The 54,687-nt window shown below is 70.8% G+C and carries 58 protein-coding genes (2 of these 58 cut by a window edge); 27 read left to right on the top strand and 31 right to left on the bottom strand.

The window, feature by feature from the left end; all coding sequences use genetic code 11:
• The 6 genes in view from ABGB14_RS22650 to ABGB14_RS22625 are tightly spaced (at most 35 nt apart) and all read right to left on the bottom strand, a layout consistent with a single transcriptional unit that may run on beyond the window.
• Window positions 1-498, bottom strand: partial view of a sulfatase-like hydrolase/transferase gene (locus tag ABGB14_RS22650; protein ID WP_347645809.1) — the beginning only. 954 nt of this gene lie to the left of the window's left edge; the window shows 498 of its 1,452 coding nt (coding positions 1-498); its start codon is at window positions 496-498; its stop codon lies off the left edge, out of view.
• Window positions 498-1,430: a dihydrodipicolinate synthase family protein gene (locus ABGB14_RS22645; protein ID WP_347645808.1), complete on the bottom strand. Its 933-nt coding sequence runs from the start codon at window positions 1,428-1,430 to the stop codon at window positions 498-500. Before ABGB14_RS22645 ends, ABGB14_RS22650 begins: the two co-directional genes overlap by 1 nt.
• Window positions 1,431-1,460: 30 nt before the next feature.
• The gene (locus tag ABGB14_RS22640) at window positions 1,461-3,017 is read right to left on the bottom strand and encodes an ABC transporter substrate-binding protein (protein WP_347645807.1); all 1,557 of its coding nucleotides are present in this window, start codon (window positions 3,015-3,017) and stop codon (window positions 1,461-1,463) included.
• 35 nt (window positions 3,018-3,052) lie between these two features.
• Window positions 3,053-4,000 (bottom strand): ABC transporter permease, encoded by a 948-nt coding sequence (locus ABGB14_RS22635; protein WP_347645806.1) that lies wholly within the window; start codon window positions 3,998-4,000, stop codon window positions 3,053-3,055.
• A complete protein-coding gene (locus tag ABGB14_RS22630) occupies window positions 4,001-4,915 on the bottom strand; it encodes an ABC transporter permease (protein ID WP_347645805.1) in 915 nt (304 codons plus the stop codon).
• Window positions 4,912-7,071 carry an ABC transporter ATP-binding protein gene (locus ABGB14_RS22625; RefSeq protein ID WP_347645804.1) on the bottom strand — a complete coding sequence of 720 codons (2,160 nt, stop codon included), beginning with the start codon at window positions 7,069-7,071 and terminating at the stop codon, window positions 4,912-4,914. The genes ABGB14_RS22630 and ABGB14_RS22625 overlap by 4 nt, the downstream gene beginning before the upstream one ends.
• Before the next feature lie 167 nt (window positions 7,072-7,238).
• On the opposite strand from ABGB14_RS22625, the gene ABGB14_RS22620 reads away from it, so the two are divergent.
• Window positions 7,239-8,009 (top strand): FadR/GntR family transcriptional regulator, encoded by a 771-nt coding sequence (locus tag ABGB14_RS22620; protein WP_347645803.1) that lies wholly within the window; start codon window positions 7,239-7,241, stop codon window positions 8,007-8,009.
• 177 nt (window positions 8,010-8,186) lie between these two features.
• Here the strand turns inward: ABGB14_RS22620 and ABGB14_RS22615 are convergent, their stop codons facing one another.
• Window positions 8,187-8,648, bottom strand: a complete 462-nt coding sequence (locus ABGB14_RS22615; protein ID WP_347645802.1) for a hypothetical protein — start codon at window positions 8,646-8,648, stop codon at window positions 8,187-8,189.
• A 142-nt stretch (window positions 8,649-8,790) separates the two neighbouring features.
• Here ABGB14_RS22615 and ABGB14_RS22610 point away from each other — a divergent pair, with 142 nt between their 5' ends.
• Window positions 8,791-9,192, top strand: a complete 402-nt coding sequence (locus ABGB14_RS22610) for a hypothetical protein (RefSeq protein ID WP_347645801.1) — start codon at window positions 8,791-8,793, stop codon at window positions 9,190-9,192.
• A gap of 56 nt (window positions 9,193-9,248) precedes the next feature.
• On the opposite strand, the gene ABGB14_RS22605 is transcribed toward ABGB14_RS22610, so the two are convergent.
• On the bottom strand, window positions 9,249-12,722 hold the full coding sequence (locus tag ABGB14_RS22605) for a WD40 repeat domain-containing serine/threonine-protein kinase (RefSeq protein ID WP_347645800.1): 3,474 nt from the start codon (window positions 12,720-12,722) through the stop codon (window positions 9,249-9,251).
• 170 nt (window positions 12,723-12,892) lie between these two features.
• Window positions 12,893-14,074 (bottom strand): cytochrome P450, encoded by a 1,182-nt coding sequence (locus tag ABGB14_RS22600; protein WP_347645799.1) that lies wholly within the window; start codon window positions 14,072-14,074, stop codon window positions 12,893-12,895.
• An 86-nt stretch (window positions 14,075-14,160) separates the two neighbouring features.
• On the opposite strand from ABGB14_RS22600, the gene ABGB14_RS22595 reads away from it, so the two are divergent.
• Window positions 14,161-14,757, top strand: coding sequence for a helix-turn-helix domain-containing protein (locus tag ABGB14_RS22595; protein WP_347645798.1), 597 nt, complete (start codon window positions 14,161-14,163; stop codon window positions 14,755-14,757).
• Window positions 14,758-14,815: 58 nt separating this feature from the next.
• Here the strand turns inward: ABGB14_RS22595 and ABGB14_RS22590 are convergent, their stop codons facing one another.
• Window positions 14,816-15,712: a helix-turn-helix transcriptional regulator gene (locus ABGB14_RS22590; RefSeq protein WP_347645797.1), complete on the bottom strand. Its 897-nt coding sequence runs from the start codon at window positions 15,710-15,712 to the stop codon at window positions 14,816-14,818.
• A 285-nt stretch (window positions 15,713-15,997) separates the two neighbouring features.
• Here ABGB14_RS22590 and ABGB14_RS22585 point away from each other — a divergent pair, with 285 nt between their 5' ends.
• The 5 genes from ABGB14_RS22585 to ABGB14_RS22565 all read left to right on the top strand — a co-directional run bounded on the left by ABGB14_RS22585 (window position 15,998) and on the right by ABGB14_RS22565 (window position 20,876).
• Window positions 15,998-17,074, top strand: coding sequence for a kelch repeat-containing protein (locus tag ABGB14_RS22585; RefSeq protein WP_347645796.1), 1,077 nt, complete (start codon window positions 15,998-16,000; stop codon window positions 17,072-17,074).
• 469 nt (window positions 17,075-17,543) lie between these two features.
• Entirely contained in the window at window positions 17,544-18,713 is a 1,170-nt protein-coding gene (locus ABGB14_RS22580) for an RNA ligase RtcB family protein (protein ID WP_347645795.1), read from the top strand.
• Complete coding sequence (gene prfH / locus ABGB14_RS22575) at window positions 18,710-19,366, top strand: peptide chain release factor H (protein WP_347645794.1); 657 nt, start codon at window positions 18,710-18,712, stop codon at window positions 19,364-19,366. The genes ABGB14_RS22580 and prfH overlap by 4 nt, the downstream gene beginning before the upstream one ends.
• A gap of 81 nt (window positions 19,367-19,447) precedes the next feature.
• On the top strand, window positions 19,448-20,002 hold the full coding sequence (locus tag ABGB14_RS22570; protein WP_347645793.1) for a dihydrofolate reductase family protein: 555 nt from the start codon (window positions 19,448-19,450) through the stop codon (window positions 20,000-20,002).
• A gap of 100 nt (window positions 20,003-20,102) precedes the next feature.
• A complete protein-coding gene (locus ABGB14_RS22565; protein WP_347645792.1) occupies window positions 20,103-20,876 on the top strand; it encodes a ZIP family zinc transporter in 774 nt (257 codons plus the stop codon).
• 140 nt (window positions 20,877-21,016) lie between these two features.
• Here the strand turns inward: ABGB14_RS22565 and ABGB14_RS22560 are convergent, their stop codons facing one another.
• The gene (locus ABGB14_RS22560; RefSeq protein WP_347645791.1) at window positions 21,017-21,664 is read right to left on the bottom strand and encodes a hypothetical protein; all 648 of its coding nucleotides are present in this window, start codon (window positions 21,662-21,664) and stop codon (window positions 21,017-21,019) included.
• A gap of 159 nt (window positions 21,665-21,823) precedes the next feature.
• On the opposite strand from ABGB14_RS22560, the gene ABGB14_RS22555 reads away from it, so the two are divergent.
• Window positions 21,824-22,282, top strand: a complete 459-nt coding sequence (locus tag ABGB14_RS22555) for an N-acetyltransferase (protein WP_347645790.1) — start codon at window positions 21,824-21,826, stop codon at window positions 22,280-22,282.
• 99 nt (window positions 22,283-22,381) lie between these two features.
• On the top strand, window positions 22,382-23,281 hold the full coding sequence (locus tag ABGB14_RS22550; protein ID WP_347645789.1) for a LysR family transcriptional regulator: 900 nt from the start codon (window positions 22,382-22,384) through the stop codon (window positions 23,279-23,281).
• An 8-nt stretch (window positions 23,282-23,289) separates the two neighbouring features.
• Here the strand turns inward: ABGB14_RS22550 and ABGB14_RS22545 are convergent, their stop codons facing one another.
• From ABGB14_RS22545 to ABGB14_RS22530, 4 genes are all read right to left on the bottom strand, one after another.
• Window positions 23,290-24,012: an SDR family oxidoreductase gene (locus tag ABGB14_RS22545; RefSeq protein ID WP_347645788.1), complete on the bottom strand. Its 723-nt coding sequence runs from the start codon at window positions 24,010-24,012 to the stop codon at window positions 23,290-23,292.
• Window positions 24,013-24,072: 60 nt separating this feature from the next.
• A complete protein-coding gene (locus ABGB14_RS22540) occupies window positions 24,073-24,867 on the bottom strand; it encodes an oxidoreductase (protein WP_347645787.1) in 795 nt (264 codons plus the stop codon).
• A gap of 186 nt (window positions 24,868-25,053) precedes the next feature.
• The gene (locus ABGB14_RS22535) at window positions 25,054-25,452 is read right to left on the bottom strand and encodes a VOC family protein (RefSeq protein WP_347645786.1); all 399 of its coding nucleotides are present in this window, start codon (window positions 25,450-25,452) and stop codon (window positions 25,054-25,056) included.
• 135 nt (window positions 25,453-25,587) lie between these two features.
• The gene (locus ABGB14_RS22530) at window positions 25,588-25,977 is read right to left on the bottom strand and encodes a hypothetical protein (RefSeq protein WP_347645785.1); all 390 of its coding nucleotides are present in this window, start codon (window positions 25,975-25,977) and stop codon (window positions 25,588-25,590) included.
• 162 nt (window positions 25,978-26,139) lie between these two features.
• Here ABGB14_RS22530 and ABGB14_RS22525 point away from each other — a divergent pair, with 162 nt between their 5' ends.
• Together ABGB14_RS22525 and ABGB14_RS22520 are read left to right on the top strand one after the other, a co-directional pair.
• A complete protein-coding gene (locus tag ABGB14_RS22525; protein WP_347645784.1) occupies window positions 26,140-27,567 on the top strand; it encodes a protein kinase in 1,428 nt (475 codons plus the stop codon).
• Between the two features lie 93 nt (window positions 27,568-27,660).
• Entirely contained in the window at window positions 27,661-28,722 is a 1,062-nt protein-coding gene (locus ABGB14_RS22520; RefSeq protein ID WP_347645783.1) for a Glu/Leu/Phe/Val dehydrogenase dimerization domain-containing protein, read from the top strand.
• 28 nt (window positions 28,723-28,750) lie between these two features.
• Here the strand turns inward: ABGB14_RS22520 and ABGB14_RS22515 are convergent, their stop codons facing one another.
• The 5 genes from ABGB14_RS22515 to ABGB14_RS22495 all read right to left on the bottom strand — a co-directional run bounded on the left by ABGB14_RS22515 (window position 28,751) and on the right by ABGB14_RS22495 (window position 32,329).
• Window positions 28,751-29,074 (bottom strand): hypothetical protein, encoded by a 324-nt coding sequence (locus ABGB14_RS22515; RefSeq protein WP_347645782.1) that lies wholly within the window; start codon window positions 29,072-29,074, stop codon window positions 28,751-28,753.
• A 104-nt stretch (window positions 29,075-29,178) separates the two neighbouring features.
• Window positions 29,179-29,619, bottom strand: coding sequence for a hypothetical protein (locus ABGB14_RS22510; RefSeq protein WP_347645781.1), 441 nt, complete (start codon window positions 29,617-29,619; stop codon window positions 29,179-29,181).
• A gap of 87 nt (window positions 29,620-29,706) precedes the next feature.
• Window positions 29,707-30,261 carry a DUF5825 family protein gene (locus ABGB14_RS22505; RefSeq protein WP_347645780.1) on the bottom strand — a complete coding sequence of 185 codons (555 nt, stop codon included), beginning with the start codon at window positions 30,259-30,261 and terminating at the stop codon, window positions 29,707-29,709.
• Window positions 30,258-32,114, bottom strand: coding sequence for a RiPP maturation radical SAM C-methyltransferase (locus tag ABGB14_RS22500; RefSeq protein ID WP_347645779.1), 1,857 nt, complete (start codon window positions 32,112-32,114; stop codon window positions 30,258-30,260). Before ABGB14_RS22500 ends, ABGB14_RS22505 begins: the two co-directional genes overlap by 4 nt.
• 68 nt (window positions 32,115-32,182) lie before the next feature.
• Complete coding sequence (locus ABGB14_RS22495) at window positions 32,183-32,329, bottom strand: hypothetical protein (protein ID WP_347645778.1); 147 nt, start codon at window positions 32,327-32,329, stop codon at window positions 32,183-32,185.
• Between the two features lie 179 nt (window positions 32,330-32,508).
• Between ABGB14_RS22495 and ABGB14_RS22490 the strand changes: the two genes are divergently transcribed.
• The 3 genes from ABGB14_RS22490 to ABGB14_RS22480 are packed head-to-tail and all read left to right on the top strand — an operon-like array spanning window position 32,509 to window position 36,592.
• A complete protein-coding gene (locus ABGB14_RS22490) occupies window positions 32,509-35,340 on the top strand; it encodes a BTAD domain-containing putative transcriptional regulator (RefSeq protein WP_347645864.1) in 2,832 nt (943 codons plus the stop codon).
• 57 nt (window positions 35,341-35,397) lie between these two features.
• Window positions 35,398-36,150, top strand: a complete 753-nt coding sequence (locus tag ABGB14_RS22485) for an alpha/beta hydrolase (protein WP_347645777.1) — start codon at window positions 35,398-35,400, stop codon at window positions 36,148-36,150.
• Entirely contained in the window at window positions 36,137-36,592 is a 456-nt protein-coding gene (locus ABGB14_RS22480; protein ID WP_347645776.1) for a MarR family transcriptional regulator, read from the top strand. Before ABGB14_RS22485 ends, ABGB14_RS22480 begins: the two co-directional genes overlap by 14 nt.
• A 12-nt stretch (window positions 36,593-36,604) precedes the next feature.
• Here ABGB14_RS22480 and ABGB14_RS22475 read toward each other — a convergent pair whose 3' ends face one another.
• Window positions 36,605-36,961 carry a helix-turn-helix domain-containing protein gene (locus ABGB14_RS22475; RefSeq protein WP_347645775.1) on the bottom strand — a complete coding sequence of 119 codons (357 nt, stop codon included), beginning with the start codon at window positions 36,959-36,961 and terminating at the stop codon, window positions 36,605-36,607.
• Between the two features lie 50 nt (window positions 36,962-37,011).
• Here ABGB14_RS22475 and ABGB14_RS22470 point away from each other — a divergent pair, with 50 nt between their 5' ends.
• The 3 genes from ABGB14_RS22470 (at window position 37,012) to ABGB14_RS22460 (ending at window position 39,043) form a co-directional block, all read left to right on the top strand.
• The gene (locus ABGB14_RS22470; protein ID WP_347645774.1) at window positions 37,012-37,446 is read left to right on the top strand and encodes a TIGR03618 family F420-dependent PPOX class oxidoreductase; all 435 of its coding nucleotides are present in this window, start codon (window positions 37,012-37,014) and stop codon (window positions 37,444-37,446) included.
• Window positions 37,447-37,518: 72 nt separating this feature from the next.
• Window positions 37,519-38,361, top strand: a complete 843-nt coding sequence (locus ABGB14_RS22465) for an NAD(P)H-binding protein (protein WP_347645773.1) — start codon at window positions 37,519-37,521, stop codon at window positions 38,359-38,361.
• Window positions 38,362-38,413: 52 nt separating this feature from the next.
• The gene (locus ABGB14_RS22460) at window positions 38,414-39,043 is read left to right on the top strand and encodes a hypothetical protein (protein WP_347645772.1); all 630 of its coding nucleotides are present in this window, start codon (window positions 38,414-38,416) and stop codon (window positions 39,041-39,043) included.
• A 61-nt stretch (window positions 39,044-39,104) separates the two neighbouring features.
• On the opposite strand, the gene ABGB14_RS22455 is transcribed toward ABGB14_RS22460, so the two are convergent.
• On the bottom strand, window positions 39,105-39,530 hold the full coding sequence (locus tag ABGB14_RS22455; protein ID WP_347645770.1) for a hypothetical protein: 426 nt from the start codon (window positions 39,528-39,530) through the stop codon (window positions 39,105-39,107).
• Between the two features lie 202 nt (window positions 39,531-39,732).
• On the bottom strand, window positions 39,733-40,767 hold the full coding sequence (locus tag ABGB14_RS22450; RefSeq protein WP_347645769.1) for a saccharopine dehydrogenase NADP-binding domain-containing protein: 1,035 nt from the start codon (window positions 40,765-40,767) through the stop codon (window positions 39,733-39,735).
• 102 nt (window positions 40,768-40,869) lie between these two features.
• On the opposite strand from ABGB14_RS22450, the gene ABGB14_RS22445 reads away from it, so the two are divergent.
• Entirely contained in the window at window positions 40,870-41,853 is a 984-nt protein-coding gene (locus ABGB14_RS22445; RefSeq protein ID WP_347645768.1) for a helix-turn-helix domain-containing protein, read from the top strand.
• On the opposite strand, the gene ABGB14_RS22440 is transcribed toward ABGB14_RS22445, so the two are convergent.
• Window positions 41,828-42,544: a DUF2071 domain-containing protein gene (locus ABGB14_RS22440; RefSeq protein ID WP_347645767.1), complete on the bottom strand. Its 717-nt coding sequence runs from the start codon at window positions 42,542-42,544 to the stop codon at window positions 41,828-41,830. The two genes, ABGB14_RS22445 and ABGB14_RS22440, sit on opposite strands and share 26 nt — an antisense overlap.
• Window positions 42,545-42,670: 126 nt before the next feature.
• Between ABGB14_RS22440 and ABGB14_RS22435 the strand changes: the two genes are divergently transcribed.
• Window positions 42,671-43,534, top strand: coding sequence for a hypothetical protein (locus tag ABGB14_RS22435; protein WP_347645766.1), 864 nt, complete (start codon window positions 42,671-42,673; stop codon window positions 43,532-43,534).
• 155 nt (window positions 43,535-43,689) lie between these two features.
• Entirely contained in the window at window positions 43,690-44,652 is a 963-nt protein-coding gene (locus ABGB14_RS22430) for a zinc-binding dehydrogenase (RefSeq protein WP_347645765.1), read from the top strand.
• A 38-nt stretch (window positions 44,653-44,690) separates the two neighbouring features.
• Here the strand turns inward: ABGB14_RS22430 and ABGB14_RS22425 are convergent, their stop codons facing one another.
• Window positions 44,691-45,524 (bottom strand): helix-turn-helix transcriptional regulator, encoded by an 834-nt coding sequence (locus tag ABGB14_RS22425; RefSeq protein ID WP_347645764.1) that lies wholly within the window; start codon window positions 45,522-45,524, stop codon window positions 44,691-44,693.
• Window positions 45,525-45,826: 302 nt separating this feature from the next.
• On the opposite strand from ABGB14_RS22425, the gene ABGB14_RS22420 reads away from it, so the two are divergent.
• Genes ABGB14_RS22420 through ABGB14_RS22410 form a run of 3 tightly spaced genes read left to right on the top strand, consistent with a single transcriptional unit; the run spans window position 45,827 to window position 47,768 of the window.
• Window positions 45,827-46,201 (top strand): peptidase inhibitor family I36 protein, encoded by a 375-nt coding sequence (locus tag ABGB14_RS22420; RefSeq protein WP_347645763.1) that lies wholly within the window; start codon window positions 45,827-45,829, stop codon window positions 46,199-46,201.
• Entirely contained in the window at window positions 46,201-46,974 is a 774-nt protein-coding gene (locus ABGB14_RS22415; RefSeq protein WP_347645762.1) for a hypothetical protein, read from the top strand. The genes ABGB14_RS22420 and ABGB14_RS22415 overlap by 1 nt, the downstream gene beginning before the upstream one ends.
• A 47-nt stretch (window positions 46,975-47,021) precedes the next feature.
• A complete protein-coding gene (locus tag ABGB14_RS22410; RefSeq protein ID WP_347645761.1) occupies window positions 47,022-47,768 on the top strand; it encodes a dienelactone hydrolase family protein in 747 nt (248 codons plus the stop codon).
• A gap of 41 nt (window positions 47,769-47,809) precedes the next feature.
• Here the strand turns inward: ABGB14_RS22410 and ABGB14_RS22405 are convergent, their stop codons facing one another.
• Window positions 47,810-48,103: a hypothetical protein gene (locus ABGB14_RS22405; protein ID WP_347645760.1), complete on the bottom strand. Its 294-nt coding sequence runs from the start codon at window positions 48,101-48,103 to the stop codon at window positions 47,810-47,812.
• Complete coding sequence (locus ABGB14_RS22400; protein ID WP_347645759.1) at window positions 48,100-48,318, bottom strand: hypothetical protein; 219 nt, start codon at window positions 48,316-48,318, stop codon at window positions 48,100-48,102. Before ABGB14_RS22400 ends, ABGB14_RS22405 begins: the two co-directional genes overlap by 4 nt.
• Window positions 48,319-48,444: 126 nt before the next feature.
• Between ABGB14_RS22400 and ABGB14_RS22395 the strand changes: the two genes are divergently transcribed.
• On the top strand, window positions 48,445-48,696 hold the full coding sequence (locus tag ABGB14_RS22395; protein ID WP_347645758.1) for a winged helix-turn-helix domain-containing protein: 252 nt from the start codon (window positions 48,445-48,447) through the stop codon (window positions 48,694-48,696).
• 234 nt (window positions 48,697-48,930) lie between these two features.
• Here the strand turns inward: ABGB14_RS22395 and ABGB14_RS22390 are convergent, their stop codons facing one another.
• The 4 genes from ABGB14_RS22390 to ABGB14_RS22375 all read right to left on the bottom strand — a co-directional run bounded on the left by ABGB14_RS22390 (window position 48,931) and on the right by ABGB14_RS22375 (window position 52,954).
• Window positions 48,931-49,347, bottom strand: coding sequence for an HIT family protein (locus ABGB14_RS22390; RefSeq protein WP_347645757.1), 417 nt, complete (start codon window positions 49,345-49,347; stop codon window positions 48,931-48,933).
• Window positions 49,348-49,525: 178 nt separating this feature from the next.
• On the bottom strand, window positions 49,526-51,148 hold the full coding sequence (locus ABGB14_RS22385) for a YDG/SRA domain-containing protein (protein ID WP_347645756.1): 1,623 nt from the start codon (window positions 51,146-51,148) through the stop codon (window positions 49,526-49,528).
• Window positions 51,149-51,177: 29 nt separating this feature from the next.
• On the bottom strand, window positions 51,178-51,549 hold the full coding sequence (locus ABGB14_RS22380; protein ID WP_347645755.1) for a hypothetical protein: 372 nt from the start codon (window positions 51,547-51,549) through the stop codon (window positions 51,178-51,180).
• A gap of 361 nt (window positions 51,550-51,910) precedes the next feature.
• Complete coding sequence (locus tag ABGB14_RS22375) at window positions 51,911-52,954, bottom strand: alcohol dehydrogenase (protein ID WP_347645754.1); 1,044 nt, start codon at window positions 52,952-52,954, stop codon at window positions 51,911-51,913.
• 178 nt (window positions 52,955-53,132) lie between these two features.
• On the opposite strand from ABGB14_RS22375, the gene ABGB14_RS22370 reads away from it, so the two are divergent.
• Window positions 53,133-53,993, top strand: a complete 861-nt coding sequence (locus ABGB14_RS22370) for a helix-turn-helix transcriptional regulator (protein WP_347645753.1) — start codon at window positions 53,133-53,135, stop codon at window positions 53,991-53,993.
• A gap of 65 nt (window positions 53,994-54,058) precedes the next feature.
• On the top strand, window positions 54,059-54,687 hold the 5' portion of the coding sequence (locus tag ABGB14_RS22365; protein ID WP_347645752.1) for an NmrA family NAD(P)-binding protein. 235 nt of this gene lie beyond the right edge of the window; 629 of the gene's 864 nt are visible here — the first part of the coding sequence; the start codon lies at window positions 54,059-54,061; the stop codon falls past the right edge of the window.

Here is a 54,687-nt window from a genome sequence, read left to right as displayed (position 1 = left end):
GCCGCTGCCGTACGTCGCCCAGTACGACTGTGGCGCCTTCGCGCGGAACTCCTGCTCCTGGTCCACGAGATCGGTCACCGGAGCCAGCCCGGCCGCCGCCAGCTCCCGGTGGTAGTCGTCGTCGTACCGGCCGGGCCCGTCCTGCTCCGCCAGTTCGAGACGGTCGTAGCCGACGTCGAGGTACGTCGGCGTGAAGTGCATCTTGCCGACCGCCGCCGTCCGGTATCCGGCCCGGCGTAACGCCCGGGGAAAGGTGTCGATGCCGGGCGCGAGCGTGGACCGGTTCGTCCAGCCGGCGTGCTGGCGGACGTGCAGGCCCGACAGCAGCGAGTACCGGGACGGGGTGCAGACCGGGAACGGGCAGTACGCGTTGCGGTAGCGGACCCCGTCACCGGCCAGCCGGTCCAGGTGGGGCGTACGGACGTCCGGGTTGCCGGCCGCGCCGAGGCAGTCCGCCCGGAACTGGTCGGCCTGGATGAGCAGCACATTCGGCGCCATCAGCGGCCACCGTCGACACCGAACCCGAGCCGGGCGACCTCGGCGCGCAGCGCGGCCAGTCGCTCCGGGCCGAGTGAGGCGAGCGGCGCCCGGCAAGGCCCGCAGTCGACGCCGAACACCGAGCCCAGGGCCTTGAAGCCGGCCAACTCGCCGGCCGGCCGGCCGGCCGCGTCGATGACCTGCTGCGCCAGGAGCTGACACTCCTGTGCCTGGGCCAGCTCCCCTCGGGCCGCGTGGTCGAGCATCCGCCGGAACAGCGGAGCGGCGAAGTTGTACACCGACCCGATCGCCGCCCGCGCCCCCCACTGCCAGGCGGCGAGTACCAGCTTGGCGACACCGACGAAGACCTCCTGCTCGCCGGCCAGGTGCAGGCAGCGCTGCAGGTCCACCATGTCGTTGGCGGCGAACTTGACGCCGGCGAACGACGGGATTTTCTCCCGCGCCGCCGTGAGCACGTCGCTGGCCCGCAGGTTCACGCCGGTGATCGAGGGGATGTGGTAGTAGGTGAACGGCAGCGTCGGCGCCGCGTCGGCGATGGCCGCGCAGCCGTCCACCAGCGAGGCCACCGTCTCGGGCCGGTGGAAGTACGGGGCGACCGCCGAGATCGCCTTCGCCCCCGCCTCCTCGGCGTGGCGGGCGAGCGCGCGCGCCTCGGTGAGGCTCGCGTGCCCGACGTGGACGATGACGTCCAGCCGGCCGGCCGCGACCTCGCACCACCGCTCGACCAGCGCCATCCGCTCGGCCGTGGACAGCGCCGCGCCCTCTCCCGCGGTGCCCCCGACGAACGCCGCGGGCGACCCCCACGCGAGCAGCGCGTCCGCCTGCTTCGCGACGGTGTCGAGGGCCAGCTCGCCGGCCTCGTCGAACGGTGTGAACACCGCGGTCAGCAGCGCCATGTCCGTGCCGTCGGTGGAGTAGCGCAACCCTGTCATGAAGTTCCTTCCAGTTGGCCGGTGAGCAGGTCATGCCTTCGTGTCGACGAGGGTGACGAAGTTGCGGGGATCGGTGGCCAGGCCGGTGACGCGCTTGTCCAGTGCGAACAGCGATGGCTGGGTGGAGATCCCGATCGCCCAGGACTCGTCGGCCAGCACCCTGTTCAGCTCCGCGTACGCGGCCTTCTGGTCCTCCGGTGTGAGCGCGGAGCCGGCCGCGGCCACCGCGTCGACGTAGGCGGGCGGCACCTTGTCGCGGAACGTCGTGTTCTCCTTGCCCGGCAGCATCTGCCGGCCCCGGGCGATCAGCGACGGGCTCTGCATGTTGTTGGGCTGCGCGGCGACGGTGCACTGCAGTTTGCTGGCGAACAGCGCCTCAAGGTACGCGGCCTCTTCCTGCGGGGCGATCTCCAGCTCGAACCCGATCTTCTTCAGGTCCGCCTGGATGATCTGCAGCACCTCCACCTCTGGAGTTCCCGCGGCCACGCCCGCGACCGCCTTGCGCGCGCCACCGGACTGCGCCAGCAGTGCGGCCGCGGCGTCCGGATCGAACCCGTGTGAGTCGAGGTACGCCGGGTCGAACGCGGGCGACCGCGGCATGAACGCCGTGTAGATGGGCTCGCCGATGCCGAAGTTGACCTGCTTGATGATCCGATCGCGGTCGATGGCCCGCGCCAGGGCCTGCCGCAGCAGCTTGTTGTCGAAGGGCGGGATGGTGGCGTTCATGAAGAAGAGGATCATCCGGCCGCTGCCCCGCACCAGGGTGAACCGGTCCTTCAGCCGCTCGGAGTGCCGGAACCCGATGTAGGCGGCACCGTCGACGGATCCCGACTCGAGCGCGGCCACCAACGCGTCCTCGTCGGTGAAGAACCGGTACTCGACCTCGTCGAGGTACGGCTTGCCCGCATCGTGGAAGTCGGGATTCTTCTTCAGCGTCAGGCGCTGGTTGCGCCGGAACTCCCCTAGCCGGAACGGCCCGGAACCGGCCGGCTCGTGTTCGAGCTGCTCCGGGGTGTTCTTGTCCGCCGGAACGAGCGGGAACGCGAACATCCAGTCCATGACGAGCCCCTCCGGGGTGGGCGCCTTGAAGTCGACGCGTACGGTGCGGTCGTCGACCGCGGTCGCCGTGTCGATGAACGCCGACGGCTGCGCGAGGGTGAACGCGATATCGGGGTTCTGCGCCCGCTTGATACCGGCGACGACATCCGCCGCGCTGACCGCCGTACCGGAGTGGTATTTCGCCTCCCGCAGGGTGAGGGTGACCGACTTGTGGTCGGCGGCGAGCTCCCACCTCTCGGCGCCGGCGGGGATCGCCTCGTACGTGCCGTCGGTCGGATAGTCGACCAGGTACGTGTAGAAGGCATGGATGTGGATGTCGGTGTTGGTGAGGTACGGGTCGAACTGCATGATCTTGGTCGTACCGAGCGTGAGCTTGCCCCTGCCGGCGTCGCCGCCGCTGCCTGCGCCCGTGCCGGAACCGCAGGCGCTCAGCAGGGGTGCGGTGGCCAGCGCGCCGGTCACCGCCAGGCCGGTCCGTAGGAGCGCGCGGCGGGAGACAAGGCGGGAATCTCGCGGAGAAATGCTCATGGTCATTGCCCTCTGAGGTGAGAAGGGGGTGGAGGTCAGGTGAGCCGGATACGCGGATCTAGGACGCCGTAGGCCATGTCCACCAGGAGATTCAGCAGCAGGAACGTGGCGACGACGAAGAGCACCCCGCCCTGCACCAGGGCGTAGTCGCGTTCCCCGATGGCGGTGTAGAGCAGCCGCCCGAGCCCGGGATAGTTGAAGACGGCCTCGATGACGACGGTGCCGCCGAGAAAGCCGCCTAGCTGGAGCCCGACGACGGTGACGGTCGGCAGTGCGGCGTTCCGCACGGCGTGCCGGCGGATCACGTCCCGTTCCGGTACGCCCTTGGCGCGGGCGGTACGGATGTAGTCCTTGCCCATCACCTCGCCCAGCGAGTTCGCGAGGAACCGGGCGGTGACGCTGGAGGTGTGCACGGCGATGGCGGTCGCCGGCAGGATCATGCTGGCCAGCGCGGCACCGGGATCCTGCCACAGGGGCACGAAATCGCTGGAGGCGGGCAGCCACCGCAATTGGACGGCGAGCACGATGATGAGCAGCAGACCGAGCCAGAACGCCGGCACCGCCAGGCCCGCCGTGAGGTAACCCTGCAGCACCCGGCCGACGGCCGAGTACGGCCGCAGCCCCACCACGATGCCGACCGGCACCGCGATGGCCAGCGTCAGCACCAGCGTCAGCCCGGCCAGCTGCACCGTCGCCGGGATCCGGTCCATCAGCTCGGTGAGCACCGGCTGGCCCGAGTAGTACGACGCGCCGAGGTCACCGGTGACCGCGTGACCGAGCCAGATCCCGTACTGCGCCAGGAAGGGCTGGTCCAGCCCCATCCGGGCGCGGGTCGCGGCCAGCTCGGCGGCGCTCGCGTCCGGGCCGAGCAGCACCGTGGCCGGGTCGCCGGGCAGCAGGAGTACGAACGCCCACACCGCGACCGAGCCGAGCAGCAGCACCACCGCGAACTGCATCAGCCGGCGTACCAGATAGCCGTACATCTACACCGCTCCTCTGCCGAGGCCGCGGGCCGCCGCGCGCGGCCCGCCGCCACCCACCGCGAGCTGCAGGCCACGCCCGATCCGTTCCAGGAGGAACACGGTGGCGGCCAGGCAGATCCCCGGGAACAGTCCGTAGGTGGGGCTCTGGTACAGGTACGATCGGGCGTCCTGCAGCATGCCGCCCCACGACGGCGCCGGCGGCGGAGTGCCGAGCCCGAGGAAGCTCAGTCCCGCTTCGATCACGACCGCCATCGACGCGGTGATGACGAACTGGACCATGACAGGACCGAGCACGTTCGGCAGTACGGTGCGGGTCATCGTGTCCGGCGTGCTCGCGCCCATCCCGCGGGCCGCCAGCACGAAGTCGCGCTCGCGCACCTCCATCGTCGCCACCCGGGTCAGCCGGGCGAACTCCGGTATCGCACCGATTCCGATCGCCAGGATCAGGTTGAGCAGGCCCGGCCCCAGCACCGCGATGATGACCAGTGCGAGCAGGATCCCGGGCACCGCCAGCAGCAGGTCGACCACCCGCATCGCGACCGCGTCGGCCCACCGTCCCAGGTATCCGGCGGCCAGACCCAGCGGGACCCCGATTCCCGCGCCGACCGCGGCGGCACCGGCCGCGACGAGCAGCGAGCCGCGAGCACCGTGGATCATCCGGGAGAGGAGGTCCCGGCCGAGCTGGTCGGTGCCGAGCCAGTGGGGCCCGGACGGGCCCAGCAAGGGCTCGCCGCCCTGCACGGCCGGGTCGAACGGCGCGACAACCGGCGCGAGCAGCGCCAGCACCGCGAGCGTGGCCAGCCCGACCGCACCGACGACGGCGGACCGGGACCGGGCGAACCGGCGTACCGCCGCCAGCCGTCGCCGTCGCCGTCGGGGCGCGACCGCCGGGTCGCCGGCGGGTGACGCGCTCATGCGCTCGGCTCCGGGAGCGGATGGGGACCTTCGTCGGCGAAGTGGCAGGCCGTGTGCCCGCCGGCGACGGGACTGAGCAAGGGTTCCTCCTCGGCGCAGCGGGCCACCGCGATCGGGCACCGCGTACGGAAGCGGCATCCCGACGGCGGATTCACCGGACTGGGGACATCGCCGCCCAGCGGCACACGGCGCCGGGTCTCGCGGCCGACCGGGTCCGGTATCGGCACCGATGCCAGCAGCGAACGGGTGTAGGGGTGGCGCGGGTCGTCGTACACCCGGGTCACCGGCCCGGACTCCACGATCTTCCCGAGGTACATGACAGCGACGTGGTCGGCGACCTGGCGGATCACCGAAAGGTCGTGGCTGACGAACAGGTACGCCATCCCGGACTCCCGCTGCAGGTCCGCCAGCAGGTTCAGCACCTGGGCCTGCACCGACACGTCCAGGGCGGACACCGGCTCGTCAAGGATCAGCAGCCGGGGCCGGGAGGCCAGGGCCCGCGCGATCGCCACCCGCTGGCGCTGACCGCCGGAGAACTCCGCCGGGAACCGGTCGGCGTGCTCCGGCCGCAGGCCCACGCGGCTGAACAGCTCGAGCACGTCCTCCCGCCGCCGCGCGCGAGGAAGGCGCTGCAGCCGTAGCGGCTCGGCCACGTTGTCGCCGACGGTCAGGCGCGGATTCAGCGAGGCGTACGGATCCTGGAAGACCATTTGCGCGCGCCGCCGGATCCGCCGCAGACCGGCCCGGCCCGCCCGCCCGACCTCGTCGCCCTCCACGAGGATCTGCCCGCCGACCGCGTCCACCAGTCGCAGGACGAGCCGCGCGAGCGTGGTCTTGCCGCAGCCGGACTCGCCGACCAGGCCCAGTGTTCCGCCAGGCGGGATGCGCAGCGAGACCCCGTCCACCGCGTGCACCCAGGAGGTCGCCCGCGCGAAGACCCCGGATCGCACCGGGAACCGGCTCACCGCATCCCGCACCTCCAGAACCGGCACGGCCGGCTCCGCCGCTTCTTCCGCTGTCGTCTCCGCCTCGCCCGCACCGGCCGGCGTGGCCACCGGATCCGCCGGTTCGCTGCTCAGCGGCTGCGCACCGGTTTCCGTCGCGGGCCGCGCCGCCGCCTCGTCCGGGAAGTGGCAGGCGCTCGCGCCGGTACCGGCCTCGTCGGCCGGCAGCTCCGGCCGGGTCTGCACGCAGACGCTGCGGGCGCGGGAGGTCGGGCAGCGCGGCGCGAACGCGCACCCCGGCGGCATCTCGGTGAGGTCGGGCGGCTGTCCAGGGATGGGCAGCAGCCGTTCCGCCGTGCCGTCGAGCCGGGGCAGCGAGCGCAGCAGGGCGGCCGTATAGGGGTGTCGCGGCCGGGTGAAGATCGAAGTGACGTCGCCGGTCTCCACGATCCGGCCGCCGTAGGTCACGGCGACCCGGTCGGCGGTCTCGGCGACCACGCCGAGGTCGTGGGTGATCAGCACGACGCCGGCGCCGGTCTCCTCCCGCGCCAGCCGGAGCACGTCGAGGATCTGCGCCTGGACGCTCACGTCCAGCGCCGTGGTGGGCTCGTCCGCGATCAGGACCTTCGGGCGGTTGGCGATCGCCATGGCGATCATCACCCGCTGGCACATCCCCCCGGAGAACTGGTGGGGGTACTGGTCGTAGCGGGCCCGCGGGTGGGGCACGCCCACCATCTCGAGCAGCTCCACGACACGCTCCCGTGCCGCGCCGGCCGTCAGTGCCCGGTCGTGCACCCGCAGCCCCTCGGCGATCTGGTCGCCGACCCGCCGAACCGGGTTGAGTGCGGAGATGGCGTCCTGAAAGATCATTGCCACGTCGCGCCCGAGCCGCCGCCGCAGCTCCACCTCCGGCAGGGTCAGCAGATCCACGCCGCCGAGCATCACCTCGCCGGAGACCCGCCGCAGGTTCGCCGTCTGGAGCAGGCCCAGCGCTGCGAGCACCGAAACGCTTTTGCCCGACCCGGTCTCCCCCACCACGCCGAGCGTCTCGCCACCGTAGACGTCGTAGGACATCCCATCGACCGCGCGCACCACGCCCGCCGGCGTCGCGAACTCGACGACCAGGTCCCGCACGCGCAGCACCGGCTGGTCGGCACCGCCATCCGGCACGACGGGCGTGGTGCCGCTGTGGACGATGTCGTCTCGGACCACACCATCCAGGCCTCCACCTGACACCGGGCGACCTCCTCCGCACCGAAGACGAGTGCGTTGCTGCAAGATGTCCTACAGATTTCGTCACCGTAAGCTGCGCCCATCACAGTGTCAAGACTGGCAAGATATCCTACAAGTTGATACGAAGGGGGAGGTCGATTCCGAACGTGGCCACTCGAGAGGACGACGTGCAGCCGGAGTTCCGCCGGCTCGACAACGCACCTCCGCTGCACAAGATCGTGCAGCAGGAGATCAGAAACTACATACTCAAACAGGGACTGCGACCCGGTGACCCACTCAAACCGGAGTCCGAACTGGCCCGGCTGTTCGGGGTCAGCCGCAACTCGGTCCGCGAGGCGGTCAAGGCGCTGGAGTCCACCGGCGTCCTGGAGACGCGCCGCGGCAGCGGCGTCTACGTATGCCACTTCTCCTTCACCCCGCTGCTCGACCACCTCCCCTACGGGCTCATGCAGGACCATCGAGCGCTGCGAGAGCTGGTCGCGCTGCGAAAGACCCTCGAAGCCAGCCTGGTCGCCGACGCGATGCAGGCCATGACGCCCACGAGCATCGACGCTCTACGAGAGAACCTGGACACGATGCGCAGGCTCGCCGAACAGGGCCAAGGCTTCCCCGAGCAGGATCGCCAGTTCCACCAGCTCCTGTTCCGCGATCTCGACAACGCGATGCTGCTGAGGCTGTTCGACCAGTTCTGGCTCGCCTTCCACGCCGCGGCGCCACCACCGCGCGGCCGCACGCCGATGAATGCCTACCAAGGCCACGTCACCATCTTCGAAGCGATCCTCAGCGGCGATCCGGATCGGGCGCGGGCGGCGATCCAGGACCACTACATCGGCATCGAATCCAAACTCACCGAGACCCCGCCGCCCGATACGCCACCCGGAACGCCATCGGGCGAGACGACCACGGAGGCAGGCTGACATGCGTGGGCGTCGGAATCGGATTGTCGCCACCGCCGAAGTCCACGTCAGAGCGGGCACCCTGCCAGGATCGCCAGCCTCCAGCAGCGCGGGGACTTCGCGTGGAGAGGGCGGGTGAGCACGTTGATCGAGGATGGTGGCGCGCGAACGCGGCCCTGTTCGGGGAAGCACGACACTCTAGAGAAGCGGCGTCTCACCGATGGCGGCGAGTAACAGGATCGGGAACTCCGGATCAGCCTGACCGACCGCGAGTGCGACCCATCGGCCGGCGCCCGGATGCCAGACGGACATCTCACCGCTGTACAGGCTGAGCTCGTTCAGCGGCTCAGGCACCGGCGAGCCCTCACCCTCCAGGTCAGGCCACAGATCCACTACTTCGGGCCGGCCCCAGCGGGACGTCAGTGCGGTCACCAGCGCCTCGAAGGCGGTGGCGATCTCTTCCTCCGCCGCCTCGACGACATCCTCGCCGCGGCCGTCCCAGAAGTCCTGGCTGGCCTGCAAGAAGCACAGGTGGCTGCGCCGTCCGCTGGAGCGATACCCCTCCCACGCCTTGCCGGCCGGCTGCACCCGTTCCTCCTCCCGCGGAAAAGGGCGAGCCAGCAGGCTGTCGATGGTGGTGAGTCGATCTTCCAAGGTCATGCGGCAAGGTTAGGGACCCGGCGGAGGTTCTTGGCCACCCCACTGCGAATGGGTCGGCTGGACGCCCGTCGCGGCAGGACGTCGCGATCAACCGCCCGCCCACCGGGCAGGCAGCGCGGAGTTCGGGTTGCGGTTGTGCCGGATGGTTCGCGAGCGATGCAACGCCCGCGAGTACGTCACCGATTACTCGGCGATGTGGATGGGCGACTCCTGGCTCGCCGCGGACAACCGGCCCTACGCCCTCGTCCGCAACCTGCGCTGGGTGACCGCGGCGCCCGAGGGCATCGTCCCCGCCACGAAGCCGGCCGCGGGCCGCCTCGGCTTCCGCATCTGGATGGATCCGCTGCAGACGGTGTTCCACAGCGGCCCCGGCGACGACTTCTTCCTCGTCGGTGCGGAAGAGGCGATAACGATCCCGCGAACGGACGTTCCCCCACGGATCGGCGCCCCGATTCCCACCCTGCTGCGCAACGACGACAGCGTCTTCACCCAGATCGAGCAGCACGGGCTGCCCACACCGCGGTCATGGGCCTGGGCAGACTAGGAGGTTTCTGAACCGGATCCGGGGAAGCAGGCGGGTGATCTCCCCGGGTGATCGGCCTAAGGGCAGATGTTCTGGTACGGCGCTCCGCCCAGGTACCGCTCCCATTCGGCGTGCGACAGCGGGCGCCCGACCCGCGCGCACACCTCCCGCGCGACCCGTTCCCCGTCGACGGAAACCGCGCGGACGGCCCCCTCCATCCCGACGTGCACGGCCGCCCCGTCGGCGCTGAACGCGAGCGACCACGGCTGGCCCTCCCGCAGCCGGTAGGCGCCGCCGAGCCGACGCCTGGCCTCGACGTCCCACAGTTGCAGCACGCCGTTCAGCGAGGCGGTGGCGAGCGTCTTGCCGTCGGGTGAGAAGGCCAGGAAGTCGACTTCGTCAGCGGCACGGGGAAGGGCGGGGCGCAGTGCCGCCGGCCCGTCGGCGTTCCACAGCCCGACCCGCCCGGTGGTGCCTTCGTACGCGGCGAGGAGCCCTCCCCTGCTGATCGCGAGCGCATCCGTGGGCAGGAACCCGGCGCCCACCGGCTCGCCCGTGCCGACGTCGACGAACCTGCCGCTTTCCGGCGACACGTACGCCGTGCCGCCCGGCAGGAACGGCCCGCCCCGGGATGTCGTGTCGAACGAGCTCAGCACGCGCCCGTCGGCGGCGTCGAGCACCACTTCCTTGAACACCGTGCTCTGCCCGTACGCGACGGTCGTCGCGAGCCGCCGCCCGTCCGGGCTGAAGCGCATGTTGATCGGCATACCGCCCTTCCCGGGCATCGGCACCGACCAGAGCATGGCCTGGGTACGCAGGTCCCAGAGCATGACCGTGCCGCCGGCGTCCCTGACCGCCAGCTTCGTTCCGAATAAGTCGGCGATCAGCGGCCCTCCGTCCGTGGCGACCGGAAGGCGGGCGCTCTCCTTGCCGGCGCCCACGTCCCAGATCCGAAGCTGCTTGCCGGTTGCGATCGCGGCCAGCCTGCCGTCCCCGCTGAGGTAGGCCATCCCCGGCACGGCCGTCGCGCGGGTGCGCGGCCGCAGGTCCATGCTGACGACGGCGTCGTCCATGACGTACCGGAGCGTGCTGCCGTCGGGATCGAACGCGACGTCGGCCAGATCGCCCTCGGCGCGGTGATCGAGCACGGTCTTCCGGGTGCGCAGATCCCAGACCTGCACATCTCTTCCACGGAAGGCGGCGAGGCGCCGGCCGTCCTGGCTGAAGCGTAACTGGCCGTCGGACCCGCAGGCGTCGCAGGAGATCGTGTCGCCGAGGGCGCGGCCCGAGGCGGCGTCGACCAGGACGATATCTGTCCCGCCGCAGGCCAGCGTCCCGCCGTCGCGGCTGAAGGCCACCGCCTTGGGCCGTTCCGCGCAGGCGGGGAACGGCCGTTCCATCCGCCACCCCGGCAGCGCGATCTGGTCGAGGCGGTCCCCCGGCAGCAGCAGGCGCCTGCCCGTGCGGTCCACGAGCGGATGTCTCACCGCCTTCCCGCCGCGCTGCCGGAAGACGGGCCTGCCGAACTGCTCGCCGGTCGAGACGTCGAGCAGGTAGTGGACGTCGTGCAGGCTGTACAGCAGCGTGAGCGTGGTCTCGTGCTCGCCGAACACGGCGCTGTAGCTGAACCCGGCTCGTGCGGGAAGCGGTCGTTCGAGCAGCTTCCTGCCGGTCTTCAGGTCCCAGACACCGAGCTTCTCGGTCGTGGTCTGGGCCAGCAGTCGCCCGCTGCGGCTCAGCGCCGGTGGATAGATGATGGTCCCGCTCAGCGTCATCCGGGGCCAGCTCGCCGTACGCCTGCCGGTGCGCACGTCGTACACGTTCACTCCGCCTTCGCTGGCGCTGACCAGCGTGCGGCCGTCGCGGCTGAGCAGCCGCCGCGCCACGCCCTTGACCGGCGGGTCGCGGAAGACGGCCGTCTCCTGCTGCTGGAGTGAGGCCGTCAGGCTGGAGCGGGCCTCCGGCTGCGCCGGCGAGATCCGCCAGGCCGCCACGCTCAGCAGCATCGCCAGGGACGGGTCGACGGTACGCTGCCGATCCGCCTCGGCCGCCGCCTGCCTGGCGGCGAGGACGTCGCGTTGCCGTGCCGTCTCCTGGCGCTGCCAGACGGCCAGCCCGCCGGCCACGAGCGACACCACCAGCAGCCCGGCCAGCGCGACCGTGGTGAGCGTCCGGCGCCTGGCCCGCCGTCTGGTGAGGTGGGTGCCGGCGCGCAGGAAGTCCTGTTCGAACGGGGTCAGCGTGACGTGCCGGCGACCGGTCGCGGCCCAGCTCAGCGCCTGCTCCAGGCGGCTGCCCTGGAGCACGTCCGCGTCGCGCCTGCCGTTCTCGGCCCAGTGGCGGGCGGCGACGTTGACGCTGTTCAGCATGGCAAGCCCGTCGCGTTCGGCCTCCACCCACCTGCGCAGTCTCGGCCAGGCGCGCAGCAGCCCGGGGCGCGACAGGGCCACCGTGCCGTCGTTGCTGACGATCACGTACGAGAACGCGTCCAGCACCCGCCTGACCGCAGCCGACTCCCCCTCGGGACGTCCCTCGAACAGCTCGTCATGCCCGGCCGAGCGTCCGGCCTCGTGCCCGTCCTCCCCGACGGTCACCAGCCTCAGGAACACCTCGGCCGCCACCTCCCGCTCCTCGGGGTTCAGCGACTCGTAGGCGTCCTCGGCGATCGTTCCCAGAGCGGGATCGCCCTGCGGCGCCGACCCGTGCACGCCCCGCGCGGTCCTGCTGCCCGCCGCCAGCAACCTCTCTGTCCCGGCGTCGTTCCCGCTGACCAGCGCCAGCAGCAGGTCACGGGCAGTGGGACGGGCGGCCGGGTCTTTTGCCATGGCCGCCTCGACCAGCGAGGCCAGGCGTGGCGGCAAGGCGCTCAGATCGGGCCGGTGCGACAGCACCCGATGCATGACGGCGCCCAGGTTGTCGGCGGCGAACGGCTCACGCCCCGTGGCGGCGAACACCATGATCGCGCCCCACGCGAACACGTCGGCCGGTGCGCCCGCCCGCTCCCCGATGAACACCTCGGGCGCCATGTACGCCGGCGTGCCCGACACCTCGCCGGTCCTGGTGAGCGACATGTCGGACGTGCGGGCGATGCCGAAGTCGATCACCCGTGGGCCGTCGGGCCCGAGCAGCACGTTGTCCGGTTTGAGGTCACGGTGCACGACTCCCGCGTCATGGATCGCCGTGAGCGCGGTGGCCACCGCGGTGGCCAGCCGATGCAGGTCGTCACCGGTGAACCGGCGCCCGTCCCGAACGGCCGCACCCAGGCTCGGCCCCGGCACGTACTCGGAGACGAGATACGGCCTGCGCCCGTCCAGGTCGGCGGCCAGCACGCGCGCCGTGCAGAACGACGACACCCGCCGCGCGGCCGTCGTCTCCTTCGCGAACCTGCCGCGGACCGCACGATCGTCGGCCGCGTGCAGCACCTTGACCGCGACCCGGTTGCCGTCGGCGTCGTATGCGTCGTACACGACGCCCTGCCCGCCCGACCCGAGCCGTCCTGCGAGCCAGTAGTTCCCGATGCGCTGGGGGTCCCGCGCGCTCAGCGCTTCCATGGCGGGTTAGATGTCGTCTTGCTGGCGAAGGTTGTCACCACGAGGGAGCCTGGCCGCGCCCTCCTGGCATGGGAGATTGACGGCATGGTCAAGCGCTCGGCCATGCCGCCCTCGTCAAGGGCGCGGGTCGGATATATCCGGCCGGCGCAGGTTCGTCTCGGCCATGGTGATCACCAGGTTACGGGCAGGGCGGCCAGGCCACCGGTCAGCACATTGGCGTTGAAGACCAGCTCGTCTGTCGCGCATCCCAGCTTCAGGGTCGGGAAGCGAGCAGCCAACTGCAAGAAGACCACCTGCAGCTCAATGCGGGCCAGCGGAGCGCCGATGCAGTAGCGGGCGCCGTGGCCGAAGCTCAGATGCGGAACAGCCGGACGTCCGATGTCGAAGCTGTCGGGGTCGGCGAACACGCCGGCGTCGTGGTTGGCGGCCCCGTTGTCCAGCAGCACCAGCTCGCCTTCGCGAATGTGCACGCCGGCGATCTCCAGGTCGGTGCGGGCGTAGCGGGGAATGCCGCCTCCGCCGAGGCCGGGCGCGCGCAGGATCTCCTCCACCGCCGCGTCGATGCGGGACGGCTCCTCGACCAGGGCCTGCCACTGCTGCGGGTAGGCGAGCAACCAGAGGGCGCCCTCGTCGATCGCGGTGACCGTGGTCTCGTGCCCGGCGAACAGCAGGAACATGCCCATCATGGCGGCCTCGTCGTCACTGACGCCATCGGTGGCGGCCAACCGGGAGATCACATCCGCGTCTGCATCTCCCTCGGCCCGCTTGCGCGCCACCAGTTGCCGGCCATAACCGAACAGCTCGGTCAGGCCCTGCTCGGAGCGGGCTCGATCGGTGATGTCACCCGCAGCCTGGGTCCACGCCCGGAACTGGGCACGATCCTCGAACGGCACGCCGAGCAGCTCGCAGATGACCGCGATAGGCAATGGCAGCGCAAGCGCGGCGTGCAGGTCTGCGGGCGGCCCGGCGGCGGCCAGTTCAGCCAGCAGGGCGGCGGTGAGCGTCTCGACGCGGGCGCGCAGGGCACGCATCCGCTTGGGTGAGAAGTGCGGCTGCAGCAGCGAGCGCATCCGCCGGTGATCTGCCTGCTCGGTGTCGAAGTCGCCCTGCGGGCCGCCGAACATCGCTGACTCCCCCGTACGCGAGGCCTTCTCCGGCTCGCGGTGGGCGCGCCCGAGACGGTCGTCGTCCAGTAACCGGCGCACCTCCTCGTATCCGGTGACCTGCCACCCGGAGTCACCGACTGCGGTACGGACGGCATGGATGGGACCACGCACCTGCGACTCGCGCAGCAGTGGCGCAGGCCGCATCGGGTCGGGCTGCTCATACGGCAGTTGGACGGGAGCGGACATGACTCCTCCACAGGTAGACACATGTTTGTATACTTCAATGTATATTAAGCTACATGTAGACTTCTGCTTCTACAAGTGGAGGTGGAATGAGCAACCCCGGCGCTGACACCCCTTCGGCCCCGCCGGTACGGCGACTGCGTCGCGCCGAACGGCGCGAGCAAATCCTGGACGCCGCCACCCGGGCCTTCGCCCGCGCCGGGTATGCCGCCACCGGCCTGGACGACATCGCAGCCGAGGCCTCCCTCACGCGAGCGATGTTGTATCGGCACTTCGACTCCAAGGCCGATCTGTACCGGGCCGTGCTCGACCGGGCATGCATGCGCCTGGCCGAGGCGACCGGCGCCGACGACTTCGATGACGACGCCATCCCCGCCCTGCTGCGCGCCGCGGCGGCCGACCCTGACGGGTTCAGGCTGCTGTTCCGCTACGCCGCCCGCGAGCCCGACTTCCGCGACCTGATCGACTCCATCACCGCCGCGTCCCGCGAGGTCGGCCGCCGCAATCTGGCTCGCGTCATCCCGGAGGGGCCATGGCTGGACTGGGCCGCCAACCTGATCCCCGGCTTCACCCTGGAGGCCGTCATCGCCTGGCTGGACGCAGGTCAGCCAGACCCAGGCCAAGCCGCCGAGCGGATCAGCCAGGCCGTGCACGGCGTCATGGCCGCCGCCCATCCCACCGCGTGACGGGAAACCGGCGACCAGGCGCTGGAGGCGCACGGCCCGCCGGGGAAGCTGCCGCCGATCATCCGGTCGGCGCGTCCGCGCCCACGTCCGGACCGCTGAGGCTCGCTTCCGTCGCGTCGGAGCTCATGTCCTGGGTGCCTATGACGGACAGCAACTCCAGCTGGGCCGCACCCTGGCTGCCGGGCGGCGCGGTGAACCACAGCAGGCGCTGGCGGCCGTCCTCGCTGAACAGGCTGTGGCAGTCCACCTCGATGATCCCCAGGGCCGGGTGGACCAGGCACTTGTGGTCCGCCCGGCGCAGCGCCACGTCGTGGGCGTCCCACAGGGCGGCGAACTCGGCGCTGCGCCGCCGCAGCGCGGCCACCATCCGCACCACGTGGGCGTCGCGGCCGCGCCGGGCAGCGACCGCCCGCAGGTCGGACACGAAGACCCGGGAATGGTGCGGGTGCTCGTCCGGCGGGTAGAGCGCGCGGGCGGCGGGGTCGGTGAACCAGCGGTAGACGTAGCTGGCCTCCGGGCCGCGCCTCATCGGGTGCCGGCCGATCAGCGCGGCGGCCAGGTCGTTCTGTACGAGGGTCTCGTGCAGGTCAGTGATGATCATCGCGGGCGTCGTGGCCAGCCGGTCCAGCATGGCCAGCATGGCGGGCTGGACGTGCGCGGCCGGGCCGTGCGCCGCCGAGACAGGCCGGCCCGCGAGATGGAACAGGTAATCGCGCTCGTCACCCTCCAACCGCAGCGCGCGGGCGAGCGCGGCCAGCGTCTGGGCCGACGGCTGGGCGCCGCGCCCGCGCTCCAGCTCGGTGTAGTAGTCCGCCGACAAGCCCGCGAGTTGCGCGACCTCCTCCCGGCGCAGCCCTGGCACCCGGCGCCGGGGGCCGGCGGGCAGGCCGACGTCGGCCGGCCGGACCCGGGCACGGCGAGTCTTCAGGAACGCGGCGAGTTCGCGGAGGTTCACCTCTCCATCGTGACCCCTGGCGGCCGGTCGTAGCCAGGGGATGACAACCCCTGGGTGAACACAGCCCTGGCCGGCGGGCGGGTCGCGGGCGAGCGTGGACGTCACCCCGCCTCCACGGGCCAGTGGACGGGAACCCGCTACCCACCCCAGGAGATCTCTTCATGCGTGTCATCACCCAGCGCGCCCTCGGCGGGCCCGGCAAGCTCGTGCTCGTGCCCTGACGGCGGCCGCACCCCTGCTCCCTGAACCACCGAAGACCCCGTACCAAGGAAGGCAAGGAGAATCATGAGACGCGGTATCGCCCTACTTCTCGGCGCGGTCATCGCGGCGGGCCCCAGCCTGCCCGCGCACGCGCACCCCGGCCACCCGACGCCCACGACACCCGCCGCGACGCCCGCGGCGGCCGACCCGACCTACGGGAAAGGGTGGCAGGCGCGGGCGTCGATCGGCGGCGGGCCCCGCCAGGAGCACAGCGTCGCCGCGCTCGGCCACCGGGTCTACGTCCTCGGCGGCATCGTCCCCGACCCGGCCGGCGGCGTCGTCACCACCGGCCGGGTGGAGGTCTACGACACCCGGCGCGACACCTGGTCGGAGGCGGCCCCGCTGCCCGTCGCGATGAACCACCCCAACGTGGCGACGGTCGGTGGCCGGATCTACGTGCTCGGCGGGCTGTCCGGCGGCGCGTCGTGGCAGGCCCTGCGTGACAGCTTCGTGTACGACCCGCGTACCGACCGGTGGACGCCGTTGCCGCCGATTCCGGCCGGCATGGAGCGGGGAAGCGCCGCGATGGGCGTGCGCGGGACGAAGATCTATCTCGCGGGCGGCATGCGCACCCTGACGCCCGGCCCCGGCGGCCTGCAGGACACGGTGGCCCTCGTGTCGTCGTACGACGTCGTGACCGGCCGGTGGGAGAGCCTGCCGAGCCTGCCGCAGGCGCGCGACCACGTCGGCGGCGCCATCATCGGCTCGACCTTCTACGTGCTCGGCGGCCGCGACCGGGGACAGGTCAACGTGCGCGACACCGTGTACGCGCTCGACCTGCGCTCCCGCCGCTGGTCGGAGCGGGCGCCGATGCCGACGGCCCGGGGCGGGATCGCCGCCGCGGCCGTGGGCGGCACGATCTACACGTTCGGCGGCGAGGGCCGGCACGACGGAACGAACCCGAACACGGTCTTCTCCGAGACCGAGGCGTACGACGCGGCGCGCGACCGCTGGGTGCGCCTGGCGCCGATGCCGGTGCCCCGGCACGGGACCGCCGCCGTCGCGGTGGGCGGCACGATCTACATCCCCGGTGGCGGCACCGCGGGCGGGGCGGCTCCCGTGGACGTCAACGACGCCTACCGGCCGAAGGCCGCCCCGTAACCGAGAATGACGGCCTCCGACCTGCGGCTTCTCAGCCGCAGGTCTTCCGCTTGGCGGACCTTGACAGGCGGCCGCAGGACCATGATCCGGGGATATGGTGCCCCGCTCCTTGAGTATCGCGGGCGCAGCCGTACGACATGCAATTGAATTCCTTCCGGAACGAGCCGTACGGCGACGCTTGCCCGGGCACCGGGTCGCTTGACATGCTCGCGCCCGTGATCGATGCCCATCGCCCCGTCGAGGCCACCCGACGGCTCGATCCGCTGCCATGAGACCACGTGCGTTCTCATGCGCAAGAGCCTGTGACTTCAGGCCCCTACGGCGAAAATCGTTTGCTCCGCGTGGCGGGCTCAGGAAACGTGGTGTTCATGAGGCTTTGACGGACACCACCCCCTGCTCCGAGATGCCACGGCGCCGGCTCGCGCCGTGATGCCGCCTGCCCGCACCCAGTTCAGTGAAGAGAGCGTCTTTGTCCCAGCAATCCCCCGCCGTCGGACCGGCCACCGTCACCGTGTTCGCCTCCCCCACCAGCTGGATCGAGTCCGACGCCGTCGCGCAGTGCCACCAGGTGGCCGCCCTCGACGGCATGACCCATGTCGCCGCCATGCCGGACCTGCACCCCGGCAAGGGCGCCCCCATCGGCGCCGCCATGGCGTCGACCGTCCTGTACCCGTTCCTGGTGGGCTCCGACATCGGGTGCGGCATCGCCGTGTTCCCCGTCAAGCTCAGGCGCGCCGTACCTGAGAAGCTCGCCGCCCGGTTCCCCGATCTCGACCGCGCGCTCGACCCCGAGCAGGATGCCGACGACCCGGCCTGGGACGTGGTGAAGGGCGACATCCCCGCGGGCCACGTCGAAGGCCTCGGGACGGTCGGCCGGGGCAACCACTTCGTCGAGCTGGCGCGCATCGGGGCCGTCTTCGAGCCCGGCCACGCGAGCCGGCTCGGACTCGCCGCCGGCGACCTGGTCCTCATCGTCCACAGCGGTTCCCGAGGGCTAGGCGAACGGATCCTGCGTGCGCACACCGAGGCCCACGGCGCGGGCCCCGCCCCCGATCCCGATGCCTATCTGGCGATGCATGACGACGCCGTACGCTGGGGGTCGCTCAACCGGCGGCTGCTGGCCGCCCGGGTCGCCCGCGCGCTGGGCGCGGAGCCCGCCGAGCCGATCGTCGACCAGTGCCACAATCTGGTCGAGATCCGCGACGGGATCTACCTGCACCGCAAGGGTGCGGCGCCGGGTGACGGCCGCGACGTGCTCATCGCCGGCACGCGAGGCACCCCTTCCTACCTCGTGGCCGGCCACGCCGGGCCGGACGCCGGCCACTCCGTGGCACACGGCGCGGGCCGCAAGATGTCGCGGGCCGACGCCCTGCGCCGCGGCCGGGCCAAGCACACGGTCGAGGAGCTGCGCCGTACGCCCGTGGGGTCGCTGGTGGTGTGCGGCGACCGCCAGTTGCTCTTCGAGGAGGCGCCGACGGCCTACAAGCGCATCGAGCAGGTCATCGCCGACCTCGTCGAGCATGACCTGGCCACGCCCATAGCCACCACGATCCCCCTGGTCACGTACAAGACGCCCGACCTCGCGTCCACGCCCGGAAGGGACCGCCGGGACCAGCGCCGCAAGCGGGGGCGGCCGTGAGCGTCCACCTGCTCCTGTCGGCCGGGCGCGGCCCGCAGGAGTGCGCCTGGGCACTGGCCCGGCTACTGCGCCGCCTGGAAACCGACGCCACCAGGCAGGGTCTGGAGACCCATCGGGCCCACACCGTCCCCGGTGACCGGCCGGGCACCTACCGATCGGCCCTCATCCGGATCGCAGGCGACGGCGCCGAGACGTTCGCCGCCTCATGGAGCGGAACCCTGTGCTGGCAGGCCCCCAGCCCCTACCGGGCCAGGACCGGCCGGAAGAACTGGTACGTCATCGCCCGACCGTGCCAGGTCGACACCCCGCGCACGACGTTCGACGAAGCGGACGTCGACATCGTCGCCTGCCGCACCGGCGGCCCCGGCGGGCAACATCGCAACAAGGCCAGCACGGCCGTACGGGCCACCCATCGGCCCACCGGGATCGTCATCGTGGTCGACACCGAGCGGCGGTTCAGCCTCAACCGCCGCATCGCCATGCGGCTGCTGCGGCAGCGCATCGAGCACGGCGACGAGGCAGCGGAGCGCGCCGTCACCACAGCCCGCTGGCGCATCCACGACGAGCTCGTACGCGGCGACCCCACCCGCGTCGAACGCCCGGTACGGTCTCCACGCCGACCCGGGAATCCGGCCAGGTGGGCGGGTGCGTGACCACGGGTCCTGCCTGCGATGAGTTCCGGCGCTCCGCCGGGTCTCCACTCCCGACGATTTCTACGACCAAGGAGAGGTTTCGTGGGCAAGGTCATCTACTGGATGAACACCTCGATCGACGGCTACATCGAGAATGCCGAGGGCGGCATGGACTTCCAAGACCCGGGCGAGGACTTTCACCAGGCGGCGAACGACCACGTTCGCCGGATCGCGGCGTTCCTGTTCGGGCGGCGGCTGTACGAGGCGATGGAGAAGCCCTGGACGCAGGACCTCGGCAAGGAAGGCGCCCCGGCCGTCGAGCGGGAGTTCGCCCGGTTGTACAAGGAGACGCCGCGGTACGTCTTCTCCGACACCCTCCGGACCGTCCCCGAAGGGATCACGATCGTCCGTCGCGAGGACGCCGTGTCCGAGGTGACGCGCCTCAAGCGGGAGATCGACGGCACCCTCCAACTCGGCGGCCCCGAGCTGGCCGCCTCCCTGCTGGACCTGATCGACGAGTTCTGGGTGTACGCGTTCCCCGTGATCGTCGGGGGCGGCAAGCCGTACCTGCCCGTGGAGGAAGTACTGCGGCTGCGCCTGGTCGAGCACCGTTCCTTCGCCTCGGGAATCATGTTCCGCCGCTACGTACGGTCCTGACCGGTCCGGGAGCGGGCCCGCGCTAGCCGGGGCGAGGGACGCCTGTGGCCCGGCGCGGCGGCACTGGCGGCGCAACGAGGGCCGGACCCGTTTGGAGGGGGTGGCGGGAGGGCAAGCGCTGATCATGCCGGAGTGGTTGCAGGCGGGCGGGTGGGGGCTGCTGGCCGGGTTCGCGCTCGTGCTAGGAGCGCTGGCCGGGTACACGGTCCGGCTGCCACAACGGCTGATCGCGTCGGTGATGGCGTTCGGCGCCGGGGTGCTGATCTCCGCGGTGTCGTACGAGCTGATCGAGGAGGCGCACCGCCGCGCGGGACTGGCTCCCGCGGTGGTGGGTGCCGTGTCCGGCGCGGTCCTCTACACCGTCTGCAACGTCCTGCTGGCGCGGCGTGGAGCCAGGCATCGCAAGCGCTCCGGTGACCGGCATCCGTCGCAGCAGGAGGGGTCGGGGACGGCGATCGCGCTGGGCGCGGTGCTCGACGGGGTGCCGGAGTCGCTGGTCATCGGCGCGAGCCTGCTCGGCGGGGGTGCGGTGAGCATGGTGACCGTGGCGGCCGTGTTCATCAGCAACGTGCCCGAGGGCCTGTCCAGCGCGGCCGGCATGCGCCGGGCCGGGCGATCCAGGACGTACGTGTTCGGGTTGTGGATCGGGATCGCCGGGGTCAGCGGCCTGTCGTCGCTGGCCGGGTACGCGCTCCTGGGGCAGGCGCCCGCGGCCGTGCTGGCGGGCATCATCGCGCTGGCCGGCGGAGCGATCCTCACCATGATCGCTGACACCATGATCCCCGAGGCGTTCGAGTCCTCGCACCTGCTGACCGGTCTCATCACGCTGGCCGGTTTCCTGGTCGCGTTCGCCGTGTCGAAGGCCGGCGGTTGAGCGCAGCGGTATCGCTCGCCTGGCGCGCGGGAAACGCCTACGGCCTGTTTGCCGCTCACGCTGCCGAGCGCGTGGACATCGCCTGATCACGGCCGCCGCAGACCCTACGCAATGCGTACGGCACGCGGGCCCGCGCCTGGTCACTCGTCGTCCTGATCCGCCGGCTCCGCGGGCGGTGCGATCTGCAGGGGTGTCGCGGCCCCGGCGGCGAGCTCGCGCCCTTGACTCAGGGTGTGGTCAAGCTGCCTGGCCAGGTGTGGGAGGGTCGCCGGAGGGAGGTATCCGTCAGCGCCCGCGTCGAGCAGTCGCCGGACCGGGCCGTGGTACTGCACTCCGAGTTCGTGGTCCTCGATCTCGGCGACGATGACGCGAGCTTTCGGGAACATCGATCGAAGCGCTGCGATCAGCTGCGGGCTTCCCGGGGGCACCAGCAGCACGTCGGTGGTCGCGGGAGCCGCGTGCATGTCGAGCACCACGTAGTCCGCCCCGAGCTGGGTGGACAGCGCAACCCTCGCCGCGGTCGACAGCTCCATCGCGGTGGCCACGACGGTCACGCCCGCGTGGTCGATCGGCACTTGGTCGTCGCTCTCGTCCGGCGTGTCGCGATCGACGACGGCGCCCTGGATCACGTCGATGGTGCTGGAGATCGTCGCGATCGACTCGCCGTCACGCGTGAGGACCAGGTTCTCACCGGGCTCGAGGGCGTCGATGAGCGCCACGACGTCGTCGGGAAGGCGGGTCACGTCGATGCGCCGCGTGGAGCGTGAGGCGCGTTTGCGGATCACCATGCCTCGGGCAGGCCGTTCAACCAGATCATCACCTATGCCCCCTCTTGTGCTGTGATCTTTGTTGGATGCCGCTCCGCGACCATTGGTTCGGCACCGCGCCGCGGTTTCCCGCAGACCCTCCGGCGACGAACACCAGCTCGGCCTCGTAGCCTCGGCCTCATGAACAACCGCGCCTTCGTCCCCGGCGACTTCGTCGTCCCCGTCAACCTGGTCACCCCACAGTTCCGCCTGGAACCCCTGGGGCCCCAGCACAACGCCGCCGACCACGCCGCCTGGGCCGGCAGCATCGAGCACATCCGCGCGACCCCGGGCTTCCCGGACGGAAGTTGGCCTCCCCTGGAGGGCATGACCTCGGAGGCGAACCTCGCCGACCTGGAACGCCACGCGAACGACTTCGCCCGGCGCCGCGGATTCACCTACACCGTCCTGGACGCGGCCGGCGACGAGGTGATCGGCTGCGTCTACATCTACCCCTCCCGCAGCGACGACCACGACGCTGACGTGTCCTCCTGGGTCCGGGCCGACCGCGCCGAGCTGGACGTGCCCCTGTACGAAGCCGTGACGGCCTGGCTGTCCGCGCGGTGGCCCTTCGAGACGCTCGACTACGCCCCGCGCTGAGGTGGTCCCCGCGGGCGCCGGGAGAAGCCGCCCGCGTACGCGAGCGGTCACAAGGTCCTCGTATAGCATTACATGATTACAGAAGCGAGGACGGTGCCGATGAGCCTTCGTCAGTACGAGTACGCCTTGGCCGTCGCCGAGGAGGGATCGGTGACGGCGGCGGCGGAGCTGCTGCGCGTCGCCCAGCCGTCGGTGTCCCAGCAGATCCGCAGCCTCGAGCGGGAGCTCGGCGTGACGTTGTTCACCCGCACGCCGACCGGGCTGGTGCCCACCGCGGTCGGCCGGGCGTTCCTGCGGGAGGCGGAGGTCGCCGTGAACGCGTCGCGGCGGGCGCGGGCGACGGCGCGGGCCGGCGTCGGCGAGCTGGTGGGCGAGCTGCTGGTCGCCGCGCAGATGGGCCTGGGCACGCGGCAGCTCCCGAGCGCGCTGAGCGAGTTGCGCCGCCGCTTCCCGCAGTTGGAGGTCACCGTCTTCGAGGAGCCCAACCCCGCCGAGATGGAGCGGCTGGGGCGCCGGGGCGTGCTCGACCTCGTCCTGGTGGCCAAGACGTGCGACGAGGGCAACGCCGTCGCCCATCACCTCGGCGACGAGGAGTTCGTCGTGGTGCTGGGCGCCGGGCACCGGCTGCTCGCCCGCGACCGGGTCGACCTGCGCGAGCTGGCGGAGGATCCGTGGGTGCGGTTCGACCGCGACAGCACGCTCGACTGCGTGATGCAGGACGCGCTGCGCGACAACGAGCTGGCCCCGGCCACGGTCGCCCGCGTGTCCCAGACGGGCACGGCGATCCGCTGCGCCGCCCACGGGCTGGGGGTGACGCTCGTCCCGGCCTCCGCGGTGCCCCACGATTACGTGCACCTCACGCGCCCGGTGTCCCCGGCCGTGTCGCAACCCGTCATCGCCGGGCTCCGGCACGCCGCGGACCCCGCGGAGCTGGCCCTGCTCGACCTGCTGCGCCAGGAGACCTGGCACAGGTCCGCTTCCGTCTCACCGGTGCCCTGACGAGCCCGCTAGATGACGGCGCCGCCGGCGTCGACGTGGAGCGTGGTGCCGGTGATGTAGCCGGCGCGAGGAGAGGCCAGGAAATAGATCGCCTCGGCGATCTCCTGCGAGCTGGCCGTCCTGATCCCCATGCTCTTGGCCAGGCCCTCGTTGCCCTCCGGGCCGTATTCGGCCAGCACGCCTTCCGTGCGGGTCGGGCCGGGAGAGACGCTGTTGACGCGTACGCCGCCGTCCGCGAACTCCAACGCCCACGTACGGGTCAGCGCGGCCAGCGCGGCCTTGGACGCGCTGTAGACCGAGGCGCCGGCGAAGGCCCTGGTCGCCGCGAGTGAGGTGACGTTGACGATGCTGCCCTCCCCCTTCTCCATCATGGCCGGTACGAGCGCGGCGACCAGGAAGTAGGCACCGCGCACGTTGGTGTCGAAGATCCGCTCGTACCCCGACACGCTCTGTTCGACGGTGAGCGAGGAAGGGAAGGCGGCGGCGTTGTTGACGAGGATGTCGACCGGACCGCTCTGGCGGCCCAGTGCGGCGACCGCGTCCAGGTCGGCCATGTCCGCCGCGACGAACCGGACAGCGCCGTCCTCCCGCGCGGCGTGGACGGCGTTCTCGCCGCGCTGGACATCGCGTCCGGTGATGACGACCTCGGCGCCCGCGCGGGCCAGCAGGCGGGCGGTTGCCAGGCCGATGCCGGAAGTGCCGCCCGTGACGAGTGCGGTTTTACCCTGCAATTCCATTCCCCAAGGCCTTTCATGAAACTTTTCGAGTGGCGTCCAGAAATGCGATCGACGTCAGCCCATGGGGAATTCCCCGCCGTCCACGATGAGATTCCTTCCGGTCAGCCAGCCGGCCCGGTCGGAAACGAGGAAAAGCACGGCGTCGGCGATGTCGTCGGGCCGGCCGTCGCGCCCCAGCGGCACGATGGGGCCGTCGGCGTCGTTCCGGTCCGGCGCCACGCCCATGCGCGCGGTCACCTCCGCCCACCGCCGGCGCGTCTCTTCGCCGCCGGGGGTGGCGACCCTGCCGGGAGACACGGTGTTGACCCGGATCCCGTGCGGGGCCAGCTCCAGGGCCAGTCCCCGGCTGTAGGTCACCAGCGCCGCCTTCGCCGCCGCGTAGTGCAGGAACAGCGTCACCTCCGGCGTGAGGACCGCGGCCGTGGAGATGTGCACGATCCTCCCGAAACGCCGTTCCCGCATCCCGGGCACCAGCAGCGCGTCCAGCCGTACCGACGCCAGGTAGTTCAGGTCCAGCGCGTCCTGCCACTCCTCGTCGGGGATGGCCGAGCTGCCCTCGTGCGGCTGCGCCCCGCCCGCGTTGTGCACCACGACGTCCACCCCGCCGAGCACCTCCTGCGCGGCCTCGGCGAGCGCCTGCGCTCCGGCGCGTGTCCGCACGTCGGCCGCCACGAAGGCGGCGCCCTCCGGCACCGTGCTCGACGCCGACCTGGCGGTCGTGAGCACCTCGGCGCCCGCGTCAAGGAGATGGCGTACGACGGCCGCGCCGATCCCCCGCGTGCCACCCGTGACCAGTGCTCGTTTTCCCACGAGTTCCGGCGTTCCCGACCTGTTTTCGACCACGGTCATGTCAACAATCCTCTCGTTCACGTGTCAGTCCGCCCGACGGAAAGAAATCGCGATTCTCGGGAATGATCGCGGAGAGCCCGTCGTCGAGCTGTTTCACGCTACGTCCGGAAAAGAACGAGAGGCAAAGACGAAATGCCAGCAGGCGCCATAGGCGATTCCTATGGCACCGCCTGCGGGTCCCCCGGGTCAGCCTGCCGGGAGCGCGGCGTACAGATCCACGCCGTTCCCGTCGGGGTCGGCCACCGTGGCATAGCGCATGCCCCAGAACGCGTCGAACGGCTCGGCGATCCCGCGACAGCCCGCTTCGAGCAGATCAGCGTATGTGGCGTCCACCGCGGCCGGGGTGTCGAACTCGAAGCACAGCAGGGTGCGCGGGCCGCCGGTCGGCGCGCTCCAGCCCGGCAGGAACGGGGTGCGGAAGCCCTCGGTGTCCAGCATCACGTGCAGCCCGTTCGGCAGGTCGCAGCCGGCGTGCTCGGGCGAGTGCTCATCGACCTTGAACTCCAGCCCCAGCCGCGCGTAGAACGCGATCGAGGCCTCCAGGTCGGACACGATGATGTCGATGGTGTTCAGTGCGGGATGCATGATGCGCTCCTTGCAGATGGGTGGGGCCTTTCAGGGGCGTCACCGGCGGCCCCTCATCTCCAAGACGATCGGCCGAGCGTGCGACACGACACGGCTCTCACGTTTCCGTACGGCGGCACAGGCCCCTCGTCCTGCTCAGTAGATGCGGTACTTCTTGCCGCAGTTGTCGAACTTGCCGGCCCAGCAGGTGAACGTGTACACCTTCTTGATCCCGTGACCCTGCCAGGCGCCCGTGACCTTGCCGTCCCACGCCTTGTTGAACCTCTTCCACTGACCGCCCTGGTACACCTCGAACCAGACCCAGCCCTTCTTGCCGCCGACCTTGTCCACGCCGTACCACTTCGTGAAGACCTTCCCGTGGCTCTCCCACGTCCTGCCGAACGTGTACGCCTTGCCGTCGCTGGAGAAGACCTTCCCCCAGCTCGTCGTGGAGTGCGTGGTCGCCTGGGCGGCGGCCGGGACCAGGGCCAGGCCGGTGACAGCCATCGAACCGGCAAGAGCGGCGATCGCAAAGGTCTTACGCATTTCGGGTTCCTCCCCGTGTCGGTGTGATCCGGTGACAGGGACATTACGGAGACCCGCAGCGATCAACTGTGGACGAATCCACACACCGGATGTGATCAGCGCCACAGGCGGCCCGGCTTAATAGGATCGCTGCTGTTGCGTTGGTCCGGCGAGCGGAGCACGATGAGCGACCCCGGCGGCTTCGGCCCCCTGGCGATGGACGACCGCGAGCCGATCGGCCCCTACCGGATCGCAGGCCGGATGGGCGCCGGTGGCATGGGGGTCGTCTACGCCGGGATCGCGGCCGACGGCACCCGGGCCGCGGTCAAGGTCATCCATCCGGGATTAGCCGCCGATCCGCAGTTCCTTGCCCGTTTCGTGCGCGAGGTCGACCTGCTGTCCCGAGTACGCGGGCGTTGCACGGTCGCCGTGCTGGCCGCCGACACCACAGCGATGCCTCCCTGGCTGGCCACCGAGTTCGTCCCCGGCCCGACGCTCAGCACCTACGTCCAGGAGAACGCCCCGCTGCGCCCGGACGAGCTCCTCCCGTTCGGCCTGGACATCGCCGAGGCGCTCACCGACATCCACCGGGCCGGCATCGTGCACCGCGACCTCAAACCGGGGAACGTGATCCTCTCCGCCTCCGGCGCGAAGGTCCTGGACTTCGGCATCGCCCGGGCCCTCGACGAGAGCGGGCTCACGGGCACCGGCGCGCTGATCGGGACTCCCGGCTGGATCAGCCCCGAGCAGTACCGCGGCGACGAGGCGGACACCGCCGCCGACGTCTTCGCCTGGGGCGCGCTGATGGTCTACGCAGCGACCGGCCGCCCGCCGTTCGGCACCGGAGCTCCCGACGTCCTCGCCTACCGGGTCATGAGCGTCGAACCGGATCTGTCCGAGGTGCCCGCCCCGCTCCACGACCTCGTACGCGGCGCGCTCGCCAAGGAGCGCACGGCCCGGCCCAGCGCGTACGAACTGCTCGACCGGGTCACCGCGCTCGCGTCGGGCACCAAGCCCATGCCGCCGCCACCGCCACCGCGGCGCAGGCGCCCCGCGGTGCCGCTGTGGTCGGCCGCCGTCGCCGTCGCGGCGGTCGCGGCCGCGGGAGCGGTGTTCGCCACCAGCTCGCGGGGCACACCCGAGGCGCTGCGGAGCCCGAGCACCACCCCCACGTCCACGTACGAGGAGAGCCCCGAACCCTCGGCCGAGGCGTCGACGGCGAGTGAGTCCCCCGAGGACGCCCCCAGCACGACCGAACCGCCCAGGAGGAAGACCTCCAGCCCGACGAGGAGGGCGAGCACGCGCCGCACCGACGCCGCGGTTCCCTGCGCGTCCGACGCCTCGATCATCCGGCAGGTCGCCGCGCTGAACGGCGGCAGCCTGCCGGGGGATGCCGTGGTCGCGCGCAAGCGGTGCTCGGGCCCCTGGGTCGCGGCCGAACTCGACTCCCCCTCGGTCGGCGGCATCGACCTCATCGCCAGGCGGAACGCGACCCGGTTCCTCGACGGGGAGATCGGCAGCAACTTCTGCTCGCGGGAGTCCCGGCCGGCGCTCCTCGCGAGCGCGCCCGCGAGAATCCGGACCTTCCTCTGCCCTGACGGCTTCCAGTGACGAAGCGAGCTCTGGTGGACACGGGGCCGGTTCGCGTCGAGATTGGTCGTCAGGCGCGGATCGGACGCGGCTCGGACGACGTGAGGAGTGCGCATGAGGATCGTGGAACTGGCCTCGGTGGACGGATGCATCGCCTTCGACCTGGACTGCCCGACGAGCGCGGGCGGCACCCGGCTCGCCCCTGACGTCACCCGCGGCGAGGCGGGGCTGCTGGCGCGGGCGATGACGTACAAGCTGGCCGTGCTCGGCGAGCGGATCGGCGGCGCCAAGGCGGTGCTGCGCGCCGAGCCCGGACACCGGACGGCCACCCTGGCCCGTTACTGCCAGGAGATCACCCCGATGGTCGAGAAGGGCGGCTTCCTCACGGCCTCGGATCTGGGCACGCGTACGGAGGATTTCGCCTCGTTGCCCGGCTACCGTACCGGCTCGGTGATGCACCAGGAGGTCGGCGGCGAGCTGGTGGACACCATGGTGACGGGCTTGGGCGTGGTCGTCGCCGCGGAGACGGCGCTCGGCGGGCTGGCCGGGCGCACGCTCGCGGTGGAGGGGTTCGGCAAGGTGGGTGGCGCCGTCGTCCGGGAGGCCGCGCGGCGGGGGGCACGCCTCGTCGCCCTCTCGACCCTTCACGGATGCGTCACCGACCCCGCCGGGCTGGACGTGTCCGCGCTCGAGGAGTCGCGCGCCGAGCACGGCGACGCCTGTGTGCGCCTGCTCGGCCTGCCGGTGCGGCCCGCCGAGGCCCTGTACGGGGTGGCCGCGGACGTGCTGGTGCCCGGCGCGCGGACCGGCACCCTGACGGCCGAACGGGCGGCCGGGGTGCGCGCCCGCCTGGTCGCTCCGGCGGCGAACGTCCCCTACACCGAGGCCGGGCTGCGCACCCTCGCGGAGCGGGACGTGGTGACGCTGGCGGACTTCGTCTGCGGGGCCGGCGCCACGATCGGCTACCTCGCCGAACGCGCCGGCCGGGTCTCCGGCGCCGCCTCGGCGCGGGAGCTGGTGGAAGAGCGGGTCGGCCGGCTCACCGGCAGAGCTCTGGAGCATCCCGGCGGCCCGTACGCGGGCTCGTGCGCCGTGGCGGAGGAGTTCCTCGCCACCTGGCGCGACGCACCCGACCTCGCCGCCGGACCTCCCCTCGCCCCCGAACCTGGCCGGTGACCGCCCTTTTTGCGCGGGTGATGGCCGGTCAGCACTTCGTGAGGTTGTAGAAGGTGCCGGGCGACCTGTAGTAGTGGGTCCGGTGCTCACCGGGTCTGATGGTCCAGCACGGTCCGTCGGGCCACGAGGCGATCCTCGCCCTCACCGTGTTCGTCTGCCCGCACTTGCTCTTGATCGTGACGCTGCGGTAGAAGCCGACGTCGCTGCTCCGGATGTCGTAGCAGGGGATCCTGGCGTCGGTCGTGGCCGGGGCTGTGGCGACGTCCGCGCCGGCGTGAGCGGCATTCATGACGCCGGCTCCGGCGAGGGCGCCTGCCAGCACGAAGGCGCCCCCGAAGATCGCGGCACGCATGGTGTGTTCCTCTCCTTCCGGTCGCGGCCGGCGCGGCGGTGGGCCGCGCCGCTCTCGTAAACCCCGAACCGTAACCGGGTCAAAGATTCCTAAACCCGAAGGGATCACCTCGCGTCCGGGCCGGCCTCTCGCTCGCGTGCCTCCCGCAACTTGCCCGTGGCGACGAAGCCGACCGCGATCCGGTAGAAGCCGGCGATCGATTCGCCCTCTTCCGCCCCGCCACGGAACTGCTTGCGCACCTTCGTGAAGGGGAAGGCCATGCTGCCGTCGGGAAGGAGCACGCCCCACGCGCCATCGTCCGTCCTGCGCCAGTGACCGTCCGTGGCGGCGGCGACGCAGGCGCCGAGAAACGAGCCGAGCACGCCGACCAGCCCGTCGATCTGCTCCGGGTCGAAGCCGGGACGGGAACGCTGGCGCTCGATGAAGCCGTCGACCCACTCGACCGACTCCCGGTTGAGGCCGAAGTCCACGTCGCTCAGCGGCCCCAGCCGGTCGATGGCCAGGGTGACATTCTCCTGGATCAGCCGCAGCTCGTCTTCCTCCATTCGAGGATGGTGGCATCGCCGGCTGACCCGATCAATCCGGTTTCCGGCCGCCTCGCAGTGGCTCGTGAACGTGGCGGACCCACGATCTCAGACCGCCATGGCGGGGACCGGCCAGCGGCGCATCCGGTGCGGGAGGGTGACCACGAGGTCGCCGCACCTGAGCACCAGCCGCTCGTCGATCAGCACGTCGACGGCGTCGCGTTCGTCCGTCCCGAGGCCGGGCAGCCGCCGCGGGCGCAGGCAGCGGGTGAACGCGGAGCCCAGCGCCCCGTCGTCGATGATCATCCGGGCCGCGGCCGCCGGGTCGCGCATGTCCTTGACCTGCAGGAAGCCGGGCCCTCTGCGGTAGTAGCACAGGCCGATCCGGAACCGCGAGCGCCAGACGTCCAGCCCGGCGCTCCCTTCCTGGCCCGCTGCCGGTACGGGCCGCCGCGGTGGCGGCAGGTGGAGCAGCGGCGCCGTGTCGAAGCCGGGCCGCACCCCGCCCGTCCAGTCGACGACGGTGCCCCGTTCGAGGTTGTCGCGCAGCACGGCGATGAACGCGACCGTCTCCTCGGGCCGCTCGCCCAGCGTGATCGGCCGCCCAGCGGTGATCACCGTACCGGGAGGAGGCGGGCCCGAGGAAAGCGGGGAGCTGCTCATGCCCGCGTCCCGGTCAGGACCGGCGCGCGGTGCGGAGCGGAGCCGGTGGCGAGGCCGATCCAGAAGTCGCCGTCGCGGAACACCAGCCCGTCTGCCTGGGCCTCGCCGAGCCACGCACCCAGTTCCGCCTCCGGCGGCGCCTGCCCGTGCCTGCTCAGGTGCCGGTGCAGCCCCGCCTCGGTGCGGCGGTCGCCCAGCGCGCGGTACGCGGCGGCCCGCCAGCCCGGCAGGCGGTGCCGGGTCCGCGGCCGGCCGTGGCGGGCGTCGTCGATGACGATCAGGTCGCCGTGGTCCTCGGCGATCAGGTAGGAGGACGGGTAGGCGTCCTTCCAGCTCTCCAGCGCCGCCTCCAGCGCCCCGGCGGTCTCCTCGTCGATGCCGGCGGGATCGCTGTCGAAGAAGTACGCCAGGTCGGACAGCTCGCTGTCGGGCAGGTCGTAGACGTGCCGGTAGAACGCCGCCGGCGCGCGGCGCGCGAAGCCGAGCTCGGGCCGTTCGTGGTAAGGGCTGAAACGTTCGAGGACGATGCGGACCGTGGTGTCCGGCGGTTGCAGGTGGACGAGCGCCGGGATCTGCTCGATGACGGGCCGGTAGTCGGCCGCGCTCTCGCCGGGGAAGCCGTACAGGTAGTTCCACTCCACGGTCAGGTGGTGCGTCTCGCAGTCGCGCAGCAGCCGGATGTTGGTCGTGCCGTCCACGCCCTTGTCCATGAGTTTCAGCACCCGGCCGTTGAGGCTCTCGATGCCCGGCTGGACCGTGGCCATGCCGGCGCCGGCCAGGGCGCGGACCTGGTCGGTGCGGATGTTGGACTTGATCTCGTAGTGGACGCGCAGGTCCCATTCCAGGTCCGCCATGGCGGGCAGGACCGTACGGAAATAGTTCATGTCGAGGATGTTGTCGACGGGCAGCACGTCCAGGATCTGGTGCCGCCTGACCAGCGTGGACAGCTCGTCCAGGAACCGGTCGGCGGGCTTGGACCTGAATCCGATCATCGAGCCGTTGAGCCCGCAGAACGTGCACTGGTGTTTCTCTCCCCACCAGCAGCCGCGCGACCCTTCCATGACGAGTTGCGGGGAGACGTGCTCGCGTACGGGCGACGCCTCGAACACCTCCTGCCACCCGCGGAAGTCGGGCAGCGGGATGGCGGCGGGCGGCACGGGACGGCTCGTGGGCGTGTTGGCGATCGACTCGGCGCCGTTCCACCAGCACACCCCGGGCAGGTCGGCCGGGTCCTCGGCCGCCAGGACGCGGTCGAGGAGGAGGGGGAACACCTCTTCGCCCTCGCCGCGCACGACGTAGTCGACGAACGGGTGGTTGCGGTGCAGCGCGTGGCCCATGACGCCGTCGCAGTTGGCCCCGCCGAAGACGACCCGGAGCTCGGGGCGCAGGCGCTTGAGCCGCCGGGCGAGTGCCAGGCTGGCGGCGTTCTGCATGAACGTGGAGGTGAAGCCGACGACGTGCGGCTCGCCGGCCAGCACCTCGTCGACGGCGACGTCGATGAAGGCCGCGGCGTGGGGGCGCATCCGCACCACCGCGTCGACGTCGAGCCCGCGGGCCTCGGCGTACGCGCGGAACTCGGCGTCCTTCCACGCCGGGTCGTCGTGGAGGCAGCCGGCGAAGACCCAGTCTCCCAGGCCGTGCAGCACGCCGTACTCGGCGATGTCCATGACCGCCCTGGGCCCCAGGTCGCCGCCGCTGTCCTTGATCAGGAACTCGACCCACCGGATGCCGCCGTGGAACTCGGTCACCTCGACGTCCGGACGCCGCGTGCGCAGCAGTTCGTGCAGGATGCCGATGGGCAGCGAGGGCCGGTTGACCGGCTGCCAGGGCATGGCGGCGAGCGCGGCGCGCATGTCCCTCCCTTCCCGGGTGGGGACGCCGTGGCGCCGGCGCCCCCGCTCGTGGTTTCCGTCCGGGCCGCCTACGCCGCCTTGGCCCAGAGGTTCTCCGTGTAGACGAGCTGCGAATGGATCGGCGTCTTCTTGATGGCCGGCCTGGCGGCGGTCAGCTCCTCCGCCGCCTCCGCGCCAGGGGCGGGCGCCGCCGAACCGCGTGTCTCAACAGGCATGAGCATGTCTCCTTTCGACCGCGCAGAAATGGTCGGGGAGACTTTATGGGCGTCCCGTTATTGCCGGCTTAAATGCCGATGAAATGGCTTTCGCGGAACGGCCCGGCGGCTCGGTGACCTGGGGACACGATAGGCTTCCTGCGCATCCGGTCGTCGGAAAGGGGCGGCGCTTGCGCCAGGTGGGGTTCCGGATACTCGGGCCGGTCGGGGTCTGGGCGGAGGGCCGGTTCGTCGGCCCGTCCACTCCACAACAGCGGTCGGTGCTGGCCATGTTGTTACTGAACGTGCGCCAGGTGGTCACCACCGAGCGGCTGATGCGGGCGGTCTGGGGCGACGAGCCGCCGATCACCGCGCGCAACGCCATCCACCAGTACATCTCGCGCCTGCGGCGGGTCCTCGCCCCGGTCCCACGGGCCGCACTCGTCACCGCGCCGCCCGGCTACCGCCTCGACGCCGAGCCGGCCGACGTCGACCTCCACCGCTTCCGCGAGCTGGTCGACCAGGCGAGGAAGAGCGTCCCCCGCGAGGCCGGCGCCCTCTTCGGGCAGGCGCTGCGCCTGTGGCAGGGGCCGCCGCTGGCGGACGTCTCGGGCGACTGGCTGCCGGCGATGTTCGGCCAGGCGCTGGCGGAGGAACGCCTGAGCGTGGTCGAGGAGCACGTGGCCGCCGGCCTGAGCCTCGGCGCGTCCATCGAGTCGCTGGCCGACCTGCCGATGCTGATCAGCGAGCACCCGCTGCGGGAGCGGCTGACGTACCTGTGGATGTTGTCGTTGCTGCGTGACGGCAGGCGGGCCGCCGCGCTGGAGGCGTTCCGGCAGACCCGCCGGCGGCTGGTGGACGAGCTGGGCGTCGAGCCCGGGATCGAGCTGCAGGAGCTGCACCGGCGGGCCCTGTCGGCCGAACCGGCCGTCGAGGTGTGGCCCTACTCCCAGCAGGCCACCGCTGAGGGCTCCGCCGACGCGGCGGACGTGCCGCCGGTGCCCGCCGAGCTCCCCGCGACCCCGGCCGTCTTCGCCGGGCGGGCCGCCGAGATCGCCCGCGTACGCGCCGCCCTCACCGCGGGCCCGCGGGTGTGTCACATCAGCGGCATCGGCGGCATCGGGAAGTCCGCGCTGGCCGTCCACGTCGCCCGCGGGCTCGTCGAGCACTTCCCCGACGGGCAGCTCTACGTCAACCTGCACGGGGCCATCCCGCAGGCAGGCCCGGTCGACCCGCACATCGTGCTGGGCCGCTTCCTGCGCTCGCTCGGCACCGCCGACTCGGCCGTGCCCGCCGACCTGGAGGAGGCCGCGGGCCGGTTCCGGTCCCTGACCGCCGGCAAGCGCATCCTGATCGTGCTCGACAACGCCAGGGACGCCGCGCAGGTGCGGCCCCTGCTCCCGGGGAGCGCCACCTGCGCCGTCCTGGTGACCAGCCGCCGGATGTTCACCTCGCTGCACGACGCCGTCCACGTCCCGCTCGACGTGCTCGACGTCGGGCGGGGCACCGACCTGCTCGGCGGCATGGTCCACGACGACCGCATCGCCAGGGAGCCGGACGCCGCGGCGGCGGTGGTCCGCCTGTGCGGAGGGCTGCCTCTCGCGCTCTGCCTGGCCGCCGCGCGGCTGAACGGCCGTCCCTTCTGGCCGGTGTCGGTCCTGGCCGAGCGGCTGTCCACCGCCCGGCACCGGCTGGACGAGCTGCGCGCCGACGACCGGGCCGTACGCGCCGTCTTCCAGGAGAGCTACGAGGACCTGCGCGCGAGCCCGTCGGGAGCCGAGGCCGCCCGCGTGTTCCGGTACGTGGGGATGCTCGACGGGCCGGATGTCGGGCCCGTCGTCGTCGCGGCGATGACCGGGCTGCCCGAGGACCGCGCGCGTGACCTGCTGGACGCGCTGGTCGACGCCCAGCTGGTGGAGACCCACGCCCCCGACCGTTACCGCCTGCACGACCTGCTGCGGCTCTACGCCCGCGAGCGGGCCGAGGCGGAGGACCCCGCCGGCTGCCGTACCGAACTCGTGCGGCGGGTCCTGCACTGCCAGCTGGCGACCGCCCGCACGGCGATCAAGGTGATCGGCGCGAACTCCGGCCGGCGCGCCGGCATCGGCCCGCGCACGCTCGATCACCCCGGCGCCCGGCTGGCGAGCGGCGAGGACGTGCACGCGTGGACGGACGCGGAGGCCGACAACGTGCTGGCGCTGGTCCGCACGTCCGCGGGCCCTTCCATGGACGCCCTCGTGGTTTCGCTCGCGGCGACGTTCACCGTCCTGCTGTACGAGCGCGGCCACTGGCTCAAGCAGCTCGGCCTCGCCCAGTCGGCCCTGCCCGCGGCGGCCGGCACCGGCGACATCCGGTACGAAGCGCGCATCCTCGGCGACCTGGGCTGGGTGCAGGTGTGCATGGGGGCGAGCGAGGACGGCATCGCCCACCTGCACCGCTCGCTCGACGCCTACCGGCGGGCGGGTGAGGCGACGATGGAGGCGTCGTTGCTCGACAACCTCGGCGTCGCCTACCGCACGGCGGGGCAGCCGGAGCGCGCGGCCGAGCACCACACGCTGGCGCTGCGGCTCAACCGCGAGCTCGGCGACCGCAGGGGCGAGGCGGTCAACCTCACCCACCTCGGGCTGGTCCGCCAGGCGGCCGGCCGTTACGACGAGGCCGTCGAGCTGCACACCCGGTCGATCGAGCTGCTGGGAGAGCTCCGCATGCCGGGCGAACGGCTGCGCGCCTTCATCCACCGCGCCGAGGCGTACCGGCGGGCGGGCCGGTACGAAGAGGCCGTCGAGCACTACCGGCAGGCCATGGAGACCCACGAAGGGCTGGGCGGCTCCGGCGACTTCGGGGAGGCCGAGATCTCCTGGGGGCTCGGCCTGGTCCTTCACGAGCTCGGCCGCGCCGACGAGGCGCGGCAGGCGTGGCGGCGGTCGGTCACCCTGCTGGGCAGGCTGGGGCTCATCACCCGCGACGAACAGCTCAGCGCGGAGCAGGAGGAGCCGCCCCCGACGCCGCGGGTGATCGTGCGGCAACGCTGACATCCGGGCGCTGCCCAGATTAGTTGACACGACATATATGTCGTGTAATCTATCAGCATGACAAACGAACCGACCCTGGTCTTCATCCCCTGCTTCTCCGGCGCTCCATGGGATCTCGCGCAGCTCACCCCCCTGGCCCATCGCCCGCAGCGCACCTTCAGGCTCCCCGAAGGCGTGGCCGACATGGAGGCCTACGCCGACGCCGCCGCGGCCCACGTCGCGGACCTGGACGACTACGTGCTGGTCGGAGACTCCTTCGGAGCCAACATCGCGCTGGCGCTGGCCGTCCGCCGGCCGACCGGGCTGCGCGCCCTGGTGATGTCGGGCGGCTTCGCGGCCAACCCCGTCTCCTCCCCGATCTGGAGGAGCGCCATGCGGGGCATGGGCAGGCTGCGCGGCGGCCCCTACCGGCAGCTGGCGCTGCGCGCGCACGCCCACCGGCTGGCCTCACCCCACGACCGTGCGGGCCAGATCCCCTGGAGCCAGGCCGACAGCCGCCGGTTGTTCCTGGACAACACCCCGGCCCCGTCGTTCGGAGCCCGCGTCAGCGCGGCGCTCACCGCCGACTACACCGACCGTCTCGACAGGGTAGGCGTCCCCACCCTGATCATCACGCCGTCGCACGACAAGCTGATCGGCGAGCAGGCGGCGCAGACCATGCGCACCGGAATCGCCGGCGCCCGCGAGATCGTGCTGGACCGGACCGGGCACATGTTCCGCTTCACGCATCCCGAAACCTACGCCCGCGCCGTCGAGACGTTCCTGACCAAGACGACCCGCGACCGCGAGCTGACCCGTGCGGCCCGCTGAGGAGCTCAGATACCTGATCCTGGCCGCGCAGCGCGAGGGCAACCGGATGCTCGGCCAGGCCCTGCGGCCGCTCGGCATCACCCCCTCCCAGGCCGAGGTGATCCGCGTCCTGCGGGAGCACGGCCCGCTGACGCTCAACGGCCTCGGCGAACTCCTGGTCTGCGAGAGCGGCAACAGCCCGAGCAGGCTCGTGGATCGCCTGGTCACGCTCGGCCTGGTCAGGCGTGACGTGGCGGCCCACGACCGCCGCCACATCGACCTGTCGCTCACCGAAGAGGGGGCCGAGCTCGTACGACAGGTCGCCGAGATCGAGGAGAGGCTCTACCAGTCGATCGACGCCGCAGCCGGAGGCCGCGATCTCGAACAGGTCTTCGCCTTCCTCAGGGCCTTCGTCGGCGACCTGCCCGCCGGCCAGGCCCTGGCCCGCCGCGCCCACCGCTGACCCGCGTCACGGTCACTCGGGCTGAGCGGCCAGGATCGCGTCCCCGTGATGCTCGGCCCACCGCGTCAGGATCGCTATCGGGTCGATCAACGTCTCGCCGAGCTCGGTCAGCTCGTACTCGACCCGCGGCGGCACCTCCGCGTAGGCCCGCCGGCCGACCAGCCCGTAGTTCTGCAGCCGGCGCAGGGTCTGGGTCAGCATCTTCCTGGAGATGCCGCCGATCAGCTCGACCAGCTCACCGTGCCGGCGCGGGCCGCGGCTGAGCGCGTACAGCACGACGACCGACCACTTGTCGGCGATCACCTCCACCGCCAGGCGGGCCGGGCAGTCGGCCAGGAACACATCCCCCGGCCCGTCAAAGTCACCCACGGTTCCTAAGGTACTCGTTGGTTCCCATGGGGCTGGCTATCGTGCGCCTCATGACGACGCAGAAGCTCTCGCCCGCCGCGGATCGACTTCTCGAAGCCGACCGGTGTGCCACATTTGTGACCATAAATGCTGACGGATCGCCCCAGGTCAGCCTCATGTGGATCTCCAAGGACGGCGATCACCTGGTGTTCGGCGTCGAGCAACATCGTGTCAAGGTCCGCAACCTGCGGCGCGACCCGCGCGTCACGGTGCTGATCGAGGACGACCGGGATTCGGAGCACGGCCTACGGCAGCACCTGATCGTCCGCGGCACCGTGACCTTCGAAGGCCCCGGCATCCCCGAGCGCTTCGCTGCCTTCATGGACCGGCAGGCCCAGCGCTACCTCGGCACCGGCTACCCCTTCGCGAACCGCGAGTCCACGACGGCGCTCATCGGCCGGATCCAGGTGGAACACGTGTCCGGCGTCGGCCCCTGGGCGCCATAGCCGAGACGCTCGCGCATGGAAATGCGCTTCTCGACCATGGTTCGTCTCATCCTTTCGCGGTGAACTCGAATCATGACAACGACACCGATCCTCATCCTGGGCGGCGCGGGCAAGACCGGCCGCCACGTCGCCGAGCGGCTGCGGGCGCGCGGCGTCCCGATCCGGCTCGCCTCGCGATCGAGCGAGCAGCGGTTCGACTGGTACGACGAGAGCACCTGGACCCCGGCGGCGGCCGGCATGGACACGGCCTACCTGGCCCCGCCGGTCGATCCGCCGGGTCTCGCGCAGGCCGGACGGTTCGTCCAGCAGGCGGCGGCGAACGGCCTGCGCCGGGTGGTGGTGCTGTCCGGCCGCGGCGTCGGCGGCCCCGGCCGCGACTTCGCGGTCTACGACGCCCAGCTCGACCTGGAGAGCGCCGTCAAGGACAGCGGCGCCGCCTGGACCATCGTCCGGCCCGCCTGGTTCATGCAGAACCTCAGCGAGGACTTCATGCACGGGCAGGTGGTGGCCGGCGAGCTCCGGTTGCCGGCCGGCGACGGCGCCGAGCCGTGGATCGACACCGAGGACATCGCCGACGTGACGGTGACCGCGCTGCTGGACGAGAAGCACGCGGGCCAGACGTACTCGCTGTCGGGTCCGCGTACCCTCACCCTGGCCGAGGTCGCGGCCGAGCTCTCCGCCGCGACCGGCCGGCAGATCCGGTACGTCGCTCTCGAACCCGCGGAGCACGTCGCCGAGCTGGTCGGGTACGGCGCGTCCCGGGCCGAGGCCGAGGCCCTGCGCGACCTGTTCGCGGTGATCCGCAACCACCGCTCCGAGTACCTCTCCGACGGCGTGCGGGAGGTGCTCGGCCGGAGACCGCGCGACTTCACCGACTGGGCGCGCGGCACCGCACGAACCGGCGTGTGGTCGTGAACGAGCGGCACGGCGAAAATCCACGTGCGCCGTGAGCGCGGCCGGGTGTTGCATGAGCCAGGTGATCGACGAACCGCTGGAACGACTCCGCACCGCCGCCCGCCGCACCCGCGAGCTGGCCCTGGGCCGGGCGGGCACCGGCCTCCGCCACCAGGACGCCGACGACGACGTCGGCACGATCGGCACGGACGGCGCCCTCGGGTTCGACCCCTTCCCGCTGCTCGAAGCCCTCCACCACCACGGCGTCCACATCGTGGTGATCGGGCAGGTCGCCGGCATCATGCACGGATCCACCGAACTGACCGGCGATCTGGACCTGCTCTGGGACGGCGTCCCGGCTCACGCCCCCGCCTTGGCGGCCGCCTTCATCTCTGTCGGGGCCCGGCTCTCCGACGAAGCGGGCGACCCCGTACCGACGCGGCCGGAGTCCTTCCTCCACCCCAAGGTGCAGTTCACCTCGCCGGGAGCCGGCGGCGACTGCTGCACCCCGGCGCTCCCCTGGGGCGGCCTTCGCGTCCGGGACTTCCTCGACCGCGCGATCACCGCGACCGGCCCGGACGGCCTGGTCGTCCGCTACGCCTGCCTGGACGATCTGATCCGGATGCGCCGCGCCATCGGCCGCCCGAAGGATCTGCGGCGGGCAGCCGAACTCGGCTCGCTCGCCCCGGGCGGTCACCGGTAAGGCCGGCGGACCTGCCACGTACGAACGTGGCAGGTCCGCCCGCACGTCCGTCGCGATGGGTTCAGCCGCAGTGAACGTTGTTGAGCTTGCGCGAGTTCCAGTCCGGGACGATCCCCTCGACGTCGATGCACTGGTTGGGCGCGGAGACGTACACCGGGCCTGCGTAGTGCGTGAACTCGCCGGCGTCCGAGTCCTTCCCGCTGCCGTCGCCCCGCGAGATGATGACGCCCTTCCAGCTCCTGGTGTTGGCGTACTTGCCGTAGCCGTAGGTCAGGGCGCAGTTCTTGCCCGTGCTGGAGCTGTAGTGCACCTCCAGCGTGCCCGTGCGGCTGCCGTCTACCTTGTGGTGAATGGCGTAGACGCCGACCCGGGTGTAGCTGCTGCCGCAGGGTCCGGCCGCGCCTGCCGGGGCGGCGGCCGCCACCATCGTCGCGGAGGCGGCGATGGTCGCGCCGGTCAGGAGGGTCGCCAGCTTGCGTGTGCGCACGGAAATCCCTTCAATCGATCAATACTCACGATATGAGACCACGAATGCCGCTGACGCGCATCACAGATGCAGCCACGTCACGAGCGGACTGGACCACCGGGAACGGCGCGGGCCTCGAGGCGCTGCGCCCGTGCCGGCGGGCCACACCTTCTTCGCCGACCCGTGCACGGCGCAGATCCTGCGAGCGTCAGGGCAGGACCGGTCAGCCGCGTGGGCCGAGCGGCACCTGCAGCGACAGGTGCGGGGTCAGGGCGCGCAGGAAGTCGGGGGCGTCGAAGGCCGCCCCCGCGGAGGCGACGCCGGTGGTCCTGGTCCGGCCGGTGAGGATGCGGTCGGCGGCCTCCACCGCGAGCGGCGCGGTGATGGCGTAGATGTCCTGACCGGCGGCGGCCGCGCGGCGTTCCGCGCCGCCGGAGCGGACGACGACGTCGACGAGGAAGGTCTGCGCGGAGCGGCCGCGCTCGTCGACGGCGGCCGGCGGCGAGGCGTCGGGAGCGAACAGGTCCGCGGCCGCCCTGGCGGTCATGTAGGTACGGACCTCCGGGACGGCCAGGTGGCTGGGGACGGTGACGACGTCGGCCATGGTGAAGTCCCCGATGACGTTCTGGGGGCCGAGCGGAGCCGGGAACCGCCATTCCAGGGTCGGCAGCGCGTCGTCGTGGTGCTCCAGCCGCCCGCCCGTGTAGCGGACCCGGCGGCCACCCCGCCGTTCCGCCGAGACCACGCCGGCGGCGAGCGTTCCCGCGGTGGGGTGCCAGCTGCTCAGGCCGTAGGCGACGTGCACCTCGTCCGCCGCCGTCCAGTCGCCCATCGCGGTGGTGACCAGCAGGTCGCCGAGGCCGCCGTAGAAGGCCATCGCCGGGACCACCACGGTGCCGGCGTCGCGGGCGGGCTGCGCGAAGCGCGCGAACGTGTCGGCGTTCGCCTCGATCTCGGCCGCCACGTCGACATAGGGGATGCCGGCCCGCAACGCCGCCTCGACCAGCGGGGCGGCGGTCGAGGCGAAGGGTCCGGCGCAGTTGATCACGATGTCCGCGCCGCCCAGCGCGCGGTCGAGCGAGCCCGGGTCGCCGACCGGCGCCTGCCGCGTCAGGGATGGCTGGCCCATCGCCAGCAGCTTGTCCCGGTCGCGGCCGAGGAGCAGCGGTACGTGCCCGCGCTCGCGCAACTCCGCGACGACGAACCGCCCGGTGTGCCCGTAGGCGCCGTACACCGCCACGTTCCGACCCGACCCCATGCCTGCTCCCACGTGCTCGAAGTGATCCGCCTCCGGAATCCTGGCCCCGCCGGCCAGTCGGGGGCCAGTGTCCGGAACGACATGACCCGTACAATTCCCGACATGACCTCTGACCCGCGCTCCGTCGCGGTCGCCGCCACCGACGGGATGCTCCACTTCGAGCTGGCCCTGGCCTGCGAGGTGTTCGGCTCCGCCCCGGCCGCCCTCCCCGGTCCCTGGTACGACCTCAGGGTGTGCGGCAGGCACGCCGTACGGGCCGGCCGGTTCCTGCTGGAGCCGGACAGCGGGCTTGACGAGCTGGCCCGCTCCGCCACGGTGATCGTTCCCGCCCTGGCGGACGCCGGCGAGGACCCGCCGGCCGACCTGGTCGAGGCGGTGCGCGCGGCCCACGAGGCGGGCGCGCGGGTGGCCTCCCTGTGCACGGGGGCGTTCGTGCTCGCCGCCGCCGGCCTGCTGGACGGGCTGCGCGCGACCACGCACTGGGCCCACGCCGAGCTGCTGGCCGCGCGCCATCCCCGGGTGGAGGTCGACCCGGACGTGCTCTACGTCGACAACGGCAGCGTGCTCACCTCCGCCGGCAAGGCCGCCGCGATGGACCTGTGCCTGCACCTGGTCCGCCGCGACCACGGCTCGGCGATCGCCAACGTGGTCGCCCGCCGCCTCGTCGTGCCGCCCCACCGGGCCGGCGGCCAGGCCCAGTTCGTCACCACGCCGGTGCCCGACCAGGACGGCCACCCCCTGGCCGCGCTGTTCCCTTGGGTGCTGCGGCGGCTCGACCAGCCCCTCACCGTGGGAGACCTGGCCCGCCAGGCGAACATGAGCTCGCGCCACCTGACCCGCCACTTCCGCTCGGCGACCGGCACCACCCCGCTGCAGTGGCTGCTGATGCAGCGCATCCGCCGCGCGCAGGAGCTGCTGGAGACCACGGACGACACCATCGACACCGTCGCCTCGGCCGCGGGCCTGGGCACGGCGACGACCCTGCGCCGCCACTTCCAGCGCGCGCTCGGCGTACCGCCCGACGCCTACCGCCGCACGTTCCGCGCGCCGGCCCCCACGTTCACCAGCTCCACGTCCCCACCCTGACCGGCACCCCCGGAGAGGCGTGGAGAACGGGCCGCCCTTCAGGGGCGGGCAGCCCGGCGGCCTGCACCAGGTCCTGATCCAGGCCGTGCAGGGAGGCGTGGTGCAGCGGCCACGGCGGGTGCTCCACCCGTGCCGCCGCCAACCGGCCGCCCACGAGGCTGAACAGCCGGAAGCGGGCGGTCAGAAAGTACGCGAGCTCGTCGCGCTCCCGCTCCGCCAGAGGCAGACCGGTCTCCACCTCCGCGTCACACCGCGCGCCCGCCGGCCCGGGGTAGCGCCGACGGCACCGGTAACGCGTGTGCCCGTTCTTGACGTCCACCGACATGTCAGACCAGAAGTAGGGCAGCCAGTAGCCGATCCGCCCGCCGAGCGCGGCCGGCAGGCGTCCGGCGTCCAGCGAGAAGAACCAGACGCCCGTACGTCCCCGCGCGTCACGCACATAGGTCCGCACGTTCGTCTCCGGGAACGTGGACAACCACGGCAACGCGGGAACACCCGGCACCCGGACCCCGCGCATGAGGAACGGCGTGAGCCCCACCCACGCCGCCCCGTCGAAGGTCTCGACCTCGAGCTGCGCCGGCAGGAGCGCCTGCACCTGCTCCGGCCGGTAGCGCCAGTGGATGAACGTCATCCGGGACCAGCGGTGGAACATCACGGGCCGGCTGACGCGGGGCGAGGGTGGAGCACGCATCCCGCCCCCCTGCCCTCCGCCCGTACCGGCAATCCGGCACAGGATCAGGCCCGCGCCGGCAGTCGTGTTGCTCTTGGTCGTCCGAAGCCGTAGGCATAGGAGGCGACCTCCTGCCAAGATCGCCACATGCTGCGCTTGATCACGACTCTCCTGGCGGTGGTGCTGCTCCTCAGCGGCGGCCGTCTTCTGATCGGACCGCGCGCGTTCGAAGACCACGCCGCACAAGCCGTCTGGACCTGGCGGACCAGCGGTGCCGACGAGATCTGGCACAAGGGTTTCGTCCCGATCGACGAATTGAGCGTGATCCCGCCGCAGGTGCTCAGGAAGATCCAGCACGACGAAGAGTACGGCTGGGTTGTGGCCCGCCAGCTCCCCGCTCCTCCGGCCGAGGCGCAGATCCGCTGGGACGACGGGTCCGTGATGCGGACCCCCGTGATCGGGCCGCGGGAAGCGCTGACGGCTCTATCCCCCTGGCCTGAGGCGTACTCCTTCCCTGACGACGAGGCGTACCACCTGACTGGAGCGACCTTCACCACCATGCGGCTCAACACCGTCCGAGGGATGGCAACCGTGCCCGCGTGGCGACTGTACTTTTCGGACCTGCCCGGCCCGATCGACTACGTCGCGGTCGACCGGGACGCAGCCGGCACCGTCGAAGGCGCGGTCGGCAACCACCGTTCAGGCGACCAGGATGTCTCAGACTTCGAAGTTCTCGACGAACGCACGCTGCTGGTGAACTACGAGTACGGGTCCTGCACCCGCAAGCCGCTCGAGGTCAGACTGCGAGTCAGTGAAGCGCCCGATGTGGTGGTTCTGGGGCTCGACGTTCCCGATCACGGCACCGGTCTGTGCGCGGGCACCGGCCAGTCAGGCCGCGACGTCATCAGACTCGACGAGCCACTAGGGGATCGTGTGGTGCTGGACGCGACAAGCAGGCTGCCCCTCCTGTGCCGTCGCGCGCCGGACGCGTGTCGCAGCAGCATCGCATGACCGACAACCCGGTTGAGTGATGTGGGTGAGGCCAAATGGGCACGGGACGAGGATCCCCTCGCGGGGCAGCGCGGACGTTGACCCATGCTGGTGGTGACACACCCAGGATGAGCTGACACTGCCCGGTTCGCAGTCGTCCCCGCACGATGGACGGCATGAAGGCAATCACGATTCCCGAATTCGGCGCCGCCGACGTCCTCCGTCTCGACGAGATCGAGGTCCCCGAGCCCGGGCCGGGGCAGGTCTCCATCGACGTGGCCTACGCCGGTGCCAACTTCGCCGAGATCCTCTACCGGCGGGGTGTGGTGGATGTCCCGCTCCCGTTCGTCCCCGGCATCGAGGTGTCCGGCCACATCCGAGCCCTCGGCCCCGGCATCCGAGGGTTGCGCCCGGGACAGCCGGTCGCCGCGCTGACGATCGTCGACGGCGGCGGCTACGCCGAGGTGGTGACCACCTCCGCCGACCTGGTGGTCCCACTGGACGGATGCGACCTCGGGCTGGAGCTCGCGGCCGCGCTGCCGTCCAACAGCACCACGGCGTTTCTCGTACTCGACCGGGTCGCCCGCCTCGAACCGGGCGAGAGCGTACTCGTCCACGCCGCAGCCGGAGGTGTGGGCAGCCAGCTCGGCCAGGCCGCGCGGCTGCTCGGCGCGGGCCGCGTGGTGGGCGCCGTCGGCACCCCCGCCAAGATCCGGCTGGCCGAGGAGTTCGGGTACGACGAGGTCGTCCTGCGTGAGGAGGTGGCCGGGGCAGGCCGGTTCGACGTCGTGGTCGACATGATCGGCGGCACGGCACGCCGTACCGGACTGGACCTGCTGGCGCCCATGGGCCGGCTGGTGGTGATGGGCAACGCGTCCGGCGCCGAGGACGCCGGGGTCTCGGCCAACGAACTGTGGTTCGCCAACAAGACGGTCGCCGGGTTCAACCTCGCCGCCTTCTCCGCCGCCTTCCCCGAGGAGGCGGGTCGGGCGTTGCACCGGGCGGTGACCGCGGGCGCGAACGGGGAACTGAGGGTACGGACCGAGTCGCTGCCGCTGGAGCAGGCTGCGGAGGCGCACCGGCGAATCGAGTCCGGCGGCACCACGGGAAAGCTTGTCCTCGAGGTCGAGCGCGGCTGAGCCTTCCCGTCATCTGGAAAAATGCTGACGCGGCCGCGTCAGCTGGTCCTGGCTGACAGCGACAGGCGCTCCACCTTCTCCTTGGTGCCGGTGTCCGGGTGAGGGGTGTGCAGCACCACGTTGAGGTCCGCGCGATCCGGCAGCCGGAACAGGCTGTACTCGAAGGTGAGGTCACCGGCCTCGGGGTGGCTGATCGCCTTGATCCCCTGGGATCTGGAGCCGACATCCGCACGTGCCCAGAGCTCGGCGAACTCCGGGCTCGCCGCCGACAGCTCCCCGGCGATCCGCCCGAACGCCGGATCGTCCGGATAACGTGCCGCGGCGGCGCGGAAGTCGGCCACCATGTCCGGCGCGAACTCGTGCCATTCGGCGAACCGGCTGCGGTAGGTGGCGTGCGTGAAGAAGGCGACCATGCAGTTCTCCACGTCGTCGTCGAATCCGAAGATCCATCTGGACGCGTCGTTCGCCGCCACCAGGTTGTAGTGCCGGTCGAGCACGTGTGCCGGATTGGGCATCCAGGCATCCAGCACCGCGCGCAGTTGCCCGCTCGCCGGCGCGCCCGGCCGCCCGCCAGGCTCCGGCGGGTTCAACCCGGCCAGAACGTAAAGGTGGCGCCGCTCGGCTTCCTCGAGCTGCAACGCCCGAGCGACCGCGTCCAGCACGGCGTCCGAGACCTTGATGTCACGCCCCTGCTCCAGCCAGGTGTACCAGGACACCCCGACCCCGGCGAGCACGGCCACCTCTTCCCTGCGCAGCCCGGGAGTACGGCGGCGCCCACCCTCGGGAAAGCCGACCGCGGCCGGCGAGAGCGCCTCCCGCTTGGCACGCAGGAACTCTTTGAGCTGCTCACGGCGATGCTGGAGGGAAGCCACGGGCTCACCATAATCGACCGGGCCGGTGCCGATCCGCGCACGCGAACCCCGTTCGGGCGGACCCGCGACCGAACGCCAATGCGCGTGGACCCAGAGTCAACGACTTCTCCCGATCCTCCTCAGAGAATGAGGGCTGATCACCGTCGGCACGCTGTCCGGTGGGACCGTCCAGGCCGCCGCCCTCGACGCATCGAGCCAGCCGCCGCATTGACGATCGCGAAGCACCTACGCATGCCAACCTTGGGGGAAACGTGTCACTTCGGAACTGGAGCAGGGTAATCCTGGGAGCCGCCGCCGCGACGGTGACCCTCGCTGTGACGGGCCCGGCGCCGGCCAGCGCCGGACCCGGCGGAAGCTGCGCGAACACGGCGTTCTGCCTGTATGAGAACACGAACTACAACACCGGGAACACCGATCACTGGAGAAACTTCTACGCCTCCGACAAGGATTTCCGGAACAACGTCTGGCTCGACCGCAAGGGCAGGGCCACCAGCGACGGAATGGACAACGAGGCCAGCTCGGTCAAGAACTACACCAACTGCGTGGTCACCCTCTACCAGCATCCCGGCTATTCGGGCGCGGCCACGACGTTCATCCTCAAGGGGCAGGAGCGGCCGAATCTCAGCCGCGAAGGGATCGGCGACAACCGGGCCAGCTCGGTCAGGTTCAATTGCTAGTGGCGGTCAAGCGGTGGCCCGGCGTCGTTCTGGGCGCGCTCGCCTTGATGGTTCTCTCGCGCAGCGCCCCAACGCCGGGCTTCGCCCTGCCCTTCGACGGCTACCTGCTGACCCCGTCTGACGCGGTGGCGATACAGGCCGCACGAGACTCCTGTGCGGAAGCCGCGCAGGACGCGGAGGCTGCGGGCCGGCGCTCGACACCGGCTCACGGCGTGCGGCTGGAGCGGAACATGCGCCGGTACGGCATCACGGACGTCGGGGATGCCGAACGCCACGGCTACCACGTGCCCGGCCCGCTCGTGCGCCCGTCGTCGGCCCCCGCAGCCGGCCATGCGTGCGCGCGCGAGGCGGAAGAGCGGCTGTGGGGCGGGGTCCCGGAAGCGGATTTCGCGTGGCTGTCGGCGCTGAACGCCCGCTCGGTCGTGCGTTCCGAGAGCGACCCGGCCGTCGTGGCGGTGACCCGGGCGTGGAGCAGGTGCATGAGAACGCATGGCTTCACCTACCCCGACCCGCTCGCGGCCTTGCAGGATCCGGCGTGGCGGCTCGACTCCGCCGCGAGTTCCCCCAGGGAACGCGCGGCCGCGGTCAGCGACGCCCGGTGCAAGCGGACCACCGGCTACGTCACCGTCAGGTCCGCGGCCGAGACCCGGTTCCAGAAGGAGCTGGTCGACCGCTTTCCGGCGAAGTTCACCGCGTTGAAGCAGGCCCGGGACCGCCTGTTGCGCAACGCCGAGCAGCTCACGGCCCGCAGGAGCGAGAAGGTACGTACGTGAGCGGGAACGTCACCTCGTCCGAAGCCTCATTCGATCACAGGAGTCCCATGACGCAGAACGTGCGCATCCCGCTGGCGGACGGCAGTTCACTGGCAGCGGCGGTGGCGATGCCGGAAGGGGCCGCACCCGCGCAAGGATGGCCAGGAGTCGTGGTCGTGCACGAGATCTACGGCGTCGAACCGGACATGCTGGAGGTGGCAGAACGGTTCGGCGAACACGGGTACGTGGCGGTCCTGCCCGACCTCTACAGCCACGGATCCCGGATCAGGTGCCTGACCCGGGTCATGCACCAGCTCGCGACGGGCCGGCTCGACGGGCCCACCGCCGACATCGACGCGACCCGGCGATGGCTGGCGGGCCGCGAAGAGGTCGACGGCGGCAGGCTCGGCGTGATCGGGTTCTGCATGGGCGCGGGCTTCGCCCTGGCCTACGCGGCCGGCGCGCCACCCGGCGTGCGGGCGGCGGCGGTGAACTACGGCGCGGTGCCACGCCGCAAGGAGGAACTGGCCTCGATCTGCCCGGTCGTGGCCTCCTACGGCGGCCGTGACAGGGGCTTCCGCTCACACGGCGAACGGTTGCGAGAGCACCTGCGGGCACTCGGCGTCGACCACGATGTCACGATCTACCCCGAGGCCGGTCACTCTTTCATGACCGACGGCCACCACCCGATCGCGAGCCTCGCGCTGTTCCCGCTCCGTCACGGTCTCGTACGCCCGGCGGCGGACGACGCCTGGCAGCGAACCCTGTCCTTCTTCGACCGGCACGTCGCCGATCACCAGCAGCCTCGCCGCTGACCGTTCACCAGGTAGGACGCCGAGGTGCGCGTCCGGGGCCGTCACCTCGCCTGACCGGTCAGGATCTGCACCCACAGCTCCCGGGCGAGGCGCGCACGCACCCACGGACTCTCCCTCACCTCGTCGGGATCCTCGGAGGGAATCAAACGGACGAACGACAAGCCCGCCCCCGCGCAGAGCTCGAACATCGGGTACGTGCACCCGCACGTGTGCTCGCGAACCCGCAGCAGAACAGCCCGGCTCTGGGGCACAACCCAGTCCACCCGGACGGCATTCGCGTTCGGCGCGGCCACGTGCAGGCCGTGATAGTCGAAATGCGAGGGCGGGCGGCTCACGACCGCACCACCATCCGGACCTGGTCCTCCAGCAGCGACACGAACGTCTCCGCGTCGCCCGCACAAACCGTCTGCCGTAGCCCTTTGTCGATGTCGACGTTCCGGAGATGAACACCGCGCCGGGTCGCGTAGAACACGCCCGCGTCGCTGCAGAAGACCGACCAGGCGGGGAACCGAGTGCGAAGGGCGTCGAGGTCGTAGCCAGCAGTTGCCATACGGGGAGGGTAGAAGCCATATGGCCCCTGTCTACCCCTATAGACCCCACGGGGTAGCTAGGGGTTCCGATAGATCCATAGAGGCGAATGAAGACCCGTGGCGCCCCCTTTCTACCCTTAGTGTTTGTGATTGACTTCGAGCCGGACCGCCCTCGCTGGCAGCAGATCGCCGACGTGCTCCGCAGCCGCATCGCAGGTGGCGAGTACCCACCCAAGTACCTCGTCTCGGAAGTTCGCCTCGTGCAGGAGTTCGGCGTGGCTCGCGACACCATCCGTAAGGCAATCCGCCAACTGCGCGAAGAAGGCCTGATCTACACCGTGCCGAACCTCGGCAGCTTCGTCAGCCCGCCGCCAGAAGCCGAACCCGCAGAAAGCTGAACACCCCAGCGGGCCGAGCGGATCTCGACGGATCGACTGCTACAACGACGTCAACGCGCTCACGCCGAACGTGCTCTCGGTCAACGCCGTCGTCACCAGGTCAGCGACCTACAAGGAGAAGGGATCAGGCGCGAGATCACCGGATTGTGGGCACCGATAGCGATCCCGAACAGATCATCCTCTCGGGATAAGGCGCCGCTTCAGGGCCCACGGAATGTCATCACCAGGCCTCACTCAGAGGTGTTGGCTGAGGCGCTTGGCGATCCCGTCGGTCTCATCGAGTTCGAGACAAGGAACCTCGCCCGACCGTGTGCCGCCGTCGGGCAGAGTGCCGGCGACATGGAAGTGAACATGGGGGACGGTCTGGTGCGCGGGCGCACCGTTGTTCTGCCAGACGGCGATGCCCCCGGGGTCGTAGGCGGCTGCGATGGCTCGGGCCGCCCGCCGTACGGCGCTCATCAATTGCTGCTCCTCCGCCGGGGCCACGTCCATGACCGTCGGACGGTGAGCGACCGGGATCACCAGCACGTGCCCCTGCCCACGCTGCCAGCGGGTGACCAGGATGGCGACCTGCTCCCCCTGTTCCAGGATGGAGGCGGGGCTCAGCCCGGCGAGGTAGTCGCAGAACGGGCACCGGTCCGCGGATGGCATGGATATCGGCATGCCCCGATCTTCCCCCATCTCGTCAAATGTCGCGACCGTGCACGGAATCGAACGAGATATAGGGACATCGCGCTGAGATCTCCGTGCGGAAGCTGTTCAGCGCTCGAACGTTTCGGTCACAATCGCCGCCCTCCTGCAAGAAAGGCGCGCAACATTCGCCTTCTCGTTAGCGCAACTCGTTGCCGAGTCTTTGGTGACCGAGGGTGTGGTGCTGACGGTGGTACTGAATGTGCTCGTGATCGATGTCGTGCTTCAGCATGAGCTTGCCGATCGGCTCGCCATCCGTTCGATCTATTACACTGAAATCATCCTCAATGGTGATCGCCCCATACTTAAAAAGGTTTCGGTGATTAGGGCAGAGGCACAGCATGTTGGCTTTGTCGTCGGGTCCCAAGTGAGGCCGTTCCAGCCCGCGAATGTGTACTGTTGTGGCGATCCGCAGACCGCCTGGCACTTCAAGCACGGTGCCACATACCTGACAGGAATGGTCGTACACCTGCTTAAGTTCAGTGGCCAGCAACCTGTCGGCATAGATGCCGGGAGCAACCTCTTCCCGCCGCCCGGGGGGAAGCTTACGACTGAGATGGGGCGCTCTCTTCTTCGGAGCACCATCGTCTATCTGCTCAAGCCGGAATTGGAGCACCGTAGGTCCATCAGCGCCACGCTTGGTCCAGTAATCGGCCACTTTATAGAGCCCGTCGTAGCTATATCCAGCGGGCGGCGAGAACTTCTCGTTACCCCCAGCGCCTCGAATAACCCGCACTGGCAGGCCGGTCATGATGCTCTTGATCAGAGCAGCGTTACCCGAATCGTCCGCCGACTGATCCTTGACCTGCACACCGGTATTAGGATCACGACCTCCATGGCCCGTATAAATGATCACATCCCCGTAGTCTTCATCGTCCTTATAACCACCCGAAACGACGATGGACTCCGCGCCACCCCGCTCAGCAGTGCCACAGATGCCCGCCTGCAACGGCCTGTGTACGCCTGCATCATGCAACGCCCGACGGCTCTCGAAGATGGCCCCTGATTGGATGCCCTCGATGGGACCATAGAACTCTTTGACTTCGAAGCGCTTTTGACTCTTATGTGCACGATTACGTACCAGTGCGATGTGGGCTGCGAGGTTTGACTCACGCTTTTGTGGAATTGGGAGACCCTTTTCCCGCAGCGACACGCGGGCGTGCTGGAAGATCGTATCCAGCTCCAGGAACTCAGGCTGTCCTGGGATGCCTTCGCTGATGAGCTGAATCAGCTCGCCCGTAAAAGCTGTATGGGTATCCAGCCCTCCGAGTGCAGTCTTGTTCTCGGCCGTCGCCGTCATCAAGTATGTGCCAGCGACGCTAGCACTGTTCGCTACGCGCTCCGTAGCGTCCTCGGCGCCCATCAACCCGAGCGCCAGTCCGCTGTAACAGCAGTCAAGGATGACAATTTTGCGTCGTGCAAAACTCGCCCGAAGCTCGTTTCGCACAGTGTCGTAGGCCACCGCGCTGTACATGCGATCTTTGTGCGAATCAACCAAAGTGAGATAGAGGTCGCTCTCCACGGAATGCATCAATCCATGGCCAGCGAAATAAACGATGAGGGTGTCTTTAGCTTCTTCGCGAGCCTGCCACAACGGATCCATCATTGCATCTACCGATGTGGGGTTATGGACAACCGTGCAGTGCTCTGCCGGCAGACCCCACAGATCAGCTCGCTGCAGGAGACTGCTCACCGCCTTCAGGTTGTTCTCGACGGCGGGGAGAGAGCTCAGATAGGTGTACTCGCTCGTGCCGACCAGCACGGCACGCGACGTTAAGGGATCAGGCAGGCTCAATCGTGATCCTCCAAAGCCCTGAGAATCTGGACAACGAGCTCCGACTCTGCCTCAGATACCACGACGGTAGTTTCCCCACGCTCGATGGTCACCTGAGGACGATGACGCCGTGTTCTGCGCCACTGCGATAGTGTCTCGATGAACGCCGGCCACTGCAATGTGCTTGTTACAACCAGAGCAATGAGATCGAGCGTATCACCCATCTCGCCGGGCTCCGGATCCTTCGACTGCAGGCGTATGTCCATATAGTCAAGAGCGTCGAGGTCTCTCATCAACCAGTCGTAGAGCGACCGGAGCTCCTGTTCGGCAAAATCCCCGCTCATACGAAGGCCGACCGTTTCAGCCACCACAATCACCACCCAATCCACTACCAGATCGCATCGGGGATGCTACCGCCACCCATCCGCATAGGTACCCGAATCCAGGAAAAATGGACACCTCGTCCGACCCTCCTGAGACAGGATTCATCCCACCCGTCAATCGTGCGCACGCAAGAGCATGAAGGGAATCGATCCACGTCGGGTTTCCATCCGATGCCTAGTAGAGCAGCTGCACATACGGGCCCTCCGGTTGGACATGCCGCAGCACAAGGCACTGACCCTTTTCATCATGAGGACGGGTTCACCCAGGTCGCAGCATGAGGGCACCGTATCTTCGAGCAGACCCGTAGCTGGTCAACTGGATGGGAAGCGGCAAGCCGGTGCTTGCCGCTCCCCCACAGGACCCGGGTTACTTGCCGGTGGTGAGGACCATGCGGTAGCGGGCCTCGCCGGACATCATGCGGTCGTAGGCGGCCGCGACGTCGTCCAGTGGGCGGGTTTCGATCATGGCGCGGACGCCGGTCAGGGCGGCGAAGTGCAGGGTTTCCTCGACGTCGCTGGCCGTGCCGGACGGGTGGCCGTGGATGGTTCTGCTGGATGAGATGAGCTGGAACGGGCTGACCTGGATGGGTTCGGGGGTGGCGCCGAGCACGATGAGTTCGCCGTTGTCGTCGAGCCCGTCGATGACGGCGCTCATGGCCTCGGAGCTGGCCGCGGTGGCGAGCACGACCTTCGCCCCGCCCAGGGCCTGCAGTTGCCCGGCGACGTCGCCGGCGTTGCTGTCGATGTAGTGGTGGGCGCCGAAGTTCTTGGCCGCCTCGGCCTTGGAGGCGCCTCGCGCGACGGCCACGGTCTCGAATCCGAGCTTGCCGGCGAACTGCACGCCGAGGTGGCCGAGCCCGCCCAGGCCGAGTACGGCGACGAGGTCGCCTGGCCCTGCCGCGCTGTGGCGCAGCGCGTTGAACGTGGTCACGCCTGCGCAGCCCATGGGGGCGGCTTCGGCGGCGCTCAGCTCGTCGGGGATGCGGGCCAGCGCGGACACGGGTACGACCACGGCCTCGGCGTAGCCGCCCGGGTACGCCCAGCCGGGGACCTGCATGCGGACGCAGTGGATGAAGTCGCCCCGGCGGCAGGCCGGGCACGTGCCGCAGTTGCCGCCGAACCAGCCGACGGCCACCCGGTCGCCGACGTTCCAGTTGTCGACGCCGTCGCCGAGCGCTTCGACGCGTCCGGCGATCTCGTGTCCGGTCACCAGCGGGAAGGTCACGTTGGGGAAGCCCGCGTTGACGAACCCCGCGTCGGACCGGCAGACGCCGCAGGCCTCGACCGTGAGCCGTACGTGGCCCGGCTGCGGCTCGGGCAGCTCGCGCTCGACCACGCTGAACCCGCCGCCGGGTTCGGTGACCTGGGCGGCTCGTACGGTCAGCGGCTTGGCGTAAGTCTCCGTGGACATGATGAACCCCTTCGGAAAGGCTGGACCGGACCCCATCGGGCCCATACCCAGCACACCACGCGGCAGCCCTCGGAAATGGCTCTGACCAGGCCCTGAGCGGGCTGGTACGCGGGAGGCAGGTACGGACAGGGCCACCCGGGCGCGGATGTTGTCCGGGCAGCGAAAGGACAATGGTGCTATGGACAGAAGGAGCGAACTGGCCGGCTTCCTGCGCTCCCGGCGCGCCGGGATCAGCCCCGAGCGGGCGGGGTTGCCGGAGGACGGTCGTGCCCGGCGGGTGCCGGGGCTGCGCCGCGACGAGGTCGCCCGCCTCGCCGGGATGAGCACCGAGTATTACACCCGGCTCGAACAGGGCCGAGCCGGTACGCCGTCCCCGGAGGTCGTCGAGGCTCTCGCGCGCGCCCTGCGGCTGGACCCGGCCGAGCGCGAGCACCTCGTCGACCTGCTGGCGCGGCCCGCGTCCGCGCGCCGCGCGCCGGCGGCTCCGCAGCGGGTGCGGCCGGGCCTGTATCTCATGCTGCAGACGCTGGAGCACGTGCCCGCGTTCGTGGCCGGGCGGCGTACCGACATCCTGGCCGCGAACCGGCTGGCGCGGGAGGTGCTGACCGACTTCGAGGCTCTGCCGGCCACGCAGCGCAATCTCGCCCGCTACTACCTGCTCGATCCGGTCGCCCGCGACCGCGTGGGTGACTGGGCGCAGATCGCCGCCGAGACCGTCGCCATGCTGCGCTTCGAGGCGGGCCGCTATCCGAACGACCGGCGGCTGGCCGATCTCGTGGGCGAGCTCACCCTGCGCTGTCCCGAGTTCACCACCTGGTGGAACGACCACCGTGTCCTGCGCCGCACCTACGGCACCAAGCGCTACTACCACCCAACGGTCGGGGAGCTCTGCTTCTCGTACGAGTCCTTCCAGCCTCCCGGTGATCCCGACCAGACGTTGTGCGTCTACAACGTCGAGCCCGGCTCCGCCACCGCCGACGCGCTTCGCCTGCTGAGCAGCTTGTCCACCCCTGCCGATATCAGCGATACGAACTATTGATTCCATCGATATTACCAGTGATACGCTTTATCCGTTTTCATCGGAACGGATCACTGGAGTGCGACATGATCATCGTGACCGGCGCCACCGGACTGCTCGGGCGCCAGATCGTCGAGCGGCTGCTCACCCGCGTCCCCGCCGCCCAGGTCGGTGTCAGCGTCCGCGACCCCGGCAAGGCCCGGGCCTTCGCCGACCAGGGCGTACGCGTGCGGCACGGCGACTTCTCCGACCCCGGCAGCCTCGCCCACGCCTTCGAGGGCGCCACCCAGGTGCTGATCGTCTCGATCGACGCGTTGGGCGACGAGGCCGTACGAGGGCACCGCGCCGCGATCGGCGCGGCCGTCGCGGCGGGCGCCCGCCGCGTCCTCTACACCAGCCACATGGCCGCCGGCGCCTCCTCGCGCTTCCAGGCCTGCCGCGACCACGCCGCGACCGAGGAGGCACTGCGCGCGTGCGGCGTGCCGTTCACCTCGCTGCGCAACGGCTTCTACGCCGCCAGCGCGGTGCGGTTCCTCAGCCTGGCCATGCGCTCCGACCAGATCGTGCTCCCCGCCGACGGGCCGGTCAGCTGGACCGCCCACGAGGACCTCGCCGACGCGGCCGCCGCCGTGCTGGCCGACGAGGGCCGCTTCGACGGCCCCACTCCCCCGCTCACCGCGGCCCGGGCGCTCACCTTCGACGACATCGCCGGCAT

It is taken from the genome of Nonomuraea sp. B10E15 (assembly GCF_039871615.1).
Classification (GTDB): Bacteria; Actinomycetota; Actinomycetes; order Streptosporangiales; family Streptosporangiaceae; genus Nonomuraea.
This window is presented reverse-complemented; position numbering and strand designations above follow the sequence as displayed.

What these genes read in the sequence shown, in the direction of transcription:
- ABGB14_RS22645 (WP_347645808.1), bottom strand. Translation starts at nt 1,430, where the DNA reads ATGACAGGGTTGCGCTACTCCACCGACGGCACGGACATGGCGCTGCTG.
- ABGB14_RS22640 (WP_347645807.1), bottom strand. Translation starts at nt 3,017, where the DNA reads ATGAGCATTTCTCCGCGAGATTCCCGCCTTGTCTCCCGCCGCGCGCTC.
- ABGB14_RS22635 (WP_347645806.1), bottom strand. Translation starts at nt 4,000, where the DNA reads ATGTACGGCTATCTGGTACGCCGGCTGATGCAGTTCGCGGTGGTGCTG.
- ABGB14_RS22630 (WP_347645805.1), bottom strand. Translation starts at nt 4,915, where the DNA reads ATGAGCGCGTCACCCGCCGGCGACCCGGCGGTCGCGCCCCGACGGCGA.
- ABGB14_RS22615 (WP_347645802.1), bottom strand. Translation starts at nt 8,648, where the DNA reads ATGACCTTGGAAGATCGACTCACCACCATCGACAGCCTGCTGGCTCGC.
- ABGB14_RS22610 (WP_347645801.1), top strand. Translation starts at nt 8,791, where the DNA reads ATGGTTCGCGAGCGATGCAACGCCCGCGAGTACGTCACCGATTACTCG.
- ABGB14_RS22605 (WP_347645800.1), bottom strand. Translation starts at nt 12,722, where the DNA reads ATGGAAGCGCTGAGCGCGCGGGACCCCCAGCGCATCGGGAACTACTGG.
- ABGB14_RS22600 (WP_347645799.1), bottom strand. Translation starts at nt 14,074, where the DNA reads ATGTCCGCTCCCGTCCAACTGCCGTATGAGCAGCCCGACCCGATGCGG.
- ABGB14_RS22595 (WP_347645798.1), top strand. Translation starts at nt 14,161, where the DNA reads ATGAGCAACCCCGGCGCTGACACCCCTTCGGCCCCGCCGGTACGGCGA.
- ABGB14_RS22585 (WP_347645796.1), top strand. Translation starts at nt 15,998, where the DNA reads ATGAGACGCGGTATCGCCCTACTTCTCGGCGCGGTCATCGCGGCGGGC.
- ABGB14_RS22560 (WP_347645791.1), bottom strand. Translation starts at nt 21,664, where the DNA reads ATGGTGATCCGCAAACGCGCCTCACGCTCCACGCGGCGCATCGACGTG.
- ABGB14_RS22555 (WP_347645790.1), top strand. Translation starts at nt 21,824, where the DNA reads ATGAACAACCGCGCCTTCGTCCCCGGCGACTTCGTCGTCCCCGTCAAC.
- ABGB14_RS22550 (WP_347645789.1), top strand. Translation starts at nt 22,382, where the DNA reads ATGAGCCTTCGTCAGTACGAGTACGCCTTGGCCGTCGCCGAGGAGGGA.
- ABGB14_RS22540 (WP_347645787.1), bottom strand. Translation starts at nt 24,867, where the DNA reads ATGACCGTGGTCGAAAACAGGTCGGGAACGCCGGAACTCGTGGGAAAA.
- ABGB14_RS22535 (WP_347645786.1), bottom strand. Translation starts at nt 25,452, where the DNA reads ATGCATCCCGCACTGAACACCATCGACATCATCGTGTCCGACCTGGAG.
- ABGB14_RS22530 (WP_347645785.1), bottom strand. Translation starts at nt 25,977, where the DNA reads ATGCGTAAGACCTTTGCGATCGCCGCTCTTGCCGGTTCGATGGCTGTC.
- ABGB14_RS22525 (WP_347645784.1), top strand. Translation starts at nt 26,140, where the DNA reads ATGAGCGACCCCGGCGGCTTCGGCCCCCTGGCGATGGACGACCGCGAG.
- ABGB14_RS22520 (WP_347645783.1), top strand. Translation starts at nt 27,661, where the DNA reads ATGAGGATCGTGGAACTGGCCTCGGTGGACGGATGCATCGCCTTCGAC.
- ABGB14_RS22515 (WP_347645782.1), bottom strand. Translation starts at nt 29,074, where the DNA reads ATGCGTGCCGCGATCTTCGGGGGCGCCTTCGTGCTGGCAGGCGCCCTC.
- ABGB14_RS22510 (WP_347645781.1), bottom strand. Translation starts at nt 29,619, where the DNA reads ATGGAGGAAGACGAGCTGCGGCTGATCCAGGAGAATGTCACCCTGGCC.
- ABGB14_RS22505 (WP_347645780.1), bottom strand. Translation starts at nt 30,261, where the DNA reads ATGAGCAGCTCCCCGCTTTCCTCGGGCCCGCCTCCTCCCGGTACGGTG.
- ABGB14_RS22500 (WP_347645779.1), bottom strand. Translation starts at nt 32,114, where the DNA reads ATGCGCGCCGCGCTCGCCGCCATGCCCTGGCAGCCGGTCAACCGGCCC.
- ABGB14_RS22495 (WP_347645778.1), bottom strand. Translation starts at nt 32,329, where the DNA reads ATGCCTGTTGAGACACGCGGTTCGGCGGCGCCCGCCCCTGGCGCGGAG.
- ABGB14_RS22485 (WP_347645777.1), top strand. Translation starts at nt 35,398, where the DNA reads ATGACAAACGAACCGACCCTGGTCTTCATCCCCTGCTTCTCCGGCGCT.
- ABGB14_RS22470 (WP_347645774.1), top strand. Translation starts at nt 37,012, where the DNA reads ATGACGACGCAGAAGCTCTCGCCCGCCGCGGATCGACTTCTCGAAGCC.
- ABGB14_RS22465 (WP_347645773.1), top strand. Translation starts at nt 37,519, where the DNA reads ATGACAACGACACCGATCCTCATCCTGGGCGGCGCGGGCAAGACCGGC.
- ABGB14_RS22460 (WP_347645772.1), top strand. Translation starts at nt 38,414, where the DNA reads ATGAGCCAGGTGATCGACGAACCGCTGGAACGACTCCGCACCGCCGCC.
- ABGB14_RS22450 (WP_347645769.1), bottom strand. Translation starts at nt 40,767, where the DNA reads ATGGGGTCGGGTCGGAACGTGGCGGTGTACGGCGCCTACGGGCACACC.
- ABGB14_RS22445 (WP_347645768.1), top strand. Translation starts at nt 40,870, where the DNA reads ATGACCTCTGACCCGCGCTCCGTCGCGGTCGCCGCCACCGACGGGATG.
- ABGB14_RS22440 (WP_347645767.1), bottom strand. Translation starts at nt 42,544, where the DNA reads ATGCGTGCTCCACCCTCGCCCCGCGTCAGCCGGCCCGTGATGTTCCAC.
- ABGB14_RS22435 (WP_347645766.1), top strand. Translation starts at nt 42,671, where the DNA reads ATGCTGCGCTTGATCACGACTCTCCTGGCGGTGGTGCTGCTCCTCAGC.
- ABGB14_RS22430 (WP_347645765.1), top strand. Translation starts at nt 43,690, where the DNA reads ATGAAGGCAATCACGATTCCCGAATTCGGCGCCGCCGACGTCCTCCGT.
- ABGB14_RS22410 (WP_347645761.1), top strand. Translation starts at nt 47,022, where the DNA reads ATGACGCAGAACGTGCGCATCCCGCTGGCGGACGGCAGTTCACTGGCA.
- ABGB14_RS22400 (WP_347645759.1), bottom strand. Translation starts at nt 48,318, where the DNA reads ATGGCAACTGCTGGCTACGACCTCGACGCCCTTCGCACTCGGTTCCCC.
- ABGB14_RS22390 (WP_347645757.1), bottom strand. Translation starts at nt 49,347, where the DNA reads ATGCCATCCGCGGACCGGTGCCCGTTCTGCGACTACCTCGCCGGGCTG.
- ABGB14_RS22375 (WP_347645754.1), bottom strand. Translation starts at nt 52,954, where the DNA reads ATGTCCACGGAGACTTACGCCAAGCCGCTGACCGTACGAGCCGCCCAG.
- ABGB14_RS22370 (WP_347645753.1), top strand. Translation starts at nt 53,133, where the DNA reads ATGGACAGAAGGAGCGAACTGGCCGGCTTCCTGCGCTCCCGGCGCGCC.